General features: G+C 61.4%; 55 protein-coding genes and 2 pseudogenes (1 of these 57 running past the window's edge). 9 read left to right on the plus strand and 48 right to left on the minus strand.

Annotated elements, in window-relative coordinates; all coding sequences use genetic code 11:
* From NMG70_RS07815 to ccoN, 13 genes and pseudogenes are all read right to left on the minus strand, one after another.
* Positions 1–732 (minus strand): diguanylate cyclase domain-containing protein (locus NMG70_RS07815; protein WP_301555138.1); only part of this gene is annotated, 732 nt, incomplete at its 3' end.
* The gene (locus NMG70_RS07820) at positions 728–1,414 is read right to left on the minus strand and encodes a hypothetical protein (protein WP_254024000.1); all 687 of its coding nucleotides are present in this window, start codon (positions 1,412–1,414) and stop codon (positions 728–730) included. The genes NMG70_RS07815 and NMG70_RS07820, both read right to left, overlap by 5 nt.
* Positions 1,415–1,669: 255 nt before the next feature.
* Positions 1,670–2,851: a 5-demethoxyubiquinol-8 5-hydroxylase UbiM gene (gene ubiM / locus NMG70_RS07825; protein WP_254024001.1), complete on the minus strand. Its 1,182-nt coding sequence runs from the start codon at positions 2,849–2,851 to the stop codon at positions 1,670–1,672.
* Between the two features lie 435 nt (positions 2,852–3,286).
* Positions 3,287–5,175 (minus strand): annotated as a pseudogene (locus tag NMG70_RS07830) (glycoside hydrolase family 127 protein).
* Entirely contained in the window at positions 5,172–5,294 is a 123-nt protein-coding gene (locus NMG70_RS32640) for a hypothetical protein (protein ID WP_280174574.1), read from the minus strand. The pseudogene NMG70_RS07830 and the gene NMG70_RS32640 overlap by 4 nt, the downstream one beginning before the upstream one ends.
* Before the next feature lie 220 nt (positions 5,295–5,514).
* Positions 5,515–5,670 (minus strand): cbb3-type cytochrome oxidase assembly protein CcoS, encoded by a 156-nt coding sequence (ccoS, locus tag NMG70_RS07835; protein ID WP_008871940.1) that lies wholly within the window; start codon positions 5,668–5,670, stop codon positions 5,515–5,517.
* Positions 5,667–7,949, minus strand: a complete 2,283-nt coding sequence (locus NMG70_RS07840; RefSeq protein WP_254024003.1) for a cation-translocating P-type ATPase — start codon at positions 7,947–7,949, stop codon at positions 5,667–5,669. Before NMG70_RS07840 ends, ccoS begins: the two co-directional genes overlap by 4 nt.
* Positions 7,946–8,443, minus strand: a complete 498-nt coding sequence (locus NMG70_RS07845; RefSeq protein WP_254024004.1) for a FixH family protein — start codon at positions 8,441–8,443, stop codon at positions 7,946–7,948. The genes NMG70_RS07840 and NMG70_RS07845 overlap by 4 nt, the downstream gene beginning before the upstream one ends.
* Positions 8,440–9,999 carry a cytochrome c oxidase accessory protein CcoG gene (gene ccoG / locus NMG70_RS07850; RefSeq protein ID WP_254024005.1) on the minus strand — a complete coding sequence of 520 codons (1,560 nt, stop codon included), beginning with the start codon at positions 9,997–9,999 and terminating at the stop codon, positions 8,440–8,442. The genes NMG70_RS07845 and ccoG overlap by 4 nt, the downstream gene beginning before the upstream one ends.
* Before the next feature lie 167 nt (positions 10,000–10,166).
* Positions 10,167–11,030 carry a cytochrome-c oxidase, cbb3-type subunit III gene (gene ccoP, locus NMG70_RS07855; protein ID WP_254024006.1) on the minus strand — a complete coding sequence of 288 codons (864 nt, stop codon included), beginning with the start codon at positions 11,028–11,030 and terminating at the stop codon, positions 10,167–10,169.
* Between the two features lie 2 nt (positions 11,031–11,032).
* Positions 11,033–11,182, minus strand: coding sequence for a CcoQ/FixQ family Cbb3-type cytochrome c oxidase assembly chaperone (locus NMG70_RS07860; protein ID WP_040591650.1), 150 nt, complete (start codon positions 11,180–11,182; stop codon positions 11,033–11,035).
* A gap of 11 nt (positions 11,183–11,193) precedes the next feature.
* On the minus strand, positions 11,194–11,925 hold the full coding sequence (ccoO, locus tag NMG70_RS07865) for a cytochrome-c oxidase, cbb3-type subunit II (RefSeq protein ID WP_254024007.1): 732 nt from the start codon (positions 11,923–11,925) through the stop codon (positions 11,194–11,196).
* Entirely contained in the window at positions 11,916–13,547 is a 1,632-nt protein-coding gene (gene ccoN, locus NMG70_RS07870) for a cytochrome-c oxidase, cbb3-type subunit I (protein WP_008871934.1), read from the minus strand. The genes ccoO and ccoN overlap by 10 nt, the downstream gene beginning before the upstream one ends.
* A gap of 122 nt (positions 13,548–13,669) precedes the next feature.
* Between ccoN and NMG70_RS33235 the strand changes: the two are divergent.
* Positions 13,670–14,192: pseudogene (locus tag NMG70_RS33235) on the plus strand (transposase family protein); the annotation flags it as partial.
* Here NMG70_RS33235 and NMG70_RS07875 read toward each other — a convergent pair.
* The gene (locus NMG70_RS07875) at positions 14,129–14,893 is read right to left on the minus strand and encodes a Crp/Fnr family transcriptional regulator (protein WP_077376458.1); all 765 of its coding nucleotides are present in this window, start codon (positions 14,891–14,893) and stop codon (positions 14,129–14,131) included. The pseudogene NMG70_RS33235 and the gene NMG70_RS07875 overlap by 64 nt on opposite strands.
* A 158-nt stretch (positions 14,894–15,051) precedes the next feature.
* On the opposite strand from NMG70_RS07875, the gene hemN reads away from it, so the two are divergent.
* The gene (gene hemN, locus NMG70_RS07880) at positions 15,052–16,401 is read left to right on the plus strand and encodes an oxygen-independent coproporphyrinogen III oxidase (RefSeq protein ID WP_254024053.1); all 1,350 of its coding nucleotides are present in this window, start codon (positions 15,052–15,054) and stop codon (positions 16,399–16,401) included.
* 152 nt (positions 16,402–16,553) lie between these two features.
* On the opposite strand, the gene NMG70_RS07885 is transcribed toward hemN, so the two are convergent.
* The 13 genes from NMG70_RS07885 to glmS form a co-directional block, all read right to left on the minus strand.
* Positions 16,554–16,826, minus strand: a complete 273-nt coding sequence (locus NMG70_RS07885) for a DUF2274 domain-containing protein (RefSeq protein ID WP_077376452.1) — start codon at positions 16,824–16,826, stop codon at positions 16,554–16,556.
* A 12-nt stretch (positions 16,827–16,838) separates the two neighbouring features.
* The gene (locus tag NMG70_RS07890) at positions 16,839–18,053 is read right to left on the minus strand and encodes a TraB/TrbI/VirB10 family type IV secretion system protein (protein WP_254024008.1); all 1,215 of its coding nucleotides are present in this window, start codon (positions 18,051–18,053) and stop codon (positions 16,839–16,841) included.
* Between the two features lie 13 nt (positions 18,054–18,066).
* The gene (gene trbG, locus NMG70_RS07895; RefSeq protein ID WP_254017446.1) at positions 18,067–19,092 is read right to left on the minus strand and encodes a P-type conjugative transfer protein TrbG; all 1,026 of its coding nucleotides are present in this window, start codon (positions 19,090–19,092) and stop codon (positions 18,067–18,069) included.
* On the minus strand, positions 19,082–19,813 hold the full coding sequence (gene trbF, locus NMG70_RS07900; RefSeq protein WP_254024009.1) for a conjugal transfer protein TrbF: 732 nt from the start codon (positions 19,811–19,813) through the stop codon (positions 19,082–19,084). The genes trbG and trbF overlap by 11 nt, the downstream gene beginning before the upstream one ends.
* Complete coding sequence (gene trbL / locus NMG70_RS07905; RefSeq protein ID WP_254024010.1) at positions 19,814–21,136, minus strand: P-type conjugative transfer protein TrbL; 1,323 nt, start codon at positions 21,134–21,136, stop codon at positions 19,814–19,816. It abuts the gene before it with no gap.
* 29 nt (positions 21,137–21,165) lie between these two features.
* Complete coding sequence (gene trbJ, locus NMG70_RS07910) at positions 21,166–21,891, minus strand: P-type conjugative transfer protein TrbJ (protein WP_254024011.1); 726 nt, start codon at positions 21,889–21,891, stop codon at positions 21,166–21,168.
* The gene (gene trbE, locus NMG70_RS07915; RefSeq protein WP_254024012.1) at positions 21,888–24,338 is read right to left on the minus strand and encodes a conjugal transfer protein TrbE; all 2,451 of its coding nucleotides are present in this window, start codon (positions 24,336–24,338) and stop codon (positions 21,888–21,890) included. Before trbE ends, trbJ begins: the two co-directional genes overlap by 4 nt.
* On the minus strand, positions 24,332–24,604 hold the full coding sequence (locus NMG70_RS07920) for a VirB3 family type IV secretion system protein (protein WP_008871923.1): 273 nt from the start codon (positions 24,602–24,604) through the stop codon (positions 24,332–24,334). Before NMG70_RS07920 ends, trbE begins: the two co-directional genes overlap by 7 nt.
* Positions 24,604–24,912, minus strand: a complete 309-nt coding sequence (locus NMG70_RS07925; protein WP_008871922.1) for a TrbC/VirB2 family type IV secretion system protein — start codon at positions 24,910–24,912, stop codon at positions 24,604–24,606. Before NMG70_RS07925 ends, NMG70_RS07920 begins: the two co-directional genes overlap by 1 nt.
* Before the next feature lie 11 nt (positions 24,913–24,923).
* On the minus strand, positions 24,924–25,892 hold the full coding sequence (gene trbB, locus NMG70_RS07930; RefSeq protein ID WP_008871921.1) for a P-type conjugative transfer ATPase TrbB: 969 nt from the start codon (positions 25,890–25,892) through the stop codon (positions 24,924–24,926).
* On the minus strand, positions 25,889–26,302 hold the full coding sequence (locus tag NMG70_RS07935; RefSeq protein WP_008871920.1) for a hypothetical protein: 414 nt from the start codon (positions 26,300–26,302) through the stop codon (positions 25,889–25,891). Before NMG70_RS07935 ends, trbB begins: the two co-directional genes overlap by 4 nt.
* 120 nt (positions 26,303–26,422) lie before the next feature.
* Positions 26,423–28,453 carry a conjugal transfer protein TraG gene (locus NMG70_RS07940; protein WP_254024013.1) on the minus strand — a complete coding sequence of 677 codons (2,031 nt, stop codon included), beginning with the start codon at positions 28,451–28,453 and terminating at the stop codon, positions 26,423–26,425.
* 252 nt (positions 28,454–28,705) lie between these two features.
* Positions 28,706–30,529, minus strand: coding sequence for a glutamine--fructose-6-phosphate transaminase (isomerizing) (glmS, locus tag NMG70_RS07945; RefSeq protein WP_254024014.1), 1,824 nt, complete (start codon positions 30,527–30,529; stop codon positions 28,706–28,708).
* A gap of 327 nt (positions 30,530–30,856) precedes the next feature.
* Between glmS and NMG70_RS07950 the strand changes: the two genes are divergently transcribed.
* Positions 30,857–31,117, plus strand: coding sequence for a hypothetical protein (locus NMG70_RS07950; protein WP_123149124.1), 261 nt, complete (start codon positions 30,857–30,859; stop codon positions 31,115–31,117).
* Between the two features lie 673 nt (positions 31,118–31,790).
* Here NMG70_RS07950 and NMG70_RS32645 read toward each other — a convergent pair.
* The 17 genes from NMG70_RS32645 to queC all read right to left on the minus strand — a co-directional run bounded on the left by NMG70_RS32645 (position 31,791) and on the right by queC (position 47,372).
* Positions 31,791–32,045: an FkbM family methyltransferase gene (locus NMG70_RS32645; protein WP_301555135.1), complete on the minus strand. Its 255-nt coding sequence runs from the start codon at positions 32,043–32,045 to the stop codon at positions 31,791–31,793.
* 1,157 nt (positions 32,046–33,202) lie between these two features.
* Entirely contained in the window at positions 33,203–34,126 is a 924-nt protein-coding gene (locus tag NMG70_RS07960; RefSeq protein ID WP_254024015.1) for an SMP-30/gluconolactonase/LRE family protein, read from the minus strand.
* 692 nt (positions 34,127–34,818) lie between these two features.
* Positions 34,819–36,789 (minus strand): relaxase/mobilization nuclease RlxS, encoded by a 1,971-nt coding sequence (gene rlxS / locus NMG70_RS07965; RefSeq protein ID WP_254024016.1) that lies wholly within the window; start codon positions 36,787–36,789, stop codon positions 34,819–34,821.
* A 205-nt stretch (positions 36,790–36,994) separates the two neighbouring features.
* Positions 36,995–37,681, minus strand: a complete 687-nt coding sequence (locus NMG70_RS07970; protein ID WP_040591645.1) for a lytic transglycosylase domain-containing protein — start codon at positions 37,679–37,681, stop codon at positions 36,995–36,997.
* Positions 37,669–38,217, minus strand: a complete 549-nt coding sequence (gene traF, locus NMG70_RS07975; RefSeq protein WP_254024017.1) for a conjugative transfer signal peptidase TraF — start codon at positions 38,215–38,217, stop codon at positions 37,669–37,671. Before traF ends, NMG70_RS07970 begins: the two co-directional genes overlap by 13 nt.
* Entirely contained in the window at positions 38,214–38,483 is a 270-nt protein-coding gene (locus NMG70_RS07980) for a helix-turn-helix transcriptional regulator (RefSeq protein ID WP_254017433.1), read from the minus strand. Before NMG70_RS07980 ends, traF begins: the two co-directional genes overlap by 4 nt.
* A gap of 161 nt (positions 38,484–38,644) precedes the next feature.
* Entirely contained in the window at positions 38,645–38,968 is a 324-nt protein-coding gene (locus tag NMG70_RS07985; protein ID WP_008871905.1) for a DUF736 domain-containing protein, read from the minus strand.
* 532 nt (positions 38,969–39,500) lie between these two features.
* Entirely contained in the window at positions 39,501–40,001 is a 501-nt protein-coding gene (locus NMG70_RS07990; protein ID WP_254024018.1) for a hypothetical protein, read from the minus strand.
* 40 nt (positions 40,002–40,041) lie between these two features.
* Positions 40,042–40,440: a hypothetical protein gene (locus NMG70_RS07995; RefSeq protein WP_436798359.1), complete on the minus strand. Its 399-nt coding sequence runs from the start codon at positions 40,438–40,440 to the stop codon at positions 40,042–40,044.
* Positions 40,437–41,225, minus strand: a complete 789-nt coding sequence (locus NMG70_RS08000) for a ParB/RepB/Spo0J family partition protein (RefSeq protein WP_254024020.1) — start codon at positions 41,223–41,225, stop codon at positions 40,437–40,439. The genes NMG70_RS07995 and NMG70_RS08000 overlap by 4 nt, the downstream gene beginning before the upstream one ends.
* 76 nt (positions 41,226–41,301) lie before the next feature.
* The gene (locus NMG70_RS08005) at positions 41,302–41,721 is read right to left on the minus strand and encodes a DUF2958 domain-containing protein (protein ID WP_008871901.1); all 420 of its coding nucleotides are present in this window, start codon (positions 41,719–41,721) and stop codon (positions 41,302–41,304) included.
* Positions 41,722–41,862: 141 nt separating this feature from the next.
* Complete coding sequence (locus NMG70_RS08010; RefSeq protein ID WP_254024021.1) at positions 41,863–42,825, minus strand: ArdC family protein; 963 nt, start codon at positions 42,823–42,825, stop codon at positions 41,863–41,865.
* 400 nt (positions 42,826–43,225) lie between these two features.
* On the minus strand, positions 43,226–43,942 hold the full coding sequence (locus NMG70_RS08015; RefSeq protein ID WP_254024022.1) for a DsbA family protein: 717 nt from the start codon (positions 43,940–43,942) through the stop codon (positions 43,226–43,228).
* A 255-nt stretch (positions 43,943–44,197) separates the two neighbouring features.
* On the minus strand, positions 44,198–45,247 hold the full coding sequence (locus NMG70_RS08020) for a cation:dicarboxylate symporter family transporter (RefSeq protein WP_254024023.1): 1,050 nt from the start codon (positions 45,245–45,247) through the stop codon (positions 44,198–44,200).
* A gap of 339 nt (positions 45,248–45,586) precedes the next feature.
* Positions 45,587–46,321, minus strand: coding sequence for a 7-carboxy-7-deazaguanine synthase QueE (gene queE, locus NMG70_RS08025; protein ID WP_254024024.1), 735 nt, complete (start codon positions 46,319–46,321; stop codon positions 45,587–45,589).
* Positions 46,318–46,674, minus strand: coding sequence for a 6-carboxytetrahydropterin synthase QueD (gene queD, locus NMG70_RS08030; protein ID WP_254024025.1), 357 nt, complete (start codon positions 46,672–46,674; stop codon positions 46,318–46,320). Before queD ends, queE begins: the two co-directional genes overlap by 4 nt.
* Positions 46,674–47,372 (minus strand): 7-cyano-7-deazaguanine synthase QueC, encoded by a 699-nt coding sequence (queC, locus tag NMG70_RS08035; protein ID WP_254024026.1) that lies wholly within the window; start codon positions 47,370–47,372, stop codon positions 46,674–46,676. The genes queD and queC overlap by 1 nt, the downstream gene beginning before the upstream one ends.
* A gap of 494 nt (positions 47,373–47,866) precedes the next feature.
* On the opposite strand from queC, the gene NMG70_RS08040 reads away from it, so the two are divergent.
* From NMG70_RS08040 to NMG70_RS08050, 3 genes are all read left to right on the plus strand, one after another.
* Positions 47,867–48,256: a hypothetical protein gene (locus NMG70_RS08040; protein ID WP_254024027.1), complete on the plus strand. Its 390-nt coding sequence runs from the start codon at positions 47,867–47,869 to the stop codon at positions 48,254–48,256.
* A 222-nt stretch (positions 48,257–48,478) separates the two neighbouring features.
* Complete coding sequence (bluB, locus tag NMG70_RS08045) at positions 48,479–49,114, plus strand: 5,6-dimethylbenzimidazole synthase (RefSeq protein WP_254024028.1); 636 nt, start codon at positions 48,479–48,481, stop codon at positions 49,112–49,114.
* Positions 49,115–49,238: 124 nt separating this feature from the next.
* On the plus strand, positions 49,239–49,460 hold the full coding sequence (locus tag NMG70_RS08050; protein ID WP_254024029.1) for a DUF982 domain-containing protein: 222 nt from the start codon (positions 49,239–49,241) through the stop codon (positions 49,458–49,460).
* Positions 49,461–50,093: 633 nt separating this feature from the next.
* Here NMG70_RS08050 and NMG70_RS08055 read toward each other — a convergent pair.
* The 4 genes from NMG70_RS08055 to panB all read right to left on the minus strand — a co-directional run bounded on the left by NMG70_RS08055 (position 50,094) and on the right by panB (position 53,387).
* Positions 50,094–50,723 (minus strand): acyl-homoserine-lactone synthase, encoded by a 630-nt coding sequence (locus NMG70_RS08055; protein ID WP_008874730.1) that lies wholly within the window; start codon positions 50,721–50,723, stop codon positions 50,094–50,096.
* 94 nt (positions 50,724–50,817) lie between these two features.
* The gene (locus tag NMG70_RS08060; RefSeq protein WP_123149099.1) at positions 50,818–51,543 is read right to left on the minus strand and encodes a LuxR family transcriptional regulator; all 726 of its coding nucleotides are present in this window, start codon (positions 51,541–51,543) and stop codon (positions 50,818–50,820) included.
* Positions 51,544–51,654: 111 nt separating this feature from the next.
* Positions 51,655–52,554: a pantoate--beta-alanine ligase gene (gene panC, locus NMG70_RS08065; RefSeq protein WP_254024030.1), complete on the minus strand. Its 900-nt coding sequence runs from the start codon at positions 52,552–52,554 to the stop codon at positions 51,655–51,657.
* Positions 52,551–53,387, minus strand: coding sequence for a 3-methyl-2-oxobutanoate hydroxymethyltransferase (panB, locus tag NMG70_RS08070; protein WP_254024031.1), 837 nt, complete (start codon positions 53,385–53,387; stop codon positions 52,551–52,553). Before panB ends, panC begins: the two co-directional genes overlap by 4 nt.
* Before the next feature lie 175 nt (positions 53,388–53,562).
* On the opposite strand from panB, the gene NMG70_RS08075 reads away from it, so the two are divergent.
* The 3 genes from NMG70_RS08075 to NMG70_RS08085 form a co-directional block, all read left to right on the plus strand.
* Positions 53,563–54,525 carry an NUDIX hydrolase gene (locus tag NMG70_RS08075; RefSeq protein WP_254024032.1) on the plus strand — a complete coding sequence of 321 codons (963 nt, stop codon included), beginning with the start codon at positions 53,563–53,565 and terminating at the stop codon, positions 54,523–54,525.
* Between the two features lie 64 nt (positions 54,526–54,589).
* Complete coding sequence (gene nadA, locus NMG70_RS08080; RefSeq protein WP_254024033.1) at positions 54,590–55,564, plus strand: quinolinate synthase NadA; 975 nt, start codon at positions 54,590–54,592, stop codon at positions 55,562–55,564.
* A protein-coding gene (locus tag NMG70_RS08085; RefSeq protein ID WP_254024034.1) for an L-aspartate oxidase crosses the window boundary here: on the plus strand, positions 55,561–56,645 show its 5' portion. It continues 463 nt past the right edge of the window; only the first 1,085 of its 1,548 coding nucleotides appear in the window; it begins with the start codon at positions 55,561–55,563; the stop codon falls past the right edge of the window. The genes nadA and NMG70_RS08085 overlap by 4 nt, the downstream gene beginning before the upstream one ends.

Here is a 56,645-nt window from a genome sequence, read left to right on the forward strand (position 1 = left end):
AGAAACATTCATTGCCACACGAACATCTCGACAGTCAGCTTTCACCAAGCCGTCGATAAGAGCATAACAGTCGGAGAATACCGTTTGAGTTAGCAGTTGAAGCATCCCGGTTTCGCGTGCGGCTGTCATGATTTCGGGTGGAGAGATGGAACCGTGGATCGGGTGTGACCACCTTAGCAAGGCTTCGAAACCGACCACGACCTCGGTGTCGAGTCTTACGATGGATTGGAACCAAGGTGCCAACCTTCTCGCCTCTATCGCCGAATGAAGGTCGCGTTCGATGGACTGGCGACGTTGCAATTCCGTGTCGAGTTCGGCATCGAACAGACGAAATTCGTTCCTGCCAAGACGCTTGGCCGTGTAAAGGGCGACATCCGCCCGCAGCAACATTTCCGTCAGCTTCGGCCTTTCAGCCAAGTATATTCCGATGGATGCACCAATCCGGACGGACGCGACCTCAGGATAGGGGCTGGCGACTTTGGCTATGATATTGGATGCGAGGCTGCTGGGAGAAAGCGAACTCCGGAGTGAGGGAAAGAACAGCACGAACTCATCGCCGCCGATGCGGGCGAGCGTTGAGCCTGCCGGCGCTTCCTGCTCTATGCGGCGGGCGATCCTGACGAGCAGTTCATCACCGGTCCTGTGACCGTAGGTATCGTTGACAGATTTGAAGCCGTCCAGATCGATCAGCATTGCAACGAAGGGGCCGTCTTTATTATCGAGCTGACTAATCGCGTGTTCGAGGCCGCGTGTTGAGAAGCGCCGTTAGGTGGTCCTCCCTGGAATTGCGCTCCATTTCCGCCGCAAGCCGCTCCGCCTCATGTGTCAAGCGGCTCGCTTCGCGGAAGCGGGCTTGCCCTACAAACGAGGCTCGAACCAAGCCGCCCTCGAAGAGCAGAACGGCAAAAGCCAGCATGTAGTTTTCCAAGTTGCCTTTCGTCAGCAACCACCCCGCTGTGATGAGGAGTGGCGGTGTGATGAAGTTGATCGCTGCCGCGGCATATGAACTGCCGTATGTAACCGCACCAGCTGAAATGCCGGCCAGAATAATCAGATGCAGCGGCGCTTGGGGTGTTGTGTAGCCAACAGTAAGGACGGCAAGAAAGGACCAGGCAAACCCTGAAAGAAGAGCAAGGATACCAAACCAGCGGAGCCGCTGCGAAATCCCTGTTAAATCGTCGTGATGCCCCGTCTCCTTTAGCGGATAACGGGCGAGCCCGAGGCGGGCGGCATTTATCGCATTGATAACCAGGAACCAGATTGCGGCGGCAAAGCCTCCGCCAGAAAAGGCCTGCACCGTCAAAATCAGGCCTGACAGCATAGTGCTTATCGGCATCGACACGAAGAGACCGGCCTTCAGATCAGCAAGCTGATCCTGAAGGATTCTGGCCTCCAGCTCGTCTTCTTTCTTCATGTTCGGACGTCAGGTTGCATCTCCTGCTTGTACGCAGCACATGTCTATGCAAGCCTACTAAAGGAGGGGTTAACTATTCAGCGCGACATCAGCCTCTGGGCTGATCAGCCAAATAAAGCGCTGAGACAATACCTCTTCGGGGCGACATTTATGGCCTGCCGCGGGAAGCTGCCGCCTCTGCGTGCAGGGGCAGCGATTACTCCGGCGAATGAGGCCCTCTTTCATCGCGCAAGGTCCAAAGCTCCTGGTACGGTTTCATCGCCTAAGCATGGCCGAAATGCCATGCCGCATAAAGGGAACATGTTGGGCGAACCGAAGCCCCACATGTCTTGCAAGCCGTGCCGCCGGGTGCTCGCTTGAGTAGAGTCCGACGACAATGTTCGTGCCATGGAAGAGCGGCGCCGCTGACAGGCGAAGCCACCTTTCGTATCCGTGCAGCATGTCGGGATCGGCAATCTCGCGACCGTCGCGACATGCTGTTAGGATTCCATAGGCGAGTTGCTTCTGGCTGCTGATACCGATGTTGAAACCATGAGCAGTTACCGGGTGCATGCCGATGGCAGCGTCGCCGATGAGTGCGGCGCTGGGAGCTTGGAATTTGTGCGCCCAAGTCGTGACCAGCGGATAGGCATGGCGCTTGCTTGCCAAGGTCATTTTTCCAAGGCGCCCTCGACACCGGTTCGTCAATTCCCTCAGAAACAAATGGTCGCTGAAGGCAAGCAGTCTATCGGCCTCGTTTGAGCACAGGGTGAGCAGCAGCGACGACACGCCCTCCGCCAGGGGCAACATCGCTATCGTCTGATGGTGATCGAACCATTCGATTGCCACCTGGTGGTGGGCGCGCTCATGCCGTACCCGGCATATTAGCATGGAGTAGCCAAGCCGATTGATATCGGCGCCTATGCCGAGCAGACCACGAGTGGCCGACAGACGTGAATCGGCGGCAACCAAAAGCTTAGCGTTCAACTGCACGCCATCAGACAGCGTTACGACTGCTCCTGTCTGGCTGGTTGTTGCATCTACGACCGAGCGGCCGCACAGCAGCCGCGCGTGATTCTGCAAGTGGATGGTCTTGAACAGCGCGTCGCGAATTCGGCAATTTGGGACCAAAACTCCGAGGGGTTCTCCAGACCCGCTGGGAGGATCGAAACGCAGAGCGAAAGGGCTCGAACCGTTGAGCACGCGGGCGCCGTGAAGCGGTGATTTGTCCGAAGCGGGGATGGCATCCCAGGCGCCGATCTCGCGAAGGATTCTGATCGAGGCGTGGGTCAGCGCGATTTCCCGACCGTCAAAAGGCGGATTGGCGAGAGTATCGATTGAGTTCTGTTCGACAACTGCGACCTTGAGTTGGCTTTGAGCGAGTGATGCGGCGAAGGAAAGGCCGACCGGCCCGGCTCCGACAACAACGATATCGAATCTGTCATCAGCGCCGCCCATCAGCGTGCCGCCATCGCGGCGGCTATCCTCGTGAGACGCTGGTTGAGTTCAGCCTCCTGTCGTGCGCTGCGTTCCAATGCCCGCCGTATCACCTCAAGGCGCAGGGCGGGAAAATCCGCATGTATCAGCAACGAAGCAGGAAATCGCCTCGAACGCGTACGCGGGTGATCGGACCAGCGCTCGCGTCTGGGCAGCCAGGCACATACCCAGCCAGCAAGCGAGATTGTCACGTCGGCAGTTTTTGACCGACGCGGCGCCCTTATCCCCCTGTATGCAGGGTCGGTTCCAATCAGGTCGTGTAACTCGTCAACCAGAGCACGGACCGGTGGACCGCCCGCCGGACGAATGAGAATATTATCTGAGGCTTCTGATGACTGCATCTTGTCGGCATTCATTGGTTGAGAAGTGGCCTCCCATACGGCGACAGCGCTGAATTCAGCTTTCCAGCAGCCACACTTGCATCGAGCCTTTCGCCCGATTGTTCCAGAGATAATATGGCAGAGCGGTTAGCCGGCAGCCCGAAACGATCGGGGGCGCATTCCTGTACAGGCTGTCTCCCCACTCTTGGTCTTCGATGCGGTCAGCGTGACCACGCCATCGAAGAGATCGCCCCGTTCCACCGTTTTGATCCTGGCGTCTCGCGGCAGTTTGAGCTGCTGCACCGCCCCCCCGGGATTGTCGACCTCTTCAACGCAATAAACCAACGGCCCGCGCTTGAGCGCCACCCGGCCGATGTCCTGCTTGACCGAGGGATGAGCATAGATGCGCTTGGGAGAAATCGGTAGCTCGAGGGCGATGGTGTCTCCGGCATTCCATAGCCGCGAGATCGCAAGATAGCCATTTCTGGTGCATGCCGTCACGTCGACTGCACATCCCCCGACCGAAGCTTCGGCTTCATGAGCCCAACCGGGAATGCGGAGGTTGATGGTGAACTCGGCCGGCGCGTCAGGGCTGACCTCGATCCTGATCGAGCCGAAAAATGGATAGGCGCTGGTTTCCCGCAGGAACACATTGCCCGTAGCGAGTTGGATGTTCGTGGAAACGCCGCCGTAGAGATGGAAGGCGATTGCGTTTTCACTGGCCGACACGAAATAGCCTCCGATCGAAGCAATCAGACGAGACGAATTCATCGTGCAGCATGGGCATGGGTGCCAGGCCCATCTGCCGCGTCGCCCATCGCTCTCGAGCGGATTGGAGTAGAAATAGCGCTCGCCATCGCGCGAAAGGCCGGTCAGCGCGCCGTTGAACAACGCCTGTTCCAGAACGTCGGCGTATCGGCCGTCGAGTTCGAGATGCAGCATGCGATGTGCCCAGAAGATCAGGCCTACCGAGGCGCAGGTCTCCGCATACGCCGTATCGTTCGGCAGGTCGTGATCCTCAGTAAAGCCTTCATTCGCGGCAGCCGGACCCAAACCGGACGTGATGTAGATTTTCGAGGAGATGACGTCGGCCCAGAGCACCTCGCATGCTTTCTTAAGGCTGTCGTCATTCAGTTCCGCCGCGAGGTCGGCCATGGCAGAAAGCATGTACATCGCTCGGACCGCATGTCCGACCACCTTAGTTTGCTCGCGCACCGGCCTGTGCGACTGGTTGTACTCATATCTTTTCGCCCTGAAATCCCTGGGGTTCTCCCCGCGCTCGACCGCTTCCTGATCGAAGTAGTGCGGCTGACGCCCGCGCTCATTCATGAAATAGGCCGCGAGGTCGAGGTGCATTCTGTCTCCAGTCAAGCGATAGAGCTTAACGAGGGCCAGCTCGATTTCCTGATGGCCGCAATAGCCGCGCTTCTGGCCGGGGTTCGGGCCGAATGTCTTGCACACATGGTCAACATACCGCTCAAGGATGTCCAGGAGCCGGCGCCGGCCCGTCGCGAGGAAGTAGGCGATACCGCCCTCGAGCAGATGTCCAAGATTGTAGAGTTCGTGATTGTCGCGCAGGTTGGTCCAGCGCTTGTCGGGCTCGCGCTGCAGGTACCAGCAGTTCAGATAACCGTCGGGAGCCTGCGCCTTTTCGAGATCATCGACAATGTTTTCGATCCATGCCTCGATGTCGGGATCACGCCTGTGTGACAGCGCGTAGGATGCTGCTTCTATCCACTTGCCGGCGTCGGAATCCCAGAGCACCTGCCCGGAATCGTGCTCGTTGCCTGGGACGCTCAGTGGCAGCGACTGGTTCGGCAGTGTGAGGGACAGCAATACACCTTGCTTGCCAAGCTGGACGTGCTGGCTGGGGATGGTCCGTGTCAGCACCGTCTCCAGCCGCTCGCGCCAGAATTGCCCCTCCAGCGCGACATCAACGAACCGAACTGGCTTGAACTCGCTCATTCGAACGCATCGGCTCCTGCAATGACGTGCGCCGGCCTGCTCACGGCTTCGACAATGCCGGCGCCCCCGGCGAACACGGCCAGCACCTGATGCCGCTCGGCTTCCGTCCGGCTAGACATGCGTTCTCCCCTTGAAAAGACTCGTCCATTGAAATCAGGGCGATGAGCAGACAGCACTGATCTGGGTCAGCCAGACACGACAAACCCGCGCCGCCGGTCTATCCGCTCCGTTGCACTTGGAACACGTACATCGCCAGCGCTCGTCCGGCCGTGGGAGGTACTTCGTGGCATCAGCCGCTTGCATGGCGGAATGGGCGACGCAGGCCCTCGAGTGACGGAATCAGCGTTCCGGCCTCTCGTCCCGGTCAATGAGGATACGCTCGGCGGCTCCGTCGAGATCCTCGTATTGACCACTCCTCAAGGCCCACAGGAAGCCAGACAGTCCAAGCCCGCCCAACAACAGAGCCACCGGTATGAGATAGACCAGGATTGTCATGAGGGTTGCGTCAATGTGCCGGTGTGGGAGCGGCTATCAGGCGGAGCAGTTCTCCTTGGCACGTCTGGCACAAAACCTTGCAGCCTCGACGCATTGCCAATGACAAGCAGTGATGAGGCCGACATCGCGATTGCCGCAATCAATGGTGTTACCTGCCCCAAAATGGCGATCGGGACGGCAATGGCGTTATAGACAATCGCGATGGCGATGTTTTGCCGGATCAGTTGTCCGGCCTTTCGCGAAACGTCGAGGGCAAGGGAGACGGCCGAAAGGCTTTCGTGCAGGAAAACGAAATCCGCAGCTTTGCGGCCGACATCGGCCGCCGTGGCTGGAGCGATCGAGACATGTGCCGCGCCCAGCGCAGGGGTGTCGTTGAGGCCGTCGCCAACCATGAGCACCTTGTGGCCGTCCTTCGCCAAGCTTTCAATATACTTGACCTTGCCCGAAGGAAGCAGCGCCGGAACAAAGTGATGTATCCCCAACGTCGTCGCGACCTCGCCGCAGGCAGCCCCGGTATCGCCCGACAGCATTTCCACGGAAACTCGGGCGTTGTTCAATTGCTCGATGGCCGCCCTGGCGTCCGGACGCAGCGCGTCCTTGAAGACAAAGGACGCCACGATGATCCCGTCTTTGGTCAGAACCGTTCCGCCGTATCTGCTTTCGCCACCGGTTCGGGCCTTCCATCCAGCCCAACCGCGCCGCCCCAGTCGCCAGGTGCTTCCCCTCGCGGTGGCTTCGATGCCGAATCCGGGGTGTTCGCTGACAGCTTCGAGCTTTGGCTGGCTGGCGAAACCGGCAAAGGTGGCAATGGCGTTTGAATGCGGGTGACGGGAGTGCGCGGCCATCTCGGCAGCGATTGCCAGCATGGCCGGATCGACTGACGACGCATTGACGAGCCGGGGCTGTCCGAGCGTAAGCGTTCCTGTCTTGTCGAACACGGCCGTGTCGATCGCCGCCAGGCGCTCCATGGCCGAACCATCCTTGACCATGACACCGCTTTCGAACAGACGCCGCGCAGCGACCACCTGCACGATCGGCACGGCGAGACCGAGCGCACATGGGCAGGTGATGATGAGAACGGCGATTGCGCTTGTTACTGCCCGGTGCCAATCGCCGGTCGCCGCCATCCAGCCAAGGAACGTCAGGAAGGCGGTCAGATGAACCACCGGAGCATAGAGCGCTGAAACGCGGTCGGCGATCCTGCGATAATGCGCGCGACCGCCCTCGGCGGCTTCCATCAGCCGGACCATTTCGGCCAGGAAAGAGTCTTTTGCGGCGGCTGTCGCCTCGACCGTCAGTGGGCCGGTGAGATTGTGCGTGCCGGCCTGCACGGTTTCCCCTGTCGCCACTGTTCTGGGTGTGCTCTCACCGGAAACCAGTGAACAGTCGAGATCCGAAGAGCCTCGAATGACCTTGCCGTCGACGGGAATCCGTTCGCCGGCAGCGATCAGCAACTGCATGCCTGGTTCGATCTCGCCAACCGGCCGGTAGTCGCGCGTGCCATCGTCGCGCAATACTATGGCGCCGCGCGCCGCCAGCCGTGACAGACCGTTCACCGCGGTCCGGGCACGCTCGCGCATCACGTGATCAAGCGTGCGGCCGATCAGCAGGAAGAACAGCAGCGATACCGATGCATCGAAGTAAGCGTGGTCGCCATGGTTGATGGTTTCGTAAAGGCTCATCGCGTAGGCGAGCGAGACACCAACCGCAATCGGCACATCCATGTTCATGCGGCCGTGACGCAATGCGTTCCATGCCGAGCGGAAGTAGATGCCACCAGCGAAGGCGAGCGCGGGGATGGCGATCAGTGCCGAGACCCAGTGGAACAGGTCGCGGGTCGCACCTTCAGCGCCGGACCAGACCGACATTGAAAGCAGCATGATGTTGCCCGCTGCAAAGCCGGCAACCCCCACGGCCCGGATCAGCTCCGATAGCGTCTTGTCCTTCTCCCCTGTCTCGGGCTCGAACAAATGCGCTTCGTATCCCAGCCGTCCAAGCGCGGCGACAAACGGTGGAACCTCATTTCCGCGCCACCGGATCGCAACCCGTTTCGTCGACAGGTTGACACGTACAGCCTCGACGCGATCGAGTTTTCCAAGCGCCCTCTCGATACTCTGGATGCAGGCTGCGCAATGCACCGTCGGGACCGAGAGATCGGATTGGTGCAGATCGCCGCCAAGCGAGCGGCTCGCCAGCCTGACCTCCTGGCTTGATGGCAGGACGGATATGCTGCTTGCCAGATCCAGCGCCGTTTCGGCGCCCGGTGCACAACAGCTCATTGTAACGCTCCATGGGAAATTATAATTCGACGGACGTCGCGATAGGGTTCTGCGAGACCAACATCGGCGTCGACTTGGACGATCCAGACGCCGTCCCTTGGCGTATGCTGGGCGGCAAATTCCTGGCTCGCGGCAGGCGCAAGCATGACGGCTTTGTCCTCGGCCTCGTAGGCGGGATGACGGAACAGGAGCCTGACGCCGTGCAACTGGACCGCTTTGCCGGCGGCCTCGCTGAGGCCGTAGCGGACCTCGCCCCGTGCGATGGTCAGTTTGCCGGTCCAGCCGAGTGCGGCCTGCGCGCGCCCTTCCTCGGCTATCCGGTTGAACTGCTGGCTCGCGACATAAGTATTTTCGACGACAAGACCCGTCCAGCTTGTGCTGGCGAGTGTTGCCATGGTCAGGTTCACACCAACGATCACGCCGAAAAAGCTAAGGATGATACGCAACATATGCCTGCCGGTGAATTCGGGGGGCCTTCGTGCATTGACGCTCATCTAACGATCTCCGGTGCGTTGAACGTGGCCGTGTATTCGTCCGACTCGAAGCTCGCCTTGTCCTCGACCCGGAACTTGAACGTCTGCGCTCGGGCATTGATCTGTTCCGCCGGCTGGCTGACGAAAATCTTCAGCATTTTCAGCCGGTCCGGTTCGACCGGAACGGAGAGGGAGCGATCCGCAGGCATGTCGATCCCGACGACGCTCATCTCGGCATCCGCCAGGCCCTGCATGGTGACGACGATCGTTCTTGGCTCTGGGATCATGTTGAGCAGCTTGACGGTGTAACCATTGCGGATCGAACCATCGGACAGCGTGACGAACTGCGGATTGCGGTCGTGCAGAACGTTGACCTCGAGCCGATCGCGCGTCAGCAGCGAGTAGAGTAAGGCGAGACCGACCGCCGACCACGCACTCATGTAGACGAAGGTGCGCGGTCGAAAGATCTTGCGGACATGGAAATGGGCTAACCTGTTGGAGAAAGCGCTGCCGTCTGTCCGCACCAGCGACGGATTCACCGAGCAAGCGCCGCCTGCGGTCGCCGCCGCCATGTTGGCGTTGTAATCGGACAGCGTCGCATACGAGATCAGCCCGCGCTCCTTGCCGAGTTTGTTCATTACGCCGTCACAGGCGTCGATGCAGAGCGCGCAGGTGATGCATTCGAGCTGCTGGCCGTCGCGGATGTCGATCCCCATCGGACAGACCGCGACACAGGCATTGCAATCAACGCAGTCTCCAACCGGCTGCCCTGCGGCAAGAGCCTTCTTGGCATGGCGCGAACGGGGTTCCCCGCGCCAGTCATTGTAGGTCACAGTGAGCGAATTCTCGTCGAGCATGGCCGCCTGGATGCGCGGCCACGGGCACATGTAGGTGCAGACCTGCTCGCGCATCAGTCCACCGAATGTGTAGGTGGTTGCCGTCAGCACGCCGATGGTGATGTAGGCGACCGGCGCAGCGGTGCCAGCGAAGACCTCGTCAATCAGAGATGGCGCATCGGCGAAATAGAAGATCCAGGCGCCGCCGGTCGCTGCCGCTATGGCCAGCCAGATGGCGTGTCTCGATACACGCAGCACAAGCTTGCGCGCAGTCCAGGATCCCGCGTCGAGCTTTATGCGAGCATTGCGATCTCCCTCGATCGCACGCTCTACAACTAGAAACAGATCGACCCATACCGTCTGCGGGCAGGTATAGCCGCACCAGGCTCTGCCAACAGTGGATGTGATCAGGAAAAGGCCGATGCCGGCCATAACGAGAAGGCCGGCCACATAGTAGAATTCCTGCGGCCAAATCTCGATGAAGAAGAAATAGAAGCGGCGGTTGGCAAGATCGATCAGCACGGCCTGGTCCGGTGCAAACGGACCTCGGTCCCAGCGCAGCCAGGGCGTCAGATAGTAGATCGCCAGCGTGATCGCCATCACCAGCCATTTGAAGCGACGGAAATTACCCGAGATTCGCTTCGGGAAAACCTTCTTGCGTGGGGCATAAAGCGGCTCACGGGTGCTGGGGGAGTCGATCGCGTCTGCTTCGGGCGGTTCTGTCTGCGTTTTATCACGCACGTAGCATCTCCAGTCCCGCTGCCGATGTCAGGGCCGCCCATCGAACAGCCTCGCCGTGGGCGGTCCGCCCCGTGTCGATGCAGGTCGCAGCCGGAATGGTGTCGAGGCCCGGCTCGCGCCGGGCCTCGTCGCTTGGCAGGGGGAGGGCCGAGAATAGGCTTCCGTTCCTATTCTCCGCCGCCAAGCGAATGGACATAGACCGCAAGTTCCTTGACCTTGACCTCGCCGAGACGCCCACCCCAGGCCGGCATGACGCCTTGCTTTGGCGCGCGAACCTGCGCGGCAATAGCCGTCTCGCCCGCCCCGTAGAGCCAGATCGCGTCGGTCAGGTCGGGTGCGCCAAGCTCCGTGTTTCCCTTTGCATTATCACCATGACAGGCGGCACAATTCTCGGCAAAAACATTGGCGCCGGGTATGACCAATGCTTGATCGCCAACAGCGCCGGAGAGACTCGAGACATAAGCGCTGACCTGTCTAATCTGCTCGGGCGTAATGATGTCACCAAAGGCGGGCATTTCCGACAGGCGCGTGTCGGAGTCGGAGGCAAAGCGGATGCCGTGCGTGATTGTCTGCTGGATCTGCTCGGCCTTGCCGCCCCACAGCCAGTCGTCATCATTCAGGTTGGGAAAGCCCTTCGAACCTTGGGCGCCGGAGCCATGGCACTGAACGCAATTGACCTTGAACGCGGCGCCCCCGGCCGCGATAGCGAATCCGCGCAACACATCGTCGGCGGCAATCTCGAAGACAGTTTTCGCCTGAAGGGCGGCAACATACTTGCCCTTGGCGACCTCGGCCGCTTCCAGCTCATTCTTGACATCGTGGCGGCTGGAATAGACGAGCACGCCTCGGGTGGCGGAGCTTAGCATAGTCCATGCGGGATAAGCGATGGTGTAGCCGATCGCCCAGACTATGGTGACGTAGAAGGTGATCACCCACCAGCGCGGGAGCGGATTGTTGAGCTCCTTGATCCCGTCCCATTCATGGCCGGTGGTCGAGACGTCGGAGACTTCGTCAATGTGCTCACCGCTCATGATCAGTCGTCCTTGAGAGGGATTTGAGCAGCTTCGTCGGCTCGCGTCCTGCTGCCGGGACGGAGCGCAAAGGTGATGCATCCGACGAAGAACAGCGCCATAGCGAGCAGGCCCCAAGTGTCGGCAAACGCCCGCATGAAGTTGTAGGTCATCACCATTCTCCTCAGCGGTAACCGGCGGCTTCGTCGTAGTTTTTGAAATCGACCAGAGTGCCAAGCATCTGGAGGTAAGCGACCAGCGCGTCCATCTCGCTGACCTGTTGCGGATTGCCATCGAAGTCACCGAGCTTGGCCTTTGGATACCGCGCTTCAAGACCGGATGTGTCGATGTTGGGATCTGCCTGCGCCATGAGATCGGCATTCGCGCTCGCGATCATGTCGTCGGAGTAGGGCACGCCCACACGGCTGTTCGCGATCAGGTGCGTCGAGAAGTCCTTCACCTCAATCGGCATTTCCTTCAGGAACGCGTAGCTCGGCATTATCGATTCCGGCACCACCGAGCGCGGATACACAAGGTGCTGAACGTGCCATCCATTCGAATAACGGTCGCCCACCCGCGCGAGATCCGGTCCTGTGCGTTTCGATCCCCACTGGAACGGGTGGTCGTACATCGACTCGGCCGCCAGACTGTAGTGCCCATAGCGCTCGACCTCATCGCGGAACGGCCTGATCATCTGGCTGTGGCAGAGGTAGCAGCCCTCGCGCACATAGATGTTGCGGCCGGCGAGTTCGAGCGGCGAATAGGGCCGCATGCCTTCGACCTTCTCGATCGTATTGTCGAGATAGAAGAGCGGCGCGATCTCGACGATGCCGCCGATCGTCACCACCAGAAGGGAGCCGACGAGAAGAAGCGTGGCGTTCTTCTCGATGACGGCGTGTTTGTCCATCAAGCCCATTTTCTGGCTCCTGATCGCGCAGGTCGGACGGCGGCGATGGGACGCGGCATCGGTTTCTCCTCGCGCTGGTAGCCGAGGATTGTCATGGTGACGTTCCATGCCATGATCAGGGCGCCGGACAGGTACATCGCGCCGCCGATGGCACGCATGATATAGTAGAGATGCATGGCGGCGACAGTTTCGGCGAACGAGAAGACCAGAAAGCCCTGCTCGTCGTATTCGCGCCACATCAGGCCCTGCATAACGCCGGAGACCCACATCACCGCGGCGTAGACGACGATCCCGAGCGTTGCCAGCCAGAAGTGCCAGTTGACGAGCCGCAGCGAATAGAGCCGCTCGCGGTTCCACAACTTCGGCACCATGAAATAGATCGCGCCAAACGAAATCATGCCGACCCAACCGAGCGCGCCGGAATGCACGTGGCCGATGGTCCAGTCGGTGTAGTGCGACAGCGAATTGACAGCCTTGATTGACATCATCGGGCCTTCGAAAGTGGACATGCCATAGAAGGCTATGGCCATGACCATCATGCGGATGATCGGGTCCGTCCGCAGCTTGTCCCAAGCGCCGGACAGCGTCATCAGGCCGTTGATCATGCCGCCCCAGGAGGGCATCCAAAGCATGATCGAGAACGCCATGCCGAGCGTCTGCGCCCAGTCGGGCAAGGCGGTATAGTGGAGGTGGTGCGGGCCGGCCCAGATGTAGAGAAAGATCAGCGCCCAGAAGTGGATGATCGACAGCCGGTAGGAATAGACTGGCCGGTTCGCCTGCTTGGGCACGAAATAGTACATCATGCCAAGGAAGCCGGCGGTGAGAAAGAAGCCTACGGCATTGTGGCCGTACCACCACTGCGTCAAGGCGTCCTGGACGCCGGAGAAGGCTGAATAGCTTTTTGAACCCACGAACGAGACTGGCATCGACAGGTTGTTGATCACATGCAGCATCGCGATGGTCACGATGAAGGACAGGTAGAACCAGTTGGCGACGTAGATGTGCGGTTCCCTGCGCTTCAGGATGGTGCCGAGGAACAGGACGAGGTAGGCGACCCAGACCATTGTCAGCCAAAGATCCACATACCATTCGGGCTCGGCGTATTCGCGGCTTTCGGTGATGCCGAGCAGGTAGCCCGTCGCAGCCATGACGATGAACAGCTGATAGCCCCAGAACACGAACCAGGCGAGATTGCCGCCAAACAGCCGGGCGCGGCAGGTGCGCTGTACGACATAAAGGGACGTGCAAAGCAGCGCATTGCCGCCGAAGGCAAAAACCACGCCGGATGTATGCAACGGCCGCAAGCGGCCAAAGTTGAACCAGGGCTCGACGCTGAGATCGGGATAGGCAAGCTGCAGCGCGATGACCACACCAACCAGCATGCCTACGACGCCCCAAAACACCGTCGCCACGGCCCCGTAACGGATTGGACCGTCCATAAAAGCGGCGGGGTCTATCGGAACTGCAGGCTTGAACTCCGTATTGCGCAACAGGATCGCGGTGAAACCAGCTACGGCGAAGAACAACACCCACATATGCTGGCGGAAAGGTTCATCTACGCCGAAACCGGCAGCCACCAGGGCCGCAAAAGCGAACAGGCTTAGAAGCACGATCTCTGTGCCGAATTTCATCGCAAATCCCGATCTCGAATCCGGCGGACGCCAAATCCGCTGTGCATCAATTGCGCAGCCGCCGCCTGCTCGCCCTGATCCATGTCAGGGGCCGCACGATTTTTCGGCAGCTAGGTTGACCTTCGCGGCGGCCGGTGCGCTACGCCAACCAGCTGCCCGACCAGATCGAGCTGACGATCGTCGCAACCAAGAAGGACAAGTCGCACTGGGCGCCAGGAAGATTAGGGAGCTCCTGATCAGGAGGCTCGCCGGCGATGTCCGCATACCCTCGAAGAGCCCGGTGCATGCCGTGCTCGATCGTCACGGCCTGTAAAGCGCTCCCGTCAGCGGCAGCGCTTCGGCACGCAACTATCACCAACGCGTTGTGGTGCACGGACTTCTAAGGGGAGTTCCGGCGGGCGATGGTCGTTATTGTGACGGTCACCGACCCGGCCTCGCGCTACCTGCTCCCCTGCGAAGCGCTCGAATCGAAGAAGGAAGGACCGGTCATCGAGGCCGCCATCCGCCTGTTCAGGGAACGCGGCCTGCCTTCCGCCATCAGGAGCGACAACGGCCTGCCCCTTCTCTTCGCCGAACGGCCTCTACAACCTGTCCAGGCTGTCGGTCTTCTGGCTCAGGCTCGGCATCGCCATCGAGCGCAGCCGGCTCATGCTGTCCACCATCACATGGCGTGTGTTCTCGATCCGGATCACGCCGTCAGCCCGCAATTGCGTCAGCTGCCGGCTCACAGTCTCGTTCGTAATTCCAAGAAAATCAGAGATCTCGGCACGCGTCAGCGGCAGATCGAAGGACGCTGACCTGGCTACCGGGTCAACACTGGAATCGATATTCCGAGCGATCATGAGGAGAAAACTCGCCACCTTTTCCGATGCGGTCTTGCGCCCCAACGTCACCAGCCACTCGCGTGCTTCATCGAGTTCATTCAGCGTCTGCTTGAGCAGGCGATGCTCGAATTCCGGCGACCCCTTCATCATCCGTTCGACGGCTGCCCTTGGAAACGAGCACAGCGTGACAGCTGTCACCGCTTCCGCATTGATCGAGCTTTCCACCTTAAAAGGACGTCCCAGAAAATGCGGTGCAAACTGGAGACCGACGATCTGCTGGCGACCATCGGAAAGGCTCTTTGTCAGCTTTACCACGCCTGAAAGCAGGTTCGAATAGCTGTCGACCGCCTGTGCGTCGCCGATCAGTTCCACTCCTGACTCGATCTGGCGCCGCGAGCAAGTCTTGGCGAGCCCAACCAAATTGTCTGGATCAAGCGCACCGCAGACGCCGCGATGCCGTGCTTCGCAATGGACGCAAAGAACGGGAATACCGGAAGTGTGAATGTGTCGCCGTACTGACATGCGCTCGCTCAACTCGATCCCAAGTGCCGGCAGGATACCAATCTAGGGTAGAAAAATCCTTGCGGCAGTTTGTCCGAGTTGCTGATTGACCGAAATCAGGGCTTTGGCTCGCCAATAAGCCCAGAGTTCCAGCGATGCAAACATGGTTGGACCACGACATGCAGTCCGAATTAGCTGCCCGGGTTGGCGGGAACGTCCCGCGCTATACCAGTTATCCGACTGCACCGCATTTCCACGCGGGCGTCGATCCTGCGGTTTATCGTGGCTGGCTGGAGGGGCTCGAAAGTGGCTGCGAGATCTCGCTCTATCTGCACATACCCTATTGCGACAGACTCTGCTGGTTCTGTGCGTGTCATACCAAGCAGACGCGCTACTATGAGCCGGTGACGGCCTATCTGCGCTCGTTACACGCGGAGATCGCGACGGTGGGGGGTCTCGTCAGCGGCAAGGGCCATGTCCGCGCAGTCCACTTCGGCGGCGGTTCGCCCACCATGCTGAAGCCCGAGGACATGGTGGCGCTCGGCGCGTTTTTGCGGAACAGCTTCGATTTTGTCCCGGATACAAAAATCAGCGTCGAGATCGATCCAAACGACATGGATGAGGCGCGCCTTGATGCGCTGGCCGAAATCGGCATGACCAGGGCGAGTCTCGGAGTCCAGGATTTCGAGCCAAATGTGCAAAAGGCAATCAACCGCGAGCAAAGCTTTTTGCAAACGAAGGCTATCGTCGACGGAGTTCGCTCCCGCCGCGTCGGTTCCATCAATCTGGACCTGCTCTACGGATTGCCGCACCAGAGCAGGGAGAGCGTCTGTTCCACCGTAGCGCAGGCGCTGACCCTGGAACCGGACAGGATGGCGCTGTTCGGCTACGCGCATGTGCCCTGGTTCAAGAAGCATCAGACGATGATCAAAGAGGCGTGGCTGCCTGGCCCCACGGAGCGGTTGGCGCAATCGCAACTCGCTGCGCGAGCGATTGTGGACAAGGGATATGAAGCAATAGGGCTCGATCATTTCGCCAAGCCAGGCGATGCCTTGGCGATCGCGGCCCGGGCAGGGGCTTTGCATCGCAACTTTCAAGGCTACACGGAGGATCGCTGCGAGACACTGATCGGGCTTGGCCCTTCGTCCATCGGCCGTTTTCGCCAGGGCTACGTGCAGAACAATATTTCAACCGCCGAGTACGGAAGTATGGTTGCGCATGGCGGGCTGGCGGTTGTCCGCGGTATCGCGCTTTCCGACGACGACCGCGTTCGCGGCTGGATCATCGAGAGGCTGATGTGTGATTTCGCCTTCTCGGCAGTCGATCTGGTGGAACGCTTCGGCAAAGCCGGCCAGAAGCTCCTTCTTGAGTCGAGTACCATGGCCCTCCACGATCCCGTTCGATTGCTTGAACTGGATGGCGACCGTTTCGTCGTGCCGGCTGAAAGTCGCCCATTCGTTCGAAGCATCGCGGCCAGGTTCGACAAATATTTCCAAAACGGAAGGGCCAGGCACTCGGTTGCAGTTTGAGCCAAAGAGTGCGGTCGCGGTGACGTGCTCCCCTGTTTGCCTCCATTTGTGAGTGAGCCTGTTCACGTGTGATCCTTGACGGATCGGGTTACATATTCAAGCGGAGTTAGCCCATCGAGGCTCGTATGCGGGCGGTTCACTCATTGCCTCGGTTACTCGGAATCTGAGCCTGCCAGACGCCGCGACTTCTCCGGCATGCTGGACGTCGGCAAACCTTCTTTTCTGGCCTTGGCAAACGCTCGGTCGCCTTCCAGAAACCCCGCCAGCATGAAAGGGATGAGTTCCGCCACCGTTTCAGACTCGCCATAGGTCTGACGATAAAGGGCAGCATACTCCTTGAGTGCTTGGCCCAACTCCGCGCTGACGGTGATGGTAATCTTCGAAGGTGTTCGGTCTGGAAGCTTTCCAAGTTTCAAGTTGGCCATATTCACTCCCGCTCAACTCGCGTATGGCCGTAGCACCAGATCCTTGTGCACGATGACGCGCAGTGGCCAACCTGGGCGGATGGTGATGGTGGGCTGAACATTGAGGTTCTTCTCGGTGATGCGCTGGCCGGCTTGACTGACGTTCTGCTGAATGGATTCCCGGATCGCTTTGACCAGATCGCTTTCGTTTTCTCCAAAACTTAACTCGGTGCCGACGCCCAGCAATGTGGCCAGCGCGACTCCCTTGATCAGCTGCCAGGTGTGGAAATCGATCTTGTCCTCGAGCCCGGCATAGCCGGCAGTGTCTGTCGCCGGCAGATTGTCGATTTCGATCGAAGAACCGTCTGGCAGTATTATTCGCTGCCAAACCAGAAGCGCCCGTTTTTGCCCAAAAGCGACGACGCTGTCATAGGTCCCGATCAGCCGCGAGCCTTGCGGGATAAGCAGGATGCTGCCGGTGAGCGTGTCGTGCACGTTCTCGGTGACCTGCGCGACGACAAACCCGGGCAAGTCGGAATTTATGCCGGTGATGAGACTTGCGGCGATCACGCTGCCGGCCATGAGCTGATTTGGCAAAGCTGGCGTCTGCAATGCATGCGGGTTGTAGATCCCGCTGGTGTTGCGCTGGCTGACAAAATCGAGCTTGCGTTGTTGATTGTTCTGATCGCCCTCAGCCGGGGCAACGGAATCTGACGGCCGAGCGGCATCAGATTGCGGAGGCGCTCCGAACGGCTGCTGGGCACTTTTCGCATTACCGCCGATGCCCGCCTCCTTGGGTTGATTTTCAATGCGGAAGAAGACTTGTGATTCGCGCGCCTCAATCGCCTGCTGGGCAACGCGCTGCTCCTCGGCGGAGTTGTCCTGCCCTGGCGCGATGCCGAGCTGGCGCCGCCGCTCAAGGATGGGGCGACCGAGGTCGCCCGGCAGTGGTGGTCCAAGCACAGGAGGGTTCGGCTTCACTCCGGAATAGTCCTTGGGAAGTGTTTCAAGTCCTTCAGGGGTTGGCTTGCGGTCAGTGTTGTAGAGATCTTCCGCCTGTTCTTTGAAGCGAAGCGCCGGTCCTTGCAGCGCCATCATCGTGACGCCCAGGATGGCACCGGACCCGACGGCAGCGATGGCGATGATCACGCCGCGCCTGAACCGCACGGCGCGGCGGGGCGAGGCCCGTAACTGCAGCTGCTCGGGATCGAGTTTTGGCGGAGCATTGGATGGGGAAGTGTCGGTCATAAGGCCCCTCTCCTCACCTGCTGGAGCGCGCAAAGAGAGATACGCGACGCGGCGGTTGCCGGCCGTCCGTCCTTGTAATGCGCACCACTTGCTGCTGCTTGGTGCCGAGGCGTAGTTCGGCCGCGGCGAAGAGCCGATCGACAATGTAGTAGTTGCCGCGCATGCGGTAGTTGACGAGCTGGTTGCCCCCGTCAGAGCCGACGATGAAGAGTGGCGGGGCCTCTCCCTGATCTATGCGGCGCGGGAACTCGATATAGACCTTGCTGCCATCATCGAAGGCTCGCGTCGGTCTCCAGGGCGGTGTGTCGCCCCTAATCGAGTAGCGAAAGCGAATGTTTTCGAGCGCCACGTTCGACGCCACCGGCATGGTAGCCTCGGCCTGAGCGTTGCGCTGGCGGAGCGCGACGATCTGGTCCTCGCTGTACGTCCAGGAGATCGCCGCCATAGCGGTCTTATCGGTGCTTTGAAGCTGCAAGTGGTAGGTGCGTCGTTCCGTGGTGATCACCAGATTGGTGCTAAGCCCCGGCGCGAAGGGTTTTACCAGCACATGGGTGCGCTGGTCGTCACCGGTGCCGCTGACGGTATCGCCGATGACCCAGCGCACCGTGTCGCCGGCCGACACGGCTGTCAGTTTCTCGCCCGGCTGTAGGGCGATATCGGTGACGCGCTCCGGCGCGGCATAGAGCTGATAAAGCGCGCCATCGGTGAAGGGATAGACCTGCACCGCATTGACGTAGCCGTACCGAGTGGGTTGCTGCGTCGCCGCCTTGTTGGCGTCGGCGACGCGTTCTTCAGGAGAGCGCTTGTCGTCGGCGATTTTGCCCGGTTCTGGCTGCAACTGGCCGGGGAGCGGCAACGGCTTTGGCACCTCGACTATCTTGACCGGTGTCTCTGGCGCCTTCTCGATTGCCGCTGCTTTGAAGTCGACAGCATCATACGAAATCTCAGGCGGCACCGGCTTCGATGCGCAGGCCGAGAGAACTGCTGCCGATGCGGATAGGATCAGCGCGGCACGGAACGATTGGGCTCTATTTGTCATCGGCGGGCTCCTTCGGGGAAACGGATGTCGGTGCGGCACTGTCGAGCTCGCGCGACCAGTCGATGGCGTTGATGAAGACACCGAGCGGATTGTTGCGCAGCTGATCCGTATTGCTTGGCGGGCGGATCACGATGGTGAGGATCGCGGTCCAGCGCGTGGTGCTGGCAAGGCTGCCGCGCTCAAAGACCTGCTCAGTCCATTTGACCTGGAACGAGCTGTCGGAAGCCCTGACCACACTGGTCACCTGGACGGACACGCTGCGCGTTCCGATCTGACCGAAGGGATCGTTCGCCTTGGCGTACTCATTGAGGAAGAGTGCCGCACGGTCGGTGGCAAAGTCGTAAGCCGCCAGCCAGTTCTGCCGCACCAGCACCGGATCAGTGGAGACGGAACGGACATTCTGGATGAAGCGGCCGAGGTGCCAGGCTATCTCGGCGTCGGAGGGCTCGTAGTCTTGGATCGCCGGCGCGACGGCGCGTGCCTCGCCGAAGCGGTCGACCTCGACGACGTAAGGCACAACACGGCTCTGCATCGACTGCCATACGAGTCCGCCAGAGAGCCCGGTCGCCAAGGCCAGACAGCCGAGGGCCATGAGCCGCCAGTTCCTAGCCTGTACTCGAGATGAGCCGATGCGCTCGTCCCATATCTGGGTGGCCTTTTGATACGGCGTGACCGGTTCGGGTGTCTTGCCGTAACGTTGAACGGGTCGCTTGAACAGCATCTAGTCGTCCTTGTCGTTGAGAGAGGGATTGGCGCTGCCTCCCGCGCTGTCGCCTTCACGGACAGCCTGCATGGCGGCGTGGCGGTGGGCACGGGCGGTCTGTTCGGAACGCAGGCGCCTTGCCCACGTCGGAGCGGTATTACGGTCTGCAGCGGTTGGGTTTCCAGTCATGGACGCGGTGGGCGCACCACCGGTCGCGGTCCATGCGGCTTCCCGGCCGGCATCGGCGCTACGCCCGAACGTTCCCGCGGCAGCTCTTGCTGCTCGCATCGCGGCGCCGCCGGCGGCACTGGTCACGCCCCGCAATCCAGCAGCCACACCGGACAGGCCGGTGTGGGGCGAGGTTGCTCGCCCGATCTGCCAGGCCGTTAAAGCAGCCGATCCCATCGTTGTGCCGGCCCGAATTGCGGCGAGACTGCCGCCGGTTGCCATGCGCGCGCCAGCAAATGCCGTGCCTCCGGCAACGAGCGATGCACCAGCTGCCGCCGCAGTCGTGCCAAGGGCGGCGCCCGCGCCAAGCTGCGGCGCGCCGGACACTAGACCCGACGCGATGCCGGGGCCAAAGATGCCGAGCCCAAGCAGCGCCAGCGCGCCCAGCACCTGTGACATGGCGGCGGCCAGGTCCGGCTCCTTGCCTTGCAGCGCGGAAGCAAACTCGCCGAAGAGTGTGGAGCCGATGCCGACGATGACGGCAAGTACCATCACCTTGATGCCTGAAGAGATGACATTGCCGAGCACGCGCTCGGCCAGAAACGCCGATCGATTCCAGAGTGCGAAGGGAACCAGAACAAAGCCGGCAAGCGTGGTGAGCTTGAACTCAAGGATTGTGATGAACAGCTGAATGGAAAGGATGAAGAAGGCGATGATGACCAGGAACCAGGCCATGAGCAGCACGAAGATGGTGAGCGCGTTGCCGAAGATTTCTGGAAAGCCGAGCAGCTGACTTGCCTGATCAAGCAGCGGCCAAGCGCCTTCGAAACCGGTCGCGGCGATGCGGCCCGGGCGCAGGAGATTGTCTGGGGAGAGATTGCCGGAGGACGCGTTGATGCCGAGCCCGGCAAAGGAGCGATAGATGATGTCGGCGAGGTTCTTAAAATTATTCAAGATGAAGGCGAAGACGCCGACATAGAGCACCTTGCGGGTAAGCCGGCCGAGAATGTTGGGCTCGTCGCCGAGCGCCCAGGCCAGCCCGGCCAGCGTGATGTCGATGCCGATCAGGATGGTGGTGAGGAAGGCGACGTCGCCCGAAAGCAGACCGAACCCGCTGTCAATGTAGCGGATGAAGGTCTCCATGAAGCGATCGATGACGCCAAGGTCGTTCATGCCGCCGCCTTCCTCGTCAGAGTTGGTGATCAATTGCCTGGATAGGCAGAGCCGGTACCCAGGAAGCGCTTGGTCGTCTCGCGGGCGGCTTCCTCGGACTGCGCCTTGCGCGCGGCATCCTCGGCCTCAGCTCGAAACTGAGTCGCGAGCAGCGTTTGGATCTGCATCTGCTGCTTGGTCGAAAGCGCGATCAGCTGGTTGGTGGCCTGGCTTGCCTGAAGCGCACCGGCTGCCCCTTGGCTGCGGTTGACGAGATCGGCAAGCAGGTCGCCGTCGGCGCGGACGTTCTCGACGATCTGCGACTGGACCCGCATGGTCTGGCGGAACGCCTGCATGGCGCTCTGCCAGCGCTCGCGCGCTGCGGTTGCCACATCGCTGACCTTGATCGTGGCCTCGTAGCTTTCCGGATATTGGCTGCGCCACTGGTCTTGAAGCTTGCCCAGATCAAAGCTGAGGCCGCTCGCCTGGTCCATCAAACCGTCAATGCGATGGAGCGAACCGGAGAGTTGGCCCACGGAAGAGAAATCCAGACGCTGAAGATTGCGCGCCATGTTCTGCAGCATGGTTGCCTGGTTCTGCAGCGACTGGATCTGGTTGTTGATCTGCTCCAGCGCGCGCGCCGCCGTCAGCACGTTCTGCGCATAATTGGATGGATCGAACACGATAAGGGCGTAGGCCGGCTGCATATAGTCGGCCATTGGCTTGGCGATCAGGGAAACGGTGATCAGGCTGGTGAAAAGACGGCGTCCAATCATGAGGATTGCTCCATGTCTGGTTGAGGGAATTGCTGGAGAAGCTCGGCAGCCCAATCGAGGCCGCGCGCGCTCAGAAAGCGGGAGGCAAAGCTGTCTTGCCCGTCTTCGGACTGGATTTTGTCGATCAGGGTCTGCGTCGCCGGATCGGAAGCGCCGCAAAGCGCAAGAGTGATGGGGCCAAGCCCGAGCTCGAAGAGACGGTTTCCGCTACGTGACTGAAGATAGTAGTGGCGCTTCGGCGTGGCGCGGGCGATCAATTCGATCTGCCGCTCGTTCAAGCCGAAGCGCTCGTAGGCTGCCCGCGCTTGCGGTTCCACAGCACGATCATTGGGAAGGAAAATGCGCTGGGGGCAGCTCTCGATGATCGCCGGCGCGATTGAAGAGCCCGCGATATCAGCCAGCGATTGCGTAGCGAAGATCACCGAGACATTCCGCTTTCGGAGCACCTTCAGCCATTCGCGGATACGGGCGGCAAAGAGCGGATTGTCGAGATAGACCCAAGCCTCGTCGAGCATCAGCAGCGTCGGCCGTCCATCGAACCGCTCTTCAAGACGATGGAACACGTAAGTGAGCACAGGCAGCACAGCGCCTTGGCTCTGCATCAGCTCTTCCGTCTCGAAACACTGCACATTCGATAAGGCCAGCCGATCATCATCGGCGTCGAGCAGGCGGCCGAAAGGACCGTCGAGTGTGTAGGGCATCAACGCGGACTTCAGCCCGTTGGACTGAAGCAGGACCGAAAGGCCGGTCAGCGTGCGTTCCTGCGCCGGCGCGGTGGCAAGGCTGGTGAGTGCCGACCAGATTGCCTCCTTCACCTCCGGCGTGACGGTGACATTCTCATGGGCAATGAGGCCGGCAATCCACTCGGCTGCCCAACTGCGGGCAGCCTGGTCGCCGATATTGCGCAGGGGCTGGAAGGCGAGCGCACCGTCAGCACCCAGTGCGTGGTGTTCTCCACCCGTGGCAAGGACTGCCGCGCGCGCCGAATTGCCTTTGTCGAAGACATAGACCTGCGCGTCGGCATAGCGCCGGAACTGCAGTGCAATCAGGGCAAGCAGCACCGATTTGCCGGCGCCGGTCGGGCCAACGATCAGCATGTGGCCGACATCGTCGACATGGGTGGATAGCCGGAATGGTGTCGACCCGTTGGTCTCTGCGAACAGAAGTGGCGAGGCCTCTCGCTGGGTGACCTTGGCGAGATGCTCGTTCGCCGTAGGACCTGCCCAGACCGACGACAACGGCATGAGATGCGCAAGGTTCAATGTGTGAACGAGCGGCTGGCGAACATTGGCATAGATATGACCAGGCAGCGAGCCGAGCCACGCCTCGACCGCATTGACGCTTTCGCGGATGGTGGTGAAGCCGAGCCCATTGATGATGCGCTCGACCGCGCGAAGTTTCTCCGCGGCGGCTTGATGGTCCTCATCCCACACTGTCACCGTTGTGGTGAGATAACCGAAGCCGACATGGTCGCCGCCCAACGCCTGAAGGGCTGCGTCGGCATCGAGCGCCTTGTTGTCGGCATCGCTGTCGACCAGCGGGACAGGTTCGTTGGTCACGACCTCGCGCAGGATGGCCGCGATCGATTTGCGCTTGGCAAACCACTGGCGGCGCAACCGTGTCAGCGTCTTCGTGGCTTCCGTCTTGTCGAGCGGGATGAAGCGCGTCACCCAGCGATAGGCGAAATCCTGATGATTCAACGCGTCGAGAATTCCGGGCCGGGTGAGATTCGGGAATCCGAGGACGGTAAGGGTGCGAAGATGGTGTTCGCCGAGCATCGGCTCCAAGCCGCCGGTAAGCGGCGCGTCGACCAGGATGCCGTCGAGATACATCGGCGTTTCCGGGACAGCGAGTGGATGGCGGCGGGTCGAGATTGTGCCGTGCAGGTAAGTCAGGGTCTCCGCATCGTCGAGCACGCGCACCTCGGGCATGAAACCGGACAAAAGATCGAGGACCCGGTCGGTCTCGTCGCGAAACCGCGCCATCTCCTGGGGCCAGTCTCTCCCGCCGCCAGATTGGTGTGCGTCAACGAGCGCGCTTTCAGCCCTCGCCCGTGCGTCCGGGGGCGGCATGAACAGCAAAGTCAGGTGATAGCGGCTCTCGTAATGCGCGACCTTGCCCTCGAAGGCTGCGCGTCGTTCTTCATCGACCAGCCAAGACGCGGCGTCGGGAAAGGTTGAGTTAGGATAGCCGAGCGCCTCTATGCGCTCGGCTTCGAAGAACAATGCCCAGCCGGAGCCGAGCCTTCTCAACGCGTTGTTTGCCCGGGCGCAGATGCCGACAAGTTCTGCTTCCGTCGCGCTTTCGAGATCGGGCCCGCGGAACCGTAAGGTCCGCTGAAAGCTGCCGTCCTTATTGAGCACGATGCTGGGCGCGACGAGCGCTGCCCAGGGCAGATGGTCGGCAAGTTTGTCGGCTTTGCTGCGGTATTCTGACAGGTTCAGCATGCCAACCATCCCTTCAGACGAAGGTGACGAACGAGCACGCTGGCGAAGTCTGGATCGCGTCTTGTGGCAAAGACCGCCAGCGTGTGGCCGGCAATCCACAGCACCAGCCCAGCGATCCACTGCTGCAAACCGAGGCCGATAGCTGCGGCCACCGTGCCGTTGAGGATCGCCACCGCTCGCGGTGCACCGCCCAGCAGGATGGCTTCGGTCAATGCCCGGTGAACGGGAACCGCGAAGCCCTCAATATGCTGCTCTCCAGCGACCATCAGACGAGTGCCCCGCCGCCAAAGGAGAAGAAGGAGAGAAAGAAGCTCGATGCCGCGAAGGCGATCGACAGCCCGAAGACGATCTGGATCAGCCGGCGGAAACCGCCTGCGGTGTCACCGAAGGCAAGGGTTAAGCCCGTGGTGATGATGATGATCACGGCGATAATCTTGGCGACCGGTCCCTGTACAGACTCCAGGATCTGCTGCAGCGGCTGTTCCCAAGGCATGCCGGAGCCTGCTGCGCGGGCTGAGACCGTGAGAACAAGCACGAGCGCGGTGGACGAAAGAAAGCGAAGCTTCTTGCACATGAATTGGCCTTTCAAAACTGCTGAAGTTGCGGGAGCGTCAGTTGGGTGACGGTGTAATCGCCGCTGCCGTCGAGACCGGTGACCTCGGCGATGGCGTCAATGCGGCGCGAGGATCCGCGCCCGGCGATGAAGACAATCAGATCGATGGCATCGGCGATCAGACGGCGTGGTACAGTGACGACGGCTTCCTGCGCGAGTTGCTCGATCCGGTAGAGGGCGGAGCGCGCCGAATTGGCGTGAACCGTGGCGATGCCGCCGGGGTGGCCAGTGTTCCATGCCTTCAGCATATCGAGGGCTTCCGCACCCCGGACTTCGCCGACGACGATGCGGTCGGGCCTGAGCCGCAGCGTCGAGCGTACGAGATCGGCAAGCGTCACCGAGCCCCGTCTTGTCCTGAGTGCAACGCAGTCCTTGGCAGCGCACTGCAGCTCGCGTGTGTCTTCGATCAGGATCACCCGCTCGTCGCATTCCGCGACTTCGACCAGCAGCGCATTGGCGAGCGTGGTTTTGCCCGACGACGTGCCGCCTGCGACCAATATGTTGCGCCGCTCGCGCACGGCCTTCCTCAGCGCATCGGCCTGCAGCGGCAGCATGATTTGGTCGGCGACATAGTTGGCCAACGTGTAGAGTTTTGCGGCCGGTTTACGGATGGCGAAGCATGGCGCCAGAACGACTGGCGGCAACAGCCCCTCGAAGCGCTCGCCCGAGGGCAGTTCGGCGCTGACGATCGGACTACCCGCATGCGCCTCGGCACGCACATGGGAAGCGACCAGGCGGACGATGCGTTCCGCCTCGGATGGGTGCATATGCACGCCGGTACCGACCCGACCTTCTCCCAGCCGGTCGAGCCGCAGCGCACCGTCGGGATTGACCATCACCTCGACAACAGATGAATCGGCAAGGGCCTCAGCGATTGCCGGGCCCATGGCGGTGCGCAACATGGTACGATGGCGATGGTCGACCTCCGGATGAGAACTCATCCTTCCCCTCCCCCGCCATTATCCGTCCCAAGCGACCGTTTGCCGGAGGCGATCTGGCGGCCCACTTGCTCGACGAATTTGTCGAAGCGCTCCTGGGCAATCGCCTGCGTCGCCCTGTCCGGGACTGGTGTGTGAGCATGAAGCGTGACGGAAAAGCGAATGAAGAGCGCCAGGCTCTCTAGGATCATCTCGACGTCGCGTCTGAGATGACCGAGGTCACGGGAAAGACGGTCGAGCCTTACGCCGTAGCGCCGGTCGAGCTCGTTCTCGCCACGCCGCTCGATAAAGGCCTCGACTGCCTTCGCCACGATCGCTGATTTGGTCGTCGATGGATCGCGGCTGAGGTCGTCCAGTTTCTTGCTCAGGTCGGGTTCGAGCAGAAACTGATGACGAATGCGGTGAGGGCTCATGTGGTTCGTTCCAACTGTCCCAGCGCTGTTGCGCGGGCGGGAACGAGCATCGGCGACTTCTTCGAAATTGCTTATGGCCGTTATCTACGCTGATTTGCGCTCTGCCTTCGGCAGCTTCTTTCAGAAGCCGGGCACGATGTCCTTGTTGTCGCCCGTTCCCTCGTTGATGCCATAGGCGCGTGCGGCAGTGGAAATTCGGTCCATCACGCGCCTGTCGGCAACTGCCTCGCTATCATCGTCCGCGGGCTTGAGCAGGTCGTCCCGGTCGGGCTCCAGAGTGACGGCTGTATGCTCTTCAGGCAGACCCGGATGTCGCTGTTGCTGGACACCTCCTTCATCTTCAATTGCCTCGCCCGCGCTTTCGCCGCCGCCAGCAAGACGGCGGTCAACGCCCCGCACCTGCCCGATCCAACAGTCCGGACGCGGTACTGGCCGATCCGCGTAGGCGCCGTCGCGCAATACCGGCGCAGAAAGCACGCGCTCGGTGAAATTTCGATCCTGGTAGTAGCGCAGCTTCTTCGCCCGGATCGGCGGCAGCCCTGAAACCAACACCAGTTCATCGGCTTGCGGCAACTGCATCACCTCGCCCGGTGTCAATAGTGGGCGGGCGGTCTCCTGGCGGCTAACCATCACGTGCGACAGCCAGGGCGCCAAGCGATGGCCGGCGTAGTTGCGCATGGACCTCAGCTCCGTCGCCGTGCCGAGCGCGTCCGAAATGCGTTTGGCCGTGCGCTCGTCATTGGAGGAAAAGGCAATCCGCACATGGCAGTTGTCGAGAATGGCATTGTTGTCCCCATACGCCTTGGAGATCTGGTTCAAGGATTGCGCGATCAGATATGCACGGATGCCATAGCCGGCCATGAAGGCGAGCGCGGTTTCGAAGAAATCAAGGCGACCGAGCGCCGGGAATTCGTCCAGCATCATGAGCAGTTGATGGTTCCTGCTCTTCTTAGGATCCCCCTCCAGCCGCTCCGTCAGACGCCTGCCGATCTGATTGAGCACAAGTCGCACCAGCGGCTTCGTGCGCGAGATGTCCGATGGCGGCACGACCAGATAGAGTGACATCGGTCGCTCAGCATCCAGGAGGTCGGCAATGCGCCAGTCGCAGGCTGATGTCGCTGCCGCCACCGTAGGATCGCGATAGAGGCCGAGAAACGACATGGCGGTCGAAAGAACGCCTGAACGCTCGTTCTCCGACTTGTTCAACACCTCGCGAGCTGCCGAGGCCACGACAGGATGGACCTGGGGCTTATCCGCCGCGCCGAGATGGTTGGTCGTCATCATCCGCCGTAGTGTCGCGGCAAACGAGCGTTGCGGGTCCGACAGGAAGGTGGCGACGCGAGCGAGCGTCTTTTCCTCTTCGGCGTAAAGCACGTGCAAAATGGCGCCGACCAAGAGTGAGTGACTGGTTTTCTCCCAGTGGTTCCGCCGGTCCAGCGCGCCTTCCGGATCTACCAGGATGTCGGCGATGTTCTGGACGTCACGGACCTCGTCTGGACCTTTTCGTACCTCCAGCAGCGGGTTATAGCGCGCCGACCTCGGATCGGTCGGATTGAACAGGAGACAGTAGGAGAACTTCGAGCGCCAGCCGGAGGTCAACTGCCAGTTCTCGCCTTTGATATCGTGAATGACGGCCGAGCCGGTCCAGGACAGAAGAGTTGGAACAACCAGTCCGATGCCCTTGCCTGATCGTGTTGGGGCAAAGGCCATGACGTGCTCGGGCCCGTCATGGCGCAGATAGCGATCCTTCAGCTTGCCTAGGAAAACGCCGGCCGGCCGAAACAGCCCTGCCGTCTCGATCTCGTGAGTCGCGGCCCACCTTGACGACCCATATGTGGTGACCGACCCGAGCTGTCGCGCGCGCCAGAGCGAGCCGGCGATCGCGGCGGCACAGCCCACGAACCCACTGGCGCCGGCAAGCGCACCGGCCTTATCGAAGACCTCGGGCGCATAAGGGTCGAAGTGGAACCACCATTCGAACAGTTTCCACGGCTTGTAGATCTGCCAGCCAGCCGCGACTAACCATGGCGCGCCGAGTGGCGGTTGATGGCCGAGCATGTGGGCGCACCACTGCGTGGCCGCCCATACGCCGAGTATCACGATTGCGAACACGACGGCGATCTGCCCAATCAGCAACTTCGTAGGCGTCATTGGCTTGCTCCGCAGTTCTGGACATGCGGGGCCAAGCATCGCGCGGCGCGATGTGAACTGAAATGCACACTACGCACGACCAGGTGCGATGAGGGAATGGGCAGGATCGCTCAGACTGGAAACTTTCGGTGGAGCAATAGAGATATGTCCACTTGGCCGCGGACCTGATCTGCGTCTCGTCGACATCCAAGTGCTGGTGATGCTTGGAAGTGTATTTTCGATGGACGCATGCCACCTATGAGCGCGTCACAATCATTCGACGGTGACCGATTTTGCGAGATTGCGCGGCTGGTCGACATCTTTGCCCATGGAGACCGCCGTATGATAGGCAAGAAGCTGTATCGGCAGCGTGAAGATCATCGGCGCGATAATCTCGTCGACGACCGGCAGCACGATCGTATGCATCGTGTCGAGTTTCGACGCAGCGGCCCCATTTTCATCGGTGATGAGGATAATCCGCCCTCCACGGGCGGCCGCTTCCTCCATATTGGAGACGGTCTTGTTGAAAAAACGATCATGTGGCGCGATGACGATCACTGGCATGTTCTCGTCTATCAATGCGATCGGACCATGCTTCAATTCGCCAGCCGCATAGCCCTCGGCATGGATGTAGGAAATCTCCTTGAGCTTCAGCGCACCTTCCATCGCCAGTGGGAAACTGGTGCCGCGGCCAAGATACAGGACACCATGACACTTTGACAGTTCGCGCGACAGGAGCTCGATATTTGGCTGGATGCTGTTCAGTACCCTGCCCATGACGCCCGGCATTTCGGCAAGGCTCCGGACGAGCGCCTTCACCTCATATTCAGTTAGCGTTCCACGGTCCTTGGCAGCGCCGATGGCGAGTGTGGCCAGAACCGCAAGCTGGCACGTGAAAGCCTTCGTGGAGGCGACGCCGATCTCCGGGCCGGCAAGGATCGGGAAGACCGCGTCGGCCTCCCGAGCGATGGTCGATTCGCGGGCATTGACGACAGCGCCGGTTTTCAGCCCACGCCCCTTGCAGTACCTCAGGGAGGCGAGCGTATCGGCGGTTTCGCCGGATTGCGAAATGAAAAGAGCCGCCGATTCCGGCGGCAACGGGATCTCCCGGTAGCGGAATTCGGACGCAACGTCGATTTCGACCGGCAGGCGCGCATAGCGCTCGAACCAGTATTTTGCGATCAGTCCGGCCAGATAGGCGGTGCCGCAAGCCGAGATCGCCAGGCTCGGGATGCTGGCGAAATCTATGCTAGAAACCGTATCGACGCGATTCCCTTCGAAGTTGATGTAATGACCGAGCGCACGGGCGATGACCTCGGGCTGCTCGTAAATTTCCTTCTCCATGAAGTGGCGACGGTTGCCCTTATTGGCCAGGTATGCCCCGGCCGTGGAAGTCTGGCGCGGACGCTCGACGGGATAGCCATCGAAATCGAAGATATCGGCGCCTGCCTTGCCGATAACGGCCCAGTCGCCGTCGACGAGATATGTGATTGCATTTGTGAAGGGAGCTAGCGCCATGGCGTCAGAGCCCAGGAACATCTCGCCGTCGCCGTGACCGATCGCCAGCGGTGGTCCATTGCGCGCCGCCATGATGGTCGACGGATCATCCTCGAAGAGAATGGCAAGCGCGTAGGCGCCCCTGACGCGCTTCAGCATGGCGTGCATTGCCTCACCCCGCCCCATGCCCTCCCGGCGGTGTCTTGCCAAGAGATGCACGACGACCTCGGTGTCGGTGTCGGTCTGGAACTCGGCGCCCGCCGCCGCCAGTTCGTCCTTCAACTCGGCGAAATTCTCGATAATGCCGTTGTGAACGACGGCCACACCGTCCGTAAAGTGCGGGTGCGCGTTGCGCTCAGTCGGTGCCCCATGCGTTGCCCAGCGCGTGTGTGCGATGCCGATGGTGCCACTCAGCGGCTCTTCCTTCAACCTCGTCTCGAGATTGATGAGCTTGCCCTTGGCGCGCCGGCAGTGCAACGAGCCCTCGGTGATGGTGGCAACGCCGGCTGAGTCATATCCTCGATATTCGAGACGCTTCAAAGCGTCGACCAACCGATCCGACACCGGCTGATGCCCAACGATGCCAACAATCCCGCACATGATCCTCTCCGAATTCTTCCCGGTAGCCTCAGCCGACCCGAAGGGCACCGCCCGGCGCTGAGCCTCCTAGTAGAATTCGGTAAAACAGGTAAAATCGATTGTTGGGATGGCTGCCATCCAGCCAGTGGATAGAAGAGGACGTGTTTGACCAGTGAGAAACGGTATGCGCGGTGCCGGCTTGCGTCCACCAACCGCCAGTTGGGACGAGTTTCCGTAGTCGGTTGAGGCGTAACGATCATCGCAATGTCCGCTTTTTACATGCTGTTGACTCGCCCAGTTAACGGCCCTTAGATCCATTGACTGCTACAATGCTTATGGTTTTTCAAAATGCCGTTCAAACGGGCCGGTCTATACCCTGCCGATCTCGATCTATGCCAACGGGTATTCGACCAGATATGCAGTGACGAGCATATCGCCCGCTCATCGTTGGAGGCCGACCACCTCGCCCTGGATATTTTGGTCGCGTTGGAAGAAGAGGCTGACGCGGATGAGGCTGAGCTGCTTGAACTCATCAGATCGAAGCGGCGGGCTAATCGTCATCTCAGAAACCCTGCAGAGAGGCATGGCGGACGTCTTCGTCGCCGCTGAGGGATGCAGTCACCCGGACCTTCCCTTTGCCTGTTCGACTGCCTTGCTGGCCGCCTTGGCAACTCCTGCATGTTTGCTCACGCGCACTGTCGGCCGTCTGGAACTTGCGCCAAACTCATCAGTTCTGGACAATGCCAAACAGCGCGTGGCTACGATCCTGACTTCCATCGGCATACTGACATCCCGGCCGGCGGCTCGACGCCCCTCAAGGCGTGGCCTGGAAGCGTCGCAGCCGCCCCCGGCAGCGCGGCGGCCAACCTTGACTGCGTCTCGACACGAGGTCGGCGCTTCACCGGAAACGACGCAAGGGCAGCGACAAGCACATGCGCAGGAGCCTGCCGCGGCAGTGACCTGAACCAGCAAGCGGCCCCGGGTGTCCTTCCGCTTTCATCCGGGCTTCGCCGTCAACCCAAAGCGGACAACTGATGTGCTACAAAAACCGGGATGTCTGCCTGAGATCCGCCTGGACTTTCGCAGTTGCGCTAAATGCGGGCTTCTCTTCTATTGTCAGCGAGATCTGGCGAGGGTTCAACGCCGTTGCGCTGCAGATCGCAGACGATCGTTCCGTGGCGCTGTCCATTGCGCTAGGCACGGTCAGGGATGCCGATCACATGCGGCGCTTTCGGCGCTCGAACCCGGGCCACAGGAACAGTCCGCAACGGTGTGTCCCCGCTCACCGGCATAGCGAGCCTGTCCGGCAGGCGCGAGCCCGGGTTGCCATCCATGGCGGAGTCTGTGTGGCCCCAGCGATGACATCTGATTCGGCCCTCTGCACATCCATCCAGATGAAATCGATCTTGCTCAGGTTGGCTTCGCTGCAGCAGTCGTCAAGCCTTCGAGTTTCAACCGATATGGGGTGATCGAACCTAACCCAATCATGTCGAAAAGATGATTCTTGGGTCGGCGTATCGAGCCAGATCGGTCCCATTCCTTCGCACTTCCGTCTCCGTTGCTTGGATGGAAATCAATACTGCCATTCCGGCTACTGATCGCGATCTCGAAAAGCCTCACCTTGTCTAGGTAGAGATCCATGTACTTATTAAAGCGGGCAGCCGCTCAAGGGTCGGGCTCAAAGCAGTAGAGCTGAGCCCTTGGGCAAAGCCTGAGAAAACGTCGCGTATCGGTTCCGTCATTGCAGCCGATGTCCAGGATGACGGGATTGGGCTTTTGAAGGAGTGAAACAATCTGCCGACGTAACTTCAACGAAGACACCGGTTCGCGCACACACTCCAGAAGCTCTTGCCAGAGCCGCTGCATGGAGATTGGTAGGGTCTCCCAGGAAGGCCGAAATATTTCCATTGAACTCGTCCTCAGCGCCTTGAATGCAGCCGTGCCGCCTTATGGGAGTGTAGGTCACCCCGAACTTAGGGCCGGCACCGGGCAACTTGGATTGCTTTCGATTGGTCCTGCGGCGTCGGCCGGGTTCACAAGTCTTCCTGAAGAAGGGGAGGGCGCACTCCTTAGTAGACCCGTTTCCGCCGACCGACGTTTTCACATCCGCTATTATCCATAATTGGTAAAATCGATTGTGTTGATGGAACGCATGCGCGCGATGCATACATACCTGCCAGGCGCCTGTGACAGGCTGAGCGAGGACGATGCTTCGGCGGGTCACCGTCCCTCCGAGACTTTTCACCATCATATGGGGGTTGACGCTTCCCGCGGTTCACCAGGAAACGAAGGTCCGCAGCGCCCATCGGCTCTCGGCGGCATGCCACAAGTCGCTGGGTTCGACCTACGCGGCGACTGCGTCAAGATCCGCCCGACCCAAAGCGTCACCCATCCGAGGGCTACATCTCGCGGCACGCCGAACTGCTGGGCAGCAGGGCATCCGCACTCAGCATGCCGCCGGACGACTATTTCAACGACGCGCTTGCGACCGCGTTCGCGCGGATGGCAGCGCCGCTCCAAGTTCAACAACAACGTGCCCGTATGCTCGACGCAAACATGTCATCTGAAGCGCTCGGCTGTTCCTCAAAGCCCGTGATCGTCTGCGCGCCGGCAGCCGATCGACCTGCCCCGATGCGCAATGGCCAATCTTGCGGGTGCGGCGATGGTTGAGGCCCGCATAGCCCGAACGCGATCCTACGATTGCGCTGCCGCATTGGCGACCACAAAGACGGCATAGAGCGACTGTCGCGCCGTTATGAACAGGCGATTGCGCTTGGGGCCGCCGAAGGTGAGGTTGGCGACCGTCTCGGGGATGCGGATCTTGCCGATCAGCGTGCCGTCGGGATCGAAGCAATGGACGCCGTCGCCGGCCCCTGCCCAGACGCGGCCGGCCGTGTCAACCCTGAACCCGTCGAAAAGGCCGGCCGTGCATGTCGCAAAAACGCCGAGCTCGCGCAGACCGCTGCCCTCGACGGCGAACTTGCGGATGTGCCGTGGCCCATCCTTCTCATGCGTAACGCCGGTGTCGCCCACATAGAGCATCGTCTCGTCCGCCGAGAAGGCAAGCCCGTTGGGTTTCGCCATGATCGAGACGACGCACACCACCTCACCCGTTGCGGGATCAGTGCGGTAGACATGGCAGCCCTCGATCTCCTGCTCGGCGCGGTCGCCCTCATAGTCCGTGGCGATGCCGTACGATGGATCGGAAAACCAGATGGTGCCGTCCGAGCGAACCACAACGTCGTTCGGTGAGTTCAACCGCTTGCCTTCGAAACGATCGGCGATCACCGTGATCGAGCCGTCGTGCTCGGTGCGCGTGACGCGCCGCGCCCGATGCTCGCAGGTAACCAGCCGCCCCTGCGTGTCGACTGTGTTCCCGTTGGCGTTGTTGGACGGCGCGCGGAAGATCGAGACCACGCCATTGGTGTCGTCATAGCGCATAATCCGATCGTTCGGGATGTCCGAGAACACCAAGTAGCGGCCGGCGGCAAACCAGGCCGGACCCTCGAGCCAGCGGCCACCCGTCCACAGCCGCTCGACCGCCGCATGGCCGACGAACCGGCGCTCGAAACGCTCGTCCAGAACTTCGAATCCGGCGCCTTCAATATCTCCGAACATGGCTGCTTCTCCATGACATCAGCTTATCGATAGCCGTCGTTTGAAGACGACTCGCGCTGCTATGCGTCCATCCGCAATTAGTATGCCGGTTGCGGGCAGAGCTTAGCAGCGGTACGGTCGTGGTCGGCGTTGACTCTTACTTATTTTCTCCACTGACCCGCGCTCATGCTGATTTTGTTGCGCGTCGTCTGGCGCGAAAGATTTTCGGCTTTCGGAGAGACTCATCGGCTCGATTGTGGCGATCGTTACGACTGCGGCAGCGTCAGCGGCGAGGTCCGGAACAGGGCGGATCCCGGTCTCGAAGCGCCGCCGCGTGCGGGTGCGTGAGTACCTGCTCTGAGTCACGTAGTGACTGCCCAGGGTTTCCCATTGAGATCGACCAGCGATCCCGGGATGTCGTTCTGATTCGATGGCCCACGGCCGCGGCGACCGAATGTAATTGCCCCGCGTCGACAATCGGCTATCGCAGGGTGTCGCGACCTGCTCACAGCAGGCGGATGTTGCGACGGAAGCGTTGTCGGTGATGACGATGGACGGCTCCGGTCATGACTTCGCTCTTGGACATTTGAGGACGGTCGGCCGACCGTCTTTCATCTCCTCTTCGTTTACCCTTCGCGCTCGGCACGCCTCGACCATGTCCTCTCGACAGAGCATCGTTCGGTCACTTCCGGACAAGATTCCGTGCAGCCATGTCACGAAACGCTCGGCCCGCTCCTCTGTCGGCCAATAGTCCATGAAATCCCCTCCCCGCGCATGATCCCGGACACCTCCTTGCCGATGTGCCGATCGAGCACTGGCCGCCATGGCACGAGCGTGAACTCGCGCGACTTCTCGATGACGGCGTATTGGCCGCTGGCAAGCTCGACCGATCGGCGCAGCGTGCCTTCTACCCGAACCCCGGGCTTCGCTTCGGAATACGACAGTCCAAGTTCGTCCGACAGCTGACCGGCAACACGGTTCAGCTCGCGGTGGCGCAGGATGGAAAGCATATTCGAGCGGAAAACGATCCTACCCTGGTCTTCATGCGCCAAGCCTTGCACGATGAGCCATTGCCGCCGGCGGACCTGCACCTCACGCACCTCACGGCCGAAGCCCGAGTTGCGCAACCCCTCTGGTTCATCGGAAACCAACTCCCGGTCGATCCATGTGGCGCCGTCGAAGCCGACTTGGCGTTCCAGCGACAAAAAGGAGAGCTTCTCGACTGTCACAGGCTCCGCCCTGGCCCGCAGCCGCTCGTATTCCGATGCGCGATCGAGATGATCCGGCGCGATGATCCACGTGCCGTCCGGCTCGCGCTCGACAGCCCGGGTGGCGCGCCGGATCGCCTCCAGCCGGCGCACATGCGTTTCGGCAAAGCTTTCGGTGGCCGACGGATCATGCCTCAGGTGGATATCGACGTTGTAACGGCCGCCATGTGCGGCGGCGATCTCGGCGGTCGTCCGATCAACCTGCCTGGGCTCGGTGTTCCGCGGTGTGACCCGGACGATGCAGCTATCAGGCGTCGGTTCGGTGCCTTCGCCTTTGCCGATGTCGATGTAATGGGTTCTTCCATCCACCCCGTCGATGATGAGGTAATGACGGTCGTTGATCTCGTCGGCCAGCCCGCGCCCGACAACGCAGCCGACGACACGCTGGGCCTGCTCACCGGATCGATCGTGGATCACCCAATCGGCGGCACTGCGGGCGAGCCCTTTGCCTGTGAGCTCGCGGTGCATGGTCTTGATGATGTCACCGCGCTCGCCGATGCCGCGCAATGTGGCTTCGAGCTGGCCATCGAGGCGCCAGCGACCCGACCCGACCTCTTCTGCCAAGCCCATCCGCTCGAGCTTGCGCAGCCGGCCCTGGTGCAGCGTCTGACGAAAGGCCTCGGGCCCGTCCGTCGAAACAAGTCCGTCATCGTCGCGCATGCGCAGCAGCTGCCGGTCGATGCTGGTGAAGCGTTCCTGCTCCATTTCCTGGCGCAGGCGGTGCTCGATCTCGTGGTCGGTGCGCGGACCGAGATCGAGGCTGACCAGCTCGGCCGCGCGCTCGCGGATGCCCCTCGAGATGTATTCCCGCGCTATGACGAGGTTCTCGCCGCGATCGTCCTTGCCACGCACGATGATGTGGGTGTGCGGATAGCCGGTATTGAAATGATCCACGGCAACCCAATCAAGCCTCGTGCCGAGGTCCTCCTCCATCTGCGCCATGAGCCGACGGGTCAGCGGCTTGAGGTCGTCATACTCGATGCCGTCTTCTGGCGCGACGATGAAGCGGAACTGATGCCGGTCGCCATCTGCGCGATCGACAAACGCCTTACCGTCGACGCGGTCGCTATCGGCACCGTACAGCTCGCCAGGCGCACCTTCCCTGGTGACACCGTCGCGCTGGATGTAGCGCAGATGCGCACGCGCTCCGTCCGCGCCCTTGCCGGCCAGTTTTACGATCCGGGCCTTGACGACGACGCGACGCTGACGGAAGGCAGCATAACGATCGCGCGATTTCAGCAGCGCGGCGGCCGCTCCGCCGCGCCCTGCCCGGCTGCCGTTAAAGCGGCCGCCGCGCTGGGGCCGGCCGCCGGCTCTGTTGATCGCCGCCCGGACCTGGCTGGCGAAGCGTTTGCCTGCCTTCGAGCCGCGCGAGCCTATTCTGCCGAGCTTCGGCCTGAATTCGTCATCCTGCATCGTGGCCTCCCAGAAATCTCAAGCAGAGTCAGATACTTGCGTGTCCCACACTCCCGGCTCTGCCAGCAGCCTCCGGGAAAAACGATGTGCAGACAAAGACTTCGCCGCCTCCTGGAGGCATTGCCTTTATCTTGCCTTACGCCGCCCTTCCGCTTTCCGGCTTCCGCACCCCCCGCCCCGCAAAACCGCGCCCCCGCTCGCCGAGTCACCCGCCATTCGGCTCGTTCGTCCGAGCGCGATTGACGCGCAGCGGCACAAAGAGATCGCCTTTCGCTTCGCCGGCGCGAACGCCGTTACGAAGGAAGAAGAGCGAGCGGCCGGAGGGAGCGTTTTGGCTGTTTGGCGCCTTGGAGTCCCCTTCGAATTCATCAATGTCGTCCGCCGAAATCCCCGTCCCCCTGAGCTGTTTGAGATAGGCAACCGTCTCCTTCGGCAGCGGCTTCCCACGCTTCAAATGCTCTTCGTAGCGCTCGGGTCCTGCGTTGTAGGCGGCAAACAGGCCGGGGAATCCGAAGCGGTCAAACATGGCGCTGAGATAGGCGGTTCCGGCGAGAATATTGTCACGCGGATCGTGCGGATCGGCTCCCAGATCGTATTCGGCACGCATGTCCTCATACGTTTCCGGCATCACCTGCATGAGGCCCATTGCGCCCGCGCGTGAGGTAATTGGGCGGCCGTCGAGCATGGTCTTGCCGCCGCTTTCGGCATCCATGACGGCGTAAATCCAGGCCTGAGGAATACGGAAGCGTCTGCTTGCTTCGCCTGTGAACTCGTGCCACCTTTGAAGGTGCGGAATTTGGGAGATGGCGACCGGCTCAGCGCCGGTCGAGGCGGAACAGGCGCATGGCGCAAAGGCGATCATGCCGAACATCAGCAGGGTCACTCGGTCCATAGCGGCACGAGCCTCCCGATGACATTTGCGCGCGGCACCGGCCCGAAATAGCGGCCGTCGAATGACCGAATATCGTCGCTGCCGAGCAGGAAGATTTCGTTGTCGGCGAGTGTCCGGCACCCGTTCCACCGTGGCAGCGGGCGGCCTCTGGTATCCTTCGCCAGCCGTCGCGCGACGATCTGGCCGTCGATGATGACCGCGTCATTGAAGGAGCAGACTTCGTCGCCCGGCAGCGCGGCAAGACGTTTTACCAGCGGCTCGTTGCGGGGCAGATAGCCGCGTTCGGCGGCGAGTTCGGCGAGCGATTCTGGCGGGCGGACGAGCACCAGATCGCCCCGAGCCGGTGCTGCAAACCCGAGGCCATAGAGGCCGACGGGCGCGCTGGCCGAGGCGTTCCAGACCAGCCAGGGCGTTGGTTTGACGGTGCCGGCGAAGCCGATCAGGGTCAGTCCAATCACGGCAGCGGCGATGGTTTTGCGTGCCTGGAGGCGCCGCAGGCGGCTGCCGATCAGACGGATCGAAGGGCGCCGGCTCATGAGCGGCCTCCCTGGCCGGCTTGGCCGGAACCGGCCTCACCACCCTCGTTACCAGCGTGCTGCGGGTGTCCTTTCGACCATCCGTCGAGTTCGTCGATGTGGTAGCGGACATAGCGGCCATGCTTGCGGAATTTCGGGCCGCCGCCCTTGAGCCGCATCTTTTCCAGCGTGCGCTGGGAGAGCCCGATATAGAAGGCTGCTTGGGCTGTGCTGAGAAAGGGACTGCCCTTTTTGGCGCGGGCCGCGCGTTCGTTTTCGTCGTCCATGGTGATCCTCGTTTCGCTTCGGACAAGCGAGGGCGAGGATGGGCGAGCGAGATCGCCTCCGGGACGGGCGAAGAGTCCGGGGAGAGTTTTCGCCGCCTTTTCGGGCGGGCGCCTGGGAATGAGCCCCGCGCCGGCTGGGGCGCGAGGCTCGGGTCGGCCGATCAGTCGGCCGGGTTCCAGATGATGGCGTAGGTGTCGTCATCGTCCTGGCCGGCGGCGCGGCCGAGATTGGCGTAGAGCTTGCGCGGTCCGAACTCCGGCGCTGCAATCGACAGGCTCACATAATCCTTGCCGGAAGTCTCGCCGGTGCGGATCCAGCCGGCGCCAACTTCGACCCCCTGCGTCAGCACCCGGAAGTCGGGATGGTTGTCGGCGCTCTTGGCCTGGTTGGGGACGATGTCGATGTCGGCGCGGACGCTGAGCGTCTTGAGCTGGCCCTTGTAGGCGCCGTTTTCCTGCTTGTTGACGTAACCGATCGCGGTCATTGAAGTCTCCTTTTGCTGTCGCCGGGGACCATCCCCTGCGATGGCGGACCGTAATGGGCGCGTCCGGACCGCCTGAACCCGACAGGGCCGAAGCGCTAGCGGAGGACCCGAGCGGGCAGCTTTTTTGAAGCGAAGCGGCGCGAGGAAGCCGCCGCAGGCGGCGGGGAAAAAAGCTGATCGGCGAGGGTTTCGGGCGGCCGGATCCGCCCATAGGTCGACAAGCCAGCCGCAGGGGAATGATCCTTGAAGAGAGCAGGAGATCGTGGGAAACGCGGTCGCTACAGCCAGGCAGGAGGGGCGGGAATTGATAAGACCTGCGGCTGATAAGGTGCCCACGCCGATCGAGATCGTGACCGCAGGTTGGGCGCAGAGCAGGCATCGGGCGGACGGACCGATCCATGGGGATCAGGAGTTTGCCGGCCTGGATTTTGCTGCGCGATGCGGGGCAAAGGAAGCTCGAACATGCAGCCACTGCGACCAGGGTACAGTGGCGATCGGCGGCTGCCGAGAAGCCGCCGCCGGCCGTGACAGGCTATTCGCAGACGAACAGCGACCTGACCCGTGCCCATTGATCGGCGGTGCGGAAGCCGCCTCGATCAGTGTAGCTTTCGACCGGGAATTTCATCCAGCGCGGCAGCCAGGTCTCGACTTGTCTGCGGCCGTTATCGCCTGAAAGAAAGTCGCGGATGATCTTCTTTTGCGTCTTCACCTTTTCGGCGACATTGGCGTCCGCGACGTGTTTGCCGCCGACTTCGGCAAGCATGGAATTGGCAATTTCCTTGTCGCGCAACAGGTCGAAGAAGGCGTCGTCCGGTTGCCAGCAAGCGCCGATGTCGACATTCAGATGATTGCCGAGCGCCTCGATGACGGCGCTGTCGGCTTCAAGTGTCTCGGCCATGACGATGCTGAGAACGCGCATGACATGATCGTCGTAGAGCGCCAGGAGCCGCGCGAAGATGCTTGCCGTGCCGAAGTCGTCGCCATTGCCGCCAGCGATTGTGCCGTCCTCATCCGTTTGCCCAAGCAGCGCCACGACCTCGCGCCGTTTTTCGGCAAACGCTGGCCTCGGCCTTTCAGGCTGCCAGGCTTGCGGCCACGATCTCGCTGCAAGCGCGCTGCGGTTCGCGGCGCACCTGCCACAGGCCGGAACCGGCTATCGCATGCGCCACCATCAGGCGAAGTGCTGCGCCCGGATGGTCGAGCAGGCCCAAGCGCACGGCGGCATGACGGTGCAGATCGACATAGTTCTGCATCGGTCCGGTGAGTTCCGGCCGCGACGGTTTCGCGGCCGTCTCCTCCGCGCCCTCGCCATTCGCGCGGGCGCGGCGAGCCTCCTTGCACGATAGCCAGCCCTCGTGACACTCGACCTCGCCGCGATACGAGACGGCGATAAAGACCTTGCCGCCCTTCTGCTTCGGCATCTTTTCGTGGTCCCATGAGTGGAAATGCTGACCCGGTTCGAGCACGATCACCTCGCTCCAACCGTGTTCCAGACAGGCGTCGCGCTTGGCGGCAATCGCGCGTTCTGCTTTTGCCAGAACAGGTCGGCGTCGGCGAAATAACTTTCCTCGCCAAACAGGTCGGAGACGATCAGGCCCGGATAGTCCTCAATGGCAAACAGCGCCACCTTGGTGGAGATTGACTGTCCACCGAACAGCCACTGCTTCAACTGATAGCCGCGTGGCGCGTATTGCCCCGGATCGGCAAACAGTGCCAGCCAATCCTTCTGCTGGGCTTTCGAAGCCATGGTGAGATAGCGAGCGGTTTCGGTGTCGATTTCGTCCCGCCGATAGGCTTCGCGGATGTTGGGCAGCAGTTCGCCAAGCGCCAGAATGCGCTTCACCTGAAGCTCCGTAATGCCGAAGGTGCCGGCGATCTCCGGAACTGTGCGGCCTTCTCTGATCAGCCGTGAGAACGTCTCCCATTGCGACACTTCGTCGGGGTCGAGGCGGGCGACGTTCTCGATCAACGAGGCTTCGAGGGCATCGGCGTCCTCGCCAGCCTCCATGATGGCGCAGGGCAAGGGATCGGCTTTACCTCGCTCGTCGGCGAGCGATTTCGCGGCGAAATAGCGTCGCCGTCCGGCGACGATCTCGAAGCTTTCCGGCGAGCCGTTCGGCCGCACCAGAAGCGGCACGAGGACGCCACGCGCGCGGACGGACGGCAGAATGTCGGACAGGTCGGGCGCGCGTTTACCGTGGCGCATGTTGAGGGCGGAAATATTCAGTCGGTCGAGCGGAATATGGGCAAGCTGCATGTCTTCTCCTTCATTTGGGGTGCGATTGTCCCCGCCGGGGAGACCGAAGGCCGATGCGGCGGGGACGGGTTTGCGCCTAGCGGCGCTCTGGTTCCGCCGCGTCTGGCGGAAGCTCGGAATGGGATTTGGCAAGTGCTTCCGCTGTCTGCCGCAGAAGCCGCTCGGCTTCGGTGATCTGGCCGGCGCTGCGCGCGGCCTCCGCATAAACGGACAGCGGAAAACGCGCTTTGAAATAAAGGTCGCGCTCGATGCCCAGTCCGAGCGGACCCTTGATGGATTCGAGTTCGGCAAGGCTGACGCTGCCGAGTTCAGGGAAGCCGAAGCCGAGGTCGCAAAGGCCGAACAGCGTGTCGCCGTCTGCATCGAGTTCGGTCAGAAGCCAGATCGCAGGACCGGCCGGATCGAACAGTTTCACGACCGGTGCGTGGTCGGTTTCGGCGTCGGCAGCGCCGTTGGCGAGGAGCCGGGCGCGCAGTTCATCGGTGATCAGGATCATTGCGGAATTCCTTCAAGACGGTTCGGGCTGATTGAGTGCGGCTTTTTGAAACAGGCGGATACGAGCGGCTGGTGCGCGCGCGCGGGCGCATCGGCGCGCCGTCAGAAGCGCAAGACGGTCGCGCATGGCGATGGAGCGCGCTCACGCGGCGATCTCGGCATGCGCCTCGCCTTCGACGTCGGCACTAAGGCCAAGCAGGAAATCGGCGGCTTTCGAGGCATGGCTGGCGGCGCGGAAAATGGCGCGATTGTCCTCGCGCAGAACCGTCAGCCATGAGCCGATGTAATCGGAATGGCGCACGGTCGGCTCGATACCGAGACTGCTGCAGATGAAGGCTGCGGCCATCTCGGCGACCAATTCCTCGCGCGCATAGGTTCTGGAGCCGAATGAGCCTGACAGGTCGCGCGCGAGTCGCGTCGGGTGGCCGGTCCAGTGGCCAAGCTCGTGAAAGCAGGTCCGGTAATAGTCGATCTGGTGGAAGAAAGCCGGCTGGGGCGGCACCTGGATGGTGTCGCTGCCGGGCATGTAGAAAGCGCGATCGCCACCGATACGGAAATCCGCACCGCTTCTGCGAATAAGTTGCTCGGCCTGCGGGACGATTTCGCGCGCCGGCAGCGGCTCGGCGGCGGCATGGAGATGGTCGGGAAGATTATCGCACTGCGCGACATTGAAGACGGTAAAGCGCTTCAAAAAAGGCACGGCCTGCGGTTCGTCGCCATCGGCCTTGGCGCGTTCCTTTTCGTCCTTGGGAATAAAGTGGTCAGCGTGAACGATGGTCGTGCCGCGCTCGCCCTTCCTGACATTGCCGCCAAGGGCAAGCGCCTGCCGGAAGGTGAGCCAGTTCTGGCTGGGGTATGAGCGCTCGATGACGGCGCCCCACAGGATCAGGATATTGATGCCGGAATAGCGGCGCTGGGTGGCTGCATTCCTGGGCAGGCCAAGGGCTGCCTTTGCCCTGCCCCAGGGCTTGACCCATGGCACGGTGCCGCGCTCCAGTTCGGCAACGATGCGGTCTGTGATCTCCTGATAGAGGCTGGCGCCTGAGCGCCCGCCCTTGCCCGCGCCAGCCTCTCGGCTGCCGGAACGCTTGTTGTTTGCACGCATTGTCTGGTCCTCCGTTCGCCAATCGCGCCCTCCCCCGGAAGCGGGGTGGGCGGCGAAAGCGACCGAAAAGGCCCGCCGTAGAAGGCAGACCGCATCCGAAGGACCGGAACGAAGAGGAGGACCCGGAGCGGCAAGCGGAGGGTTGCGGGATGCCGCGGCTGGCCTAGAAGGGAGTGCCGCCCACCCCGTGCCACCGGGGAAGGCCACCACAAAATCGACGCCGGCCGGCTGGCCGGCGACCGTCAGCAGCCGACAGGCTGCCCGCGTCAGGGGGCGAAGCCGGATGGCCGAGACCGCCTGAGCCTGTCGAAGAAAAGCGGGCTCGGTGCACGAGCACCCGGCGCGCGCCTTCAGGCGCGCGGGCGCTCAGGACTCTGGTCCCCGAGAGCAGTTGATGCGGTCAAAATGCCGATTTTGCAGCTGTGGAAGACTGAATCTTGGCGTTTGCGCGCACATCGGCGATGCAGCGTTGCAGCCCGGCCATCTCTACCACCCCGGCTATCACTTCGTCGCCGACCACCAACGCCGGCGTGCCGGTGATGTACAGCTCGTTGGCGAGCGCGCGATCGCGTGCGATGGCGTCGGTGATGGCCGGGCCTTGCATGTCCCGCTTGAGCTGCTCAACATCGAGGCCGACACGTGCCGCAACGGCTAGGGTGGTTCTTTGGTTAACCAAGCCGGGAAAAGCAAAAAGGGCGCGATCGAACGCCTCATATTTTCCCTGTATGCGGGAGGCGAGCGCCGCGCGCGCGGCGAATTCGGAAGCAGGTCCCAGGACCGGGAGCTGTTTACGCACACTCCTCAGATTGGGATCATGCTTGAGGGCTTGCTGGAGAATGAGGTCCATTTCCTTGCACAGCGGGCAGTTGTAGTCGAGGAATGAGACCAGGGGGACGTCGCCCTGCGGATTGCCGGCGATTGGCGAGGCGAGGTCGTTGAGGAGTGCGTCGCGATGCTGCCGAATGAGTATCCTCAAGTCCGCCGCGAGCAAGGCGTTCATCTCCGAGCCGTTGCAGGTCGTCAACCTATCTGGCTGTCGCTTTAGCGTTCCCAGCACGGACAAGGCGAGGACTAAGAAACCGATTATGGCGACAAGGCCGGCGTTTTGCTTGGACATGGGGTCGGGCTCCAATCAGCCGTTAACGGGGCAGCAACGGCTGGCCTTTTGGCGTGAAGTTGGTCGTCGCTTTGGATCGCTTGCCCGGCAGTTCCCGCAGTATCGGCAGTCGCGGGGGGCTCACAATGTCGATGCCGGCGCCATCTGGCGGTTGCTTTATGACGGCTTCGCTCCAATGGGCTGACTGCAATAGCTGAGCGGCGTTCGCGAGTTGCCAGCCGAGACCACCGGTCATCACGCCGGGCGATCTGCCCTTCAACGCCCGAGCGCCGAAGGACCCGCTCGCGAGAGCCTTTGCCAATCGTCCATCATCCGGCTCGCCCTGCTCCGGGCGACAACAAGCCTTCCCACTGCGTTGCCGAGAAAAATGGTCAGCACACGGCACTCCGACATAAAGTGGTCGACGCGAAGAATAAGCGTCACGCCGGCAGCTGGGGCGGTCGGAACGACAAAGAGCGCTGCAGCCAACGTGAGGAGGCCCGCACCGGTAATGCGAGTTGTTCCCTTCGAAGAGAGCAAGGCGACGAACAGCAGCAGGATCCGACCGCCGATCGACAGATCCGTGTTCGTCGACTGGGCGAGGAAGAGGGGGACCAGCGTCATGTAGATGTTGGTGCCGTGCAGATTGAATGAATATCCGGCTGGGATGCCGAGGCCCACGACCGAACGCCTGGCGCTCGCCCCTTCGACGGGCGCGGCCCTCATCAGAATGCCGACCAGCTTGAACACCGGCGCAAGGAGCGCCTGAAGCAAAGAAAGCACAGGCTTGCCCGTGTCGCCGACCATCGCCAGAGCGATGCCGAACAGGACCGAGAAGAACAGGACCTGCAGGATGTCGCCTTCGGCGAAGGCACCAACGATTGACGGCATCAGCAAGCCGGTCACGAACTGCTCGTGTATCTTCGCCGCATAGCCCTTCACGGCCTGAGCATCGAGCGAGGCTGGATCGATGTTGAGGCCGGCACCTGGCTGAACGACATTTGCGACAATGAGACCGACAACCAGTGCGAGGCTCGAGAAGGTGAGGAAATAGATCATTGCCTTGCCGGCGACCCGGCCAACCTTCTTGAGATCTTTCATGCCGCCGATGCCGGTCGCAATTGTCAGGAAGATGACAGGCGCGATGATGATCTTCACGAGCTTGATGAAAGCATCGCCGAGCGGCTTCAGAGCCTCTCCGGTCCCCGGATAGAAAAAGCCAACAGCGACGCCAAGGGCGACGGCGGCAAGCACCTGCACGTAAAGCCGCGCAATATGGGGCTTACGAGGCCCGGCGTTCGCGCTGTGGACTTGTGGAGCTAACACCGTTTCTCTCCCTGCCGGATCGGGGCGGGCTCTTCCTTGCTTCAAGGCCTCTCACTGGCGGCGCTCCGGTCGAACGCTGCTGCCGTCTCGGGCGCAAGTGCCGTGCCAAGCAGCGGCGGCGCGATAACGCGCAGGACCTCTCACGCAGTGCCGCATTCGCCGCAGGCGGGTGCCCTCTTAAAAACAAGGGCAGACCGTCCGCGGGACATGCGGCCTGGCAGCGGCCGAAAGGTCGTCGAGGCAACCTGTTTGCCTTGGTGGCTGCGATCGGGATCTAGATGGTCAACATCTGGCCGGTCGAACCGAAAATCCGCGGGCGCATTTCCCGGACAGGCGCGACTAGACGCCTCTCCTGTTTCCCCAGAGAATAACGTGCAACTGCGGCAACACGCGTGCTTCGAACCACCTGTCGTGTGTCACCTTTTCCACAAGCCACTCCATGCGTTTTATTATTCCGTCCAGGTCGACAGGTGCGTCTTCATTGCCAAGGCGCGGTGGCGTGTGGTTGCCGGGTTGCAGATAGACCGGAAGGCGCGGAAATAGCGCGGCGGCGTCTTTGGCATAGGCGTAGTCACTCTCGTCGAAAACAACGAGCTTGAGCACGATTTGCGGCTTCTGCTGCGCCGCTTCTATGCACGCCTCGAATGCAGCCCAATCGGTCCTCATTTCGCTTGACGGCGGCTTTGGGCTGAGAACCAGCACATCAAGATCCGCAAACCAGTCGCTGACCACCGAACCTTGGGTTTCCAGTGCAAAACGGTAACCTTCACCACGGCCTCGCTCGATCAGCGCACCGAAGGGCTGAATGGCCGGATTGCCGCCTGACAGCGACACCATCACTGGCCGGCCACCGGAAAGCCCAACGACGCTTTGCCACACCGCATCGATTGGCATCATCTCCCATTCGTGGCGGAATTGACTGTCCACCGCATGGAGGCTGTCGCACCAGGAGCACCGGTAGTCACACCCGCCGGTTCTGATGAAGACTGTAGGCAAACCGATGAGCACTCCCTCGCCCTGGATCGTGGGCCCAAATATCTCGCTCACACGGATTGCGGGACACGTGTCCGTCACGGCCGGTATTCCGCCCAGGTTTTCGGGGTTTCGCTCACCCGCACGGCCGCGGTTTCCGGCAGACGTGCCTTACACCATTCATAGAAATGTCTGGCCAAGTATTCCGCCGTGACTTGCTCATGTCCCAGCACCTCGTTGAGGTGCCGGTGGTCGAGGCTCTCGTCTATATAACGTTTGAGCGGCGCCAGATCGTGATAGTCGCGTACGAAGCCGTGCACGTCCAGGTCCTTCGCCGAAAGTTCCACTTCGACGATGTAGTTATGCCCGTGCAGGCGCGCGCACTGATGATCCGGCGGCAAAGAGGTGAGCTGGTGCGAGGCCGAGAAGTGGAATTCCTTGGTGATGCGGAACATCAGGCGCTCCTCCTCCGCAGCGCCTCGAGCCAGAAGACAGGGTCTTCGTAGTCGGTAGGATCAGCGTGCCCCGCGAGATGAAACGCCTCGCGCCGCTCCACGCAGGTCCCGCACCGTCCGCAGTGACGCTCGCCGCCCTTGTAACACGACCAGGTCTCCGCAAATGGCGTTCCGTGTCTTGCTCCATCCAGGACGATGTCGCCCTTCGTGAGGTTGACGTAAGGCGTATAAAGGCGAATCTCTGCGTAGCCTTCCAGCGCCCGGTCTTGCATCATCTGGAAAGCTTCGATGAAGGCCGGACGGCAATCTGGATAGATGAAATGGTCCCCACCATGGACGGCCATCGCCACCGCTTTGGCCTTGTGCGCGGTGGCGAGACCGAAGGCAATTGCCAACATGATGGCGTTCCGGTTCGGCACCACCGTGATCTTCATCGTGTCTTCGGCGTAGTGGCCGTCCGGCACGTCGACATTATCGGTGAGCGCTGAGCCGGAAAGGCCGCGGCCGATTTCGGGGATGTTGATGATCTGGTGCATAGTGTTCAGTCGCTCCGCGCAGAGAGCGGCGTAGCCCAATTCTTTCCTGTGCCGTTGGCCGTAATCGAAAGACAGGAGGCCGGCGAGCTCGTGCTCCGCTGCCACGCTGTGAGCAAGGGAAACGGAGTCCAATCCGCCGGAGCAGATGACGAGAGTCTTCATCGTGGTATCCTTGTTTTGACCGGGTAAGGCTGCGACCGGAGATTTCTCTGCGGTCCCCCTACCCCAGCGAGTCAACTTTGTGAACCCGGTGGAGTCTGATCGCTGACGTGCCGTGGCGCACCCGGCGCCGACAGCGGGCTCTTTCATTGATGTCCAAACCCAAGCATATGCTCAGAAGGACAGATGCGAAGCGACCTCGAGGCATTGCTGGGAAAGAAGCTGACCTATCCAAATCTGCGTTACGGATGCTTGCATAGGCCACATGCAAATTGGCGAAGTAACGAGGAAGGTACGGAGTTCGTTAACGGCGGGAGTGCAGAAGCCCAAGTTCAAGGACAGTGCGCGCGCCCCGCTTCAGGATCAGTTCGATCTGGAACACGAATCCGTCGGTGGCCGAGTGGCAAAACCAGCTAAAGGATTGGTCGTGAGCCGGCGCCTGTGAACAAGCCGTGTGCGTCGTTGCAATCACTCCTATATTGCGCGCAATAGCCTACATGGCGTTGGATGAACTGGATTTGGCGATTTTCCAGATGGCGGTCGAAAGCGTCCGCTCTCTTTCCCTAAGCTTCAACCAAAAAGCCGCAGAGATAGCCACGAGGAGCCACGGTGTCCTGGTTTTCGACGTGCGGGTCGATGGTGACTCGGAGGTCCAGCGGATCGCAGCCATCCGATATGGAGCCGACCAGACGGGCGTGGTCGCGTTGGACAGACAAGGCCTTGTTACCCGCTCTTGCATGGTCAATGGCACTTTCTCACATTTCATTTCGCCATTGGAGAACTGGGCCAGCATGCCCCTGTCAATGCAGGCCAAGATCGATGTCACCGTCCATGCCGGTCTCTTCCTAGGCGCCTTGCGAAATGCCGGTCATATGCTTGGCAGCTAGCATATGACCGGAATGCATCTGTGGATTTTTGGATCCGCCTGCGCGTCCGAGCGGCCGGCCACCGAGGCTCTGTGGCGCGCGGATGTGTCCGGGGAGAGCGCGACGATCTGCTGCACACGTTCGGATATACCTCACGCGCACGAGCCGCGCTCCTTAGTTACCTTCTCCTTCACGTTACAGGGATGGCGCGAAAAATATTCTTCGCAAAGGCAGTACGACACCATGACGTCAGACCCGGAATTTCCGGACGATTTTCGCGCCGATCTGGCCAATCTCTTCCTGTGGCGGCGAGACGTGAGGCGATTCAAGCCGACGCCGCTCCCCGAAGGCGCGCTGGAACGGCTGCTTGACATCTCCAGCATTGCGCCCTCGGTCGGGCTGAGCCAGCCCTGGCGTTTCGTCATGGTCGAGAGTGCGGAATGCCGCGCCGCCGTCAGGACATGCTTCGAGCGCTGCAATGCGGAGGCGCTCGCATCGTTCGGCGGCGAACGCGCCGCGCTTTATGCGCGGCTAAAACTTGCCGGCTTGAACGAGGCGCCTTGTCAATTCGCGGTCTTTGCCGACCGCGGGACGGAACAGGGACATGGGCTCGGCCGCCTGACCATGCCCGCGACCATCGAATATTCGGCGGTGATGGCGATCCACACTTTTTGGCTGGCGGCCCGCGCCGAAGGAATAGGCATGGGCTGGGTCTCGATCCTCGACCCGGCCGACATGGCGACGATCCTGGACGTGCCGCCGGAGTGGACGCTGATCGGTTACTTCTGCGTCGGCTATCCGAACGAGAACCACAGCGTGCCGGAACTGGAACGGGAAGGCTGGGAAGTCCGGCGCGCTTCGATCGTGATTACGCGGTAGTGCAACGGCGACGCTGCCATCTCCCCCCTTGTGTCGGCTAGCGGGGAAACAATAGACCTGCACGCTTATTGGGATCGAATGTTCCTTTAACAGCCGCCTCTCCCCTTAGGTTTCCCTCATCGCATTGCACTGGTTCAACCCTCCGGTCTTTGTCAAGACCGACCGACCTGGGAGGACCTACGGGGTCAACCACGTCGAAGGTGCCGCTGAGGAATTCATGAAGTGGCCGAATAGGGGACCCAAGTGGAAGATCCAAGCCTGCGTCGACGCCTTTGAAGACCGGGTGACCCCCCAAGATGTCCGCGCGGCCTTCGAGGCTGCTGCTGAGGAAGAGGGAATGCTGTAGCATGCAGGTCGACCTGTTGCCCTCACGCGCTGGTGCTTTACAATCAGGTGGCAAACTGATCATGCAATTCACCGATCCTGCGGGCTTCACCCCAGCCTTGAGCGTGCGCTCTTAGGCCTACGGCAGCGTTGATCCACGCCAGCACACTTCTTACATGGGAGCATGAATACGAACCCCGTTCGGCGAGCTATTGCGCGATCCACCATTCGTTCACTTTATTAGCGCACGTTCATAAGCGGACACTGTTGGTGTAGCTCGTACGTGCCCAAAGCCCCGGCGCATCGACCCAGCGCCGGGGCTTTTTTGGTACCAGAAGGCACCGCTGAGAGGAGCAATCGTCCAGCGGTGCAGGCCTTGGCTGCTCTGTGAACGATTCCGGAGTTGCTGCTTTTTTGCGGCGTAAAGAAATCCGGCTTTTACGGCGTCCAAAAACTCGGTGTCTGCGGCGGGGCGCGCCATTTGGCGTGGTTACGCTGGAATTGCGAATTGCACCTAAAAACTTCCTGGGCCCAGGTCGTGCGGGGGAAGCGACCGAAATAGTCGTAAGCTTCGCACTACGCCGTCCGGCCAGCATATCAACCGTACGTAGCGCCCGCGGGCAGGAGCATAGGTCAGGCTGAGCATCGTTAAGCGCTACGCCGACAGGCCGAGAACCGGTTGCCATAATACCGGTCCGTTCAGACGTCCCCTCCAGCGGATGCGCTTGAGGCTAGCGTGGGAAATCTCGAGAAAACCGGCCACCGCCTCCGTCTTACCGACCGGCTTCGGCTGTCCGATGCGCGACAACGGCCACGTTGCGAGACGCAGGATCCGTTCCATGCGCGTATCGGTCACTGTCACAATCCGAGTGAGATTGTTCGCCAAGCCGAATTCGATCATGCCGGCGAAGAGCTCGTAGGTTGCTTGCGCCAGTCCGCCAGACTTAGGCGCTGATGGAGGGAGATCGAGTGCGAAACGACTGCTCTCCCAAATGCGGGCACTCGCGGGCGCCGCAGTCTCGCCCAGCAGCATCGGAAAGGTGTCGCGCAACATTGTCGGTCCGGTAGTCGGTAAAAGACGGACGCAACCGCAAATTCGCCAGTCGGATCCCTTGAGAAGCAGATAGACGGGGTTCAGGCTGTCAAATGCGTCTGTTTCCATCTCGCTTTCGGTCTGAACTTCCCAATCCAGCCTTTCCTTGAAGACCCGATGCCTGAGCCCGTGCATTTCGTTGAGCTCGTTTGGAAACTCGCCGTAGAGTTCAGGTGTTATCAACTGCATCATCTGTCGCCTCCGTGCAGGATGTGTTCCCGCTATCGAAGAGCAAAGCCGACATTGATGCAGCCTGTAGACCTTTACAGCTTTCCAACAAAAGGAGTCAGGATCTCCACTGACGGGAAGCAGTCAGCCGTGCTACGCCCTGGTTTATGGTTCGCACGCCAAGCTTTGCCTTGGCGTTTTCCAGATGGAAGGTCACGGTGCGTTTCGAGACGCCGAGGATCTGGCTGATATCCCAGGCGGACTTACCGCGCGCCGCCCATTTCAGGGATTCGAACTCCCGCGGGGTCAGCGTTATGCCATCCACCACGCAATCTTCGGCGAGCTGGCGCCGGGCATGTATATGAAAGTTGATTGCGACCAACTGCAATGCTTTTTCGTAGCGAGTGAGTGATCGCAAGAGAGGCGGACGGGACTGGTCGGAAGCGAAGGTCAGCGCCGCAAACCGGCCGCGATGGTCATGCATGGACATGGTCAATCCGCCGCGAATGCCAAAGTGAGCTGCTTTTTCCAGGATTTCTTGCTGCGAGGCCGGCAGACACTGGCGGGGTCGATCCACGCCCCAATCAAAAGTATCCCAGCCTTGCAGCCCGCGCAGGATCACCGGATCATGGCTGTGGTAGCGCAGTTGCAGATAGTGCGATGTCCAGGATGAAGGATAATTTGAAATCAATCGCGGCGTCTGGCCGGAGACCGACGGGTAACTGAAATAGGCGAAGAGCGGAAAGTCAAAGCCGGCTGCGGCGGACGCCATCGCCTCATGGAGGTCGACGGCATCGACGCTTGCAGAGAGTTGCTCGACGAAGTTTTCGAATACGCGATACATCAGCCCTTTGCGCGACCTCCTCGAATGTTGCTCGATGCCAGGCGGAAACCTGGGTCTAAATGACCCCGCATCGATGCGACGCGGACGATTTGGTCGCCATCATCGCCGGCATTACTTTGCTGCTTCCGGGTGAAGCGAACGCCGCGCACCTGGCCCCATACCAACCGGGGATGTTGAGACGTTATCGATGAGCCGTGTGTCGCCGAGCCAAGCCGCGACAAGCAAGCGTGCTGGGCGGTCAAGCCTTGCTAGCGGCTGCAGGTCTGTTTCGCCGCGAAGTTCCAGGTACTCGACCTCGCGATAGCCTGCCGCCAGAATTGTTGCACGCGCTTCATCAAGCATGGGCAAGACAGGAGAGCCACGCGCAAGCCGCTCAGCGGTGTCGAGCAAGACCGAAGCCAGCTTTGGGGCAATGGCGCGTTCTGCTGGCGAGAGCCGGCTATTGCGCGACGATAGTGCAAGACCATCGGTTTCGCGGACTGTCGGACATGCGACCACGGTGATCGGGATGTCAAGGTCCCGGACCAAGCGCCTGACAAGCTGAAGCTGCTGGAAATCCTTTTCGCCAAAGAAGGCGAAGTCAGCGCCGGTCTGCAGGAAGAGCTTGGCCACGACCGTCGCCACGCCATCGAAATGGCCGTGCCGGAAGGCGCCGCACAGGCCCTCGCTGAGAGTGGACACCGAAACGGCCGTGGCGAAGCCCGCTGGATACATCTCGTCTGCATCCGGCACATACAGCAGATGTGCGCCTGTCGGCACGAGCTTGGCAGCATCTTCGTTTTCCGTCCGGGGATAGGCGGCAAGGTCGGCGGCACTGTTGAACTGCTTGGGATTGACGAACAGCGTCACGACTACCCGCTCGGCCTTCTGAAGCGCGGCACGCACGAGGCTCAGATGGCCTTCATGCAAGGCTCCCATGGTCGGCACAACGGCGATACGGGTGCCTGAGCGACGCCATCCCGCGGCAACAGCGCGGAGCTCGGCAACGGTTCGAACGATCGGCACGCTCATGTGACGCCTCCGGCCTTCGTCTCCTTGGCGTAGAGATGTTCGGCCGCCGGAAAGCGCCGTTCCCTCACGTCGGCGGCGTAAGCCGCAATCGCCGCATCGGCCTGGTCGCCTAGGTCGGCGTAGCGCTTGACGAATTTCGGCCGGAAAGAGCTGAAAAGCCCGAGCATATCGTCGCTCACCAGAATCTGACCGTCGCAGGCGAGCGAGGCGCCGATGCCGATGGTTGGGACGGCGATCTCCGCAGTGATGCGCTTTGCGAGGGGCTCGGGCACTTTCTCCAGCACCACGGAAAAGGCGCCGGCCTCCGTGACCGCACCGGCATCGCGCCTGATGCGCTCGGCATCGTCTCCCCGCCCCTGGACGCGGTAGCCACCGAAAGTATTGACCGACTGCGGCGTTAAGCCGACATGGGCCATGACAGGCACGCCGCGGGCGCCGAGGAAGCGAATGGTCTCGGCCATTTTCTCACCGCCTTCGAGCTTCACAGCTGCACAACCGGTCTGCGCCATCAGGCGCGCAGCGTTGCGGAAGGCCTGCTCGGGGCTCTCTTCATAAGAACCGAATGGCAGGTCTACGACCATCAATGATCGCACCAGACCCCGGCGCACCGCCTGGCCGTGCGTGATCATCATGTCGAGAGTGACGCCCAGCGTCGACGAGAGGCCGTGCAGTACCATGCCGACGCTGTCGCCAACGAGCACGATGTCGCAGTGTCGATCAACCAATCTGGCGATCGGCGTAGTATATGCCGTCAGGCAGACGAGTGGAGTCTGGCCTTTCCGCATTCGAATATCCGGCGGTGTCATCGCCTTTGTCTCACCAGTTGCGCTCAACCCACGCATCCTTCCCTTGCGTTACCCGCCGCGGGTGTCGCGTTTGGCATATTTTTGTGCGAGTGCGAAGAGCTAAAAAAGACGTGCAGCTGTGCGGTGTTGACGTTCGTGCAGCAACGCTTAAATTCAATCGATTCAGTCACCCTGAATTTGGGGCCAACTCACTTTCGCGAACATGGACCATCAGGCAAAAGGAACCAAAAAAGGCAGAGCCGCGCTCAAGGCCGACGAAGCAAAAGTGGACCTGATCGCCGTTGTCGTCGCCGTAAACGACAGTGAACCCTGTCTTCTCACCATCGGGAACGCGGACACCCTTCCGTCCGGACCATATGCGCTAGAGCATCGATCGCTGCAATCCGGTCTGAGGGGTTGGGTGGAGCAACAGACCGGCCACCCGCTGGGGTACATCGAGCAGCTCTACACCTTCGCCGATCGGGACCGCATAGGGGCCGAGCGCCAGGAACGCGCCATCTCAATCAGCTATCTCGCACTCACTCGGAAGGAACAGGCAACGGGCTCCGCTAATTGCGGGTGGCGGAGTTGGTACGAGTATTTCCCCTGGGAGGATCATCGCTCCGGCACGCCGGTGGTGCTCGATATTTTACGTCCACGCCTGATTGAGTGGGCTGAGGGCGCCAGCGACGCCACCACGCGACGCGAACGCCGGCAGCGCGCCGCGATTGCCTTCGGTTTCGACGACCGCAATTGGAACGAGGAACTCACGCTCCAACGCTACGAGTTGCTTTACGAATCTGCCCTGATCGAAGAGGCTGGTGGCGGGGGGGACATCGCGCCTGCGGCGGTATCTGGCAAGGCAATGATCGCTGACCATCGACGAATCCTGGCGACCGGCATTGCGCGGCTACGTTCAAAGATCAAGTACCGGCCGGTGGTGTTCGAGCTCATGAGGCCGTCCTTCACACTGCTTCAGCTGCAGCGGACCGTGGAGGCGCTCGCCGGGAGGCTCATCAACAAGCCGAACTTCCGAAGACTTGTTGAGCAGCAAGAGCTGGTCGAGGAAACTGGCGAGACCTCCCTCGAGACGGGCGGACGGCCGGCAAAGCTTTATCGGTTCCGCCATGCCGTCCTCGACGACAGGGCTGTGGCCGGGACAAAATTGCCGCTCGCGCGGGCTTGACATACTTATAGTCAAGGTAGACATATTCCCCTTATTGTCAGATCGAATATAATCGGAGGCGCTGATGACTGGGGCGTTACCTACGGCTGCGTCCCTGTACGAGCGCGTCCGGCGGGTGATCCCGCCAGTCGAATGGCCGGCCTTCACCAACGACATTGAGGCCATCCTCGCGCTGAAGCGCGATCGCAATGCGGTCATCCTTGCGCACAACTACCAAACGCCGGAGATCTTCCATTGCGTAGCCGACATTGTCGGCGACAGCCTCGCACTGGCGCGCAAGGCGGCTACGGTCGAGGCGCAAATCATCGTGGTTGCCGGCGTGCATTTCATGGCCGAGACCGCCAAGCTGCTTAATCCGAACAAGACCGTCCTCATCCCGGATCTCAGCGCCGGTTGCTCGCTGGCCGACTCGATCACGGCAGAAGACGTGCGGCTCATGCGGCAGCGCTATCCGGGGGTCCCGGTCGTCACCTACGTCAACACTTCGGCGGCCGTAAAAGCGGAGTCGGACATCTGCTGCACCTCGGGCAACGCCAGGGCGGTGGTGGAATCGCTCGGCGTGCCGCGTGTGATTATGGTGCCCGATGAATATCTGGCGATAAACGTGGCGGCGGAGACGGAGGTCGAGATCATCGCCTGGAAGGGCCACTGCGAAGTGCATGAGCGCTTCACATCGGCCGACATCCGGGAACTGCGCGATGCGCATCCAGGGGTCATCGTGCTCGCCCATCCGGAATGCCCGCCAGAGATTGTAGCAGAGGCGGAATTCTCCGGCTCGACTGCGGCCATGTTGGATTATGTCGAGCGGGAGAAACCGCCGCGCGTAGTCCTGCTAACGGAATGTTCGATGAGCGACAATGTCGCGGTCGCGCATCCCGAGGTCGAGTTCGTCCGCCCCTGCAATCTCTGTCCGCACATGAAGCGCATCACGCTGGCTAACATTCGCGTCGCACTCGAGGAGAACCGGCATGAGGTTCGGATCGATCCCGGGATTGCAGGGCGCGCGCGCCGCTCGGTCGAGCGTATGCTTTTCATATGAGCCTCGACGTTCATGACATCGGCGGGGCGCCGGTCATCATCGGCGCCGGTGTGGCAGGCCTGATGACGGCGCTTCTTCTGGCGCCGGAACCGGTTGTGCTTCTGTCCAATGCGGGGCTGGGAACCGGAGCCTGCAGCGAGCTCGCCCAAGGCGGTCTTGCGGCAAGTGTCGGCGGCGAGGACAGTCCCGAACTTCATCTTTGTGACACCCTCGCGGCCGGCGACGGCCTCTGCGACGTGACGACGGTGCGGCGAACGGTCCGAGCTGCACCTGAAGCGATCAGGACTCTAGAGCGCTTCGGTGTCGCATTCGACCGACGCGCTGACGGCGCGTTGCGGCTCGGGCTTGAGGCGGCGCACTCGCAGCGGCGGATCGTGCATGCGGCGGGCGATGCCACCGGTCGCGAGCTGGTCCGCGCGCTGATCGCCGCGGCACGGCGCACAGCCTCCATCACTATCCTGGAAAACGTGGAGGCCCGCCGGCTTGTCGTGGAAGACGGGGCGATTATCGCCGTGGTCGCGGCCAGGTGCACGGGCGCAATCGCCTTGCCAACGCGCCGCGCGGTCCTGGCGACCGGCGGCATCGGCGGCTTGTTTAGCGATACGACAAACCCGCCTGGCTCATGTGGACAGGGGCTCGCGCTCGCCGCCTGTGCCGGGGCGGAGTTCGCCGACCTGGAATTCGTGCAGTTCCACCCGACCGCCCTCGAGGGTCCGCGGCGGCCGATGCCGCTGGTGAGCGAAGCGGTGCGCGGCGAGGGTGCTGTGCTCGTCGACGAGCATGGAGAGCGTTTCCTCGCTGAAACCCCAGGGGGCGAGCTTGCGCCTCGCGACGTGGTTGCGCGCGCGGTTTGGCACCAGCTCGCTGCCGGACGCCGTGTGTTCCTGGACGCAAGGCAATGTCTCGGCCTCAGATTTGACAAGCGCTTTCCGGCGATCGCCGATTTGTGTCGCCAGGCCGGCATCGATCCCGCGACCGACCCGATCCCGGTGCGCCCGGCGGCACATTATCACATGGGCGGTGTTGCTGTAGACGCTGCCGGCCGCAGCTCCATCGAGGGATTGTGGGCATGTGGCGAGGT

It is taken from the genome of Mesorhizobium ventifaucium, assembly GCF_935822925.1.
In the GTDB taxonomy this organism is placed as follows: Bacteria; Pseudomonadota; Alphaproteobacteria; order Rhizobiales; family Rhizobiaceae; genus Mesorhizobium; species Mesorhizobium ventifaucium.

Excerpts from the sequence above, each read along its gene's own strand:
- ubiM (WP_254024001.1), bottom strand. The coding sequence starts at position 2,851 with ATGGGCGGCGCTGATGACAGATTCGATATCGTTGTTGTCGGAGCCGGG.
- NMG70_RS07860 (WP_040591650.1), bottom strand. The coding sequence starts at position 11,182 with ATGACCTACAACTTCATGCGGGCGTTTGCCGACACTTGGGGCCTGCTC.
- bluB (WP_254024028.1), top strand. The coding sequence starts at position 48,479 with ATGACGTCAGACCCGGAATTTCCGGACGATTTTCGCGCCGATCTGGCC.
- NMG70_RS07845 (WP_254024004.1), bottom strand. The coding sequence starts at position 8,443 with ATGAGCGTCAATGCACGAAGGCCCCCCGAATTCACCGGCAGGCATATG.
- queC (WP_254024026.1), bottom strand. The coding sequence starts at position 47,372 with ATGAAGACTCTCGTCATCTGCTCCGGCGGATTGGACTCCGTTTCCCTT.
- NMG70_RS07980 (WP_254017433.1), bottom strand. The coding sequence starts at position 38,483 with ATGGACGACGAAAACGAACGCGCGGCCCGCGCCAAAAAGGGCAGTCCC.
- trbF (WP_254024009.1), bottom strand. The coding sequence starts at position 19,813 with ATGCTGTTCAAGCGACCCGTTCAACGTTACGGCAAGACACCCGAACCG.
- ccoS (WP_008871940.1), bottom strand. The coding sequence starts at position 5,670 with ATGACAATCCTGGTCTATCTCATACCGGTGGCTCTGTTGTTGGGCGGG.
- NMG70_RS07820 (WP_254024000.1), bottom strand. The coding sequence starts at position 1,414 with ATGAAGAAAGAAGACGAGCTGGAGGCCAGAATCCTTCAGGATCAGCTT.
- trbB (WP_008871921.1), bottom strand. The coding sequence starts at position 25,892 with ATGAGTTCTCATCCGGAGGTCGACCATCGCCATCGTACCATGTTGCGC.
- NMG70_RS07925 (WP_008871922.1), bottom strand. The coding sequence starts at position 24,912 with ATGTGCAAGAAGCTTCGCTTTCTTTCGTCCACCGCGCTCGTGCTTGTT.
- ccoP (WP_254024006.1), bottom strand. The coding sequence starts at position 11,030 with ATGAGCGGTGAGCACATTGACGAAGTCTCCGACGTCTCGACCACCGGC.
- ccoN (WP_008871934.1), bottom strand. The coding sequence starts at position 13,547 with ATGAAATTCGGCACAGAGATCGTGCTTCTAAGCCTGTTCGCTTTTGCG.
- NMG70_RS07985 (WP_008871905.1), bottom strand. The coding sequence starts at position 38,968 with ATGACCGCGATCGGTTACGTCAACAAGCAGGAAAACGGCGCCTACAAG.
- NMG70_RS07890 (WP_254024008.1), bottom strand. The coding sequence starts at position 18,053 with ATGACCGACACTTCCCCATCCAATGCTCCGCCAAAACTCGATCCCGAG.
- NMG70_RS07940 (WP_254024013.1), bottom strand. The coding sequence starts at position 28,453 with ATGACGCCTACGAAGTTGCTGATTGGGCAGATCGCCGTCGTGTTCGCA.
- NMG70_RS08010 (WP_254024021.1), bottom strand. The coding sequence starts at position 42,825 with ATGCGTGCAAACAACAAGCGTTCCGGCAGCCGAGAGGCTGGCGCGGGC.
- NMG70_RS08000 (WP_254024020.1), bottom strand. The coding sequence starts at position 41,225 with ATGCAGCTTGCCCATATTCCGCTCGACCGACTGAATATTTCCGCCCTC.
- glmS (WP_254024014.1), bottom strand. The coding sequence starts at position 30,529 with ATGTGCGGGATTGTTGGCATCGTTGGGCATCAGCCGGTGTCGGATCGG.
- NMG70_RS07875 (WP_077376458.1), bottom strand. The coding sequence starts at position 14,893 with ATGTCAGTACGGCGACACATTCACACTTCCGGTATTCCCGTTCTTTGC.
- queD (WP_254024025.1), bottom strand. The coding sequence starts at position 46,674 with ATGTTCCGCATCACCAAGGAATTCCACTTCTCGGCCTCGCACCAGCTC.
- NMG70_RS07920 (WP_008871923.1), bottom strand. The coding sequence starts at position 24,604 with ATGGTCGCTGGAGAGCAGCATATTGAGGGCTTCGCGGTTCCCGTTCAC.
- panC (WP_254024030.1), bottom strand. The coding sequence starts at position 52,554 with ATGAGCGTGCCGATCGTTCGAACCGTTGCCGAGCTCCGCGCTGTTGCC.
- NMG70_RS07960 (WP_254024015.1), bottom strand. The coding sequence starts at position 34,126 with ATGTTCGGAGATATTGAAGGCGCCGGATTCGAAGTTCTGGACGAGCGT.
- NMG70_RS07840 (WP_254024003.1), bottom strand. The coding sequence starts at position 7,949 with ATGAGCTGTTGTGCACCGGGCGCCGAAACGGCGCTGGATCTGGCAAGC.
- NMG70_RS08055 (WP_008874730.1), bottom strand. The coding sequence starts at position 50,723 with ATGATGCAGTTGATAACACCTGAACTCTACGGCGAGTTTCCAAACGAG.
- NMG70_RS07950 (WP_123149124.1), top strand. The coding sequence starts at position 30,857 with ATGCCGTTCAAACGGGCCGGTCTATACCCTGCCGATCTCGATCTATGC.
- NMG70_RS32645 (WP_301555135.1), bottom strand. The coding sequence starts at position 32,045 with ATGGGACCGATCTGGCTCGATACGCCGACCCAAGAATCATCTTTTCGA.
- rlxS (WP_254024016.1), bottom strand. The coding sequence starts at position 36,789 with ATGCAGGATGACGAATTCAGGCCGAAGCTCGGCAGAATAGGCTCGCGC.
- trbJ (WP_254024011.1), bottom strand. The coding sequence starts at position 21,891 with ATGATTGGACGCCGTCTTTTCACCAGCCTGATCACCGTTTCCCTGATC.
- NMG70_RS08015 (WP_254024022.1), bottom strand. The coding sequence starts at position 43,942 with ATGTCCAAGCAAAACGCCGGCCTTGTCGCCATAATCGGTTTCTTAGTC.
- NMG70_RS08075 (WP_254024032.1), top strand. The coding sequence starts at position 53,563 with ATGGACCATCAGGCAAAAGGAACCAAAAAAGGCAGAGCCGCGCTCAAG.
- trbE (WP_254024012.1), bottom strand. The coding sequence starts at position 24,338 with ATGCTGAACCTGTCAGAATACCGCAGCAAAGCCGACAAACTTGCCGAC.
- NMG70_RS07935 (WP_008871920.1), bottom strand. The coding sequence starts at position 26,302 with ATGAGCCCTCACCGCATTCGTCATCAGTTTCTGCTCGAACCCGACCTG.
- trbG (WP_254017446.1), bottom strand. The coding sequence starts at position 19,092 with ATGACAAATAGAGCCCAATCGTTCCGTGCCGCGCTGATCCTATCCGCA.
- NMG70_RS08040 (WP_254024027.1), top strand. The coding sequence starts at position 47,867 with ATGGCGTTGGATGAACTGGATTTGGCGATTTTCCAGATGGCGGTCGAA.
- NMG70_RS07970 (WP_040591645.1), bottom strand. The coding sequence starts at position 37,681 with ATGGACCGAGTGACCCTGCTGATGTTCGGCATGATCGCCTTTGCGCCA.
- NMG70_RS08005 (WP_008871901.1), bottom strand. The coding sequence starts at position 41,721 with ATGATCCTGATCACCGATGAACTGCGCGCCCGGCTCCTCGCCAACGGC.
- ccoO (WP_254024007.1), bottom strand. The coding sequence starts at position 11,925 with ATGGGCTTGATGGACAAACACGCCGTCATCGAGAAGAACGCCACGCTT.
- NMG70_RS07885 (WP_077376452.1), bottom strand. The coding sequence starts at position 16,826 with ATGGCCAACTTGAAACTTGGAAAGCTTCCAGACCGAACACCTTCGAAG.
- trbL (WP_254024010.1), bottom strand. The coding sequence starts at position 21,136 with ATGAACGACCTTGGCGTCATCGATCGCTTCATGGAGACCTTCATCCGC.
- traF (WP_254024017.1), bottom strand. The coding sequence starts at position 38,217 with ATGAGCCGGCGCCCTTCGATCCGTCTGATCGGCAGCCGCCTGCGGCGC.
- hemN (WP_254024053.1), top strand. The coding sequence starts at position 15,052 with ATGCAGTCCGAATTAGCTGCCCGGGTTGGCGGGAACGTCCCGCGCTAT.
- nadA (WP_254024033.1), top strand. The coding sequence starts at position 54,590 with ATGACTGGGGCGTTACCTACGGCTGCGTCCCTGTACGAGCGCGTCCGG.
- NMG70_RS32640 (WP_280174574.1), bottom strand. The coding sequence starts at position 5,294 with ATGTCTAGCCGGACGGAAGCCGAGCGGCATCAGGTGCTGGCCGTGTTC.
- NMG70_RS08060 (WP_123149099.1), bottom strand. The coding sequence starts at position 51,543 with ATGTATCGCGTATTCGAAAACTTCGTCGAGCAACTCTCTGCAAGCGTC.